The organism is Pseudenhygromyxa sp. WMMC2535 (assembly GCF_011083025.2).
Genome location: NZ_JABJWV010000001.1, coordinates 5,112,675 through 5,170,345, shown reverse-complemented (window position 1 = coordinate 5,170,345; position 57,671 = coordinate 5,112,675). Strand labels below are relative to the sequence as shown.

Annotated in this window: 46 protein-coding genes (1 of these 46 only partly in view); 29 read left to right on the top strand and 17 right to left on the bottom strand. The window is 70.4% G+C overall.

The features are described 5' to 3' along the window. The first annotated feature begins 105 nt into the window (after positions 1-105). On the top strand, positions 106-672 hold the full coding sequence (locus tag G6O69_RS20285; RefSeq protein WP_176396978.1) for a hypothetical protein: 567 nt from the start codon (positions 106-108) through the stop codon (positions 670-672). A gap of 7 nt (positions 673-679) precedes the next feature. Here G6O69_RS20285 and lysS read toward each other — a convergent pair whose 3' ends face one another. Next, complete coding sequence (gene lysS / locus G6O69_RS20280; RefSeq protein WP_172305172.1) at positions 680-2,302, bottom strand: lysine--tRNA ligase; 1,623 nt, start codon at positions 2,300-2,302, stop codon at positions 680-682. A gap of 98 nt (positions 2,303-2,400) precedes the next feature. On the opposite strand from lysS, the gene G6O69_RS20275 reads away from it, so the two are divergent. From G6O69_RS20275 to G6O69_RS20250, 6 genes are all read left to right on the top strand, one after another. Beyond that, on the top strand, positions 2,401-3,588 hold the full coding sequence (locus G6O69_RS20275; protein ID WP_172305171.1) for a class I SAM-dependent rRNA methyltransferase: 1,188 nt from the start codon (positions 2,401-2,403) through the stop codon (positions 3,586-3,588). Positions 3,589-3,679: 91 nt separating this feature from the next. Further along, the gene (locus tag G6O69_RS20270; protein ID WP_172305170.1) at positions 3,680-4,507 is read left to right on the top strand and encodes a hypothetical protein; all 828 of its coding nucleotides are present in this window, start codon (positions 3,680-3,682) and stop codon (positions 4,505-4,507) included. 47 nt (positions 4,508-4,554) lie between these two features. Continuing rightward, the gene (locus G6O69_RS20265; protein WP_176396977.1) at positions 4,555-5,784 is read left to right on the top strand and encodes a hypothetical protein; all 1,230 of its coding nucleotides are present in this window, start codon (positions 4,555-4,557) and stop codon (positions 5,782-5,784) included. An 11-nt stretch (positions 5,785-5,795) separates the two neighbouring features. Beyond that, the gene (locus G6O69_RS20260; RefSeq protein ID WP_172305169.1) at positions 5,796-7,055 is read left to right on the top strand and encodes a hypothetical protein; all 1,260 of its coding nucleotides are present in this window, start codon (positions 5,796-5,798) and stop codon (positions 7,053-7,055) included. Positions 7,056-7,058: 3 nt separating this feature from the next. Then, complete coding sequence (locus G6O69_RS20255; RefSeq protein WP_172305168.1) at positions 7,059-8,087, top strand: hypothetical protein; 1,029 nt, start codon at positions 7,059-7,061, stop codon at positions 8,085-8,087. Positions 8,088-8,115: 28 nt separating this feature from the next. Continuing rightward, positions 8,116-8,961: a nucleoside phosphorylase gene (locus G6O69_RS20250; RefSeq protein ID WP_172305167.1), complete on the top strand. Its 846-nt coding sequence runs from the start codon at positions 8,116-8,118 to the stop codon at positions 8,959-8,961. Here G6O69_RS20250 and G6O69_RS20245 read toward each other — a convergent pair. Continuing rightward, a complete protein-coding gene (locus tag G6O69_RS20245) occupies positions 8,882-11,869 on the bottom strand; it encodes a patatin-like phospholipase family protein (RefSeq protein WP_172305166.1) in 2,988 nt (995 codons plus the stop codon). The two genes, G6O69_RS20250 and G6O69_RS20245, sit on opposite strands and share 80 nt — an antisense overlap. Positions 11,870-12,171: 302 nt before the next feature. Between G6O69_RS20245 and G6O69_RS20240 the strand changes: the two genes are divergently transcribed. From G6O69_RS20240 to G6O69_RS20230, 3 genes are all read left to right on the top strand, one after another. Then, positions 12,172-12,648 carry a FixH family protein gene (locus G6O69_RS20240; protein WP_172305165.1) on the top strand — a complete coding sequence of 159 codons (477 nt, stop codon included), beginning with the start codon at positions 12,172-12,174 and terminating at the stop codon, positions 12,646-12,648. Positions 12,649-12,860: 212 nt separating this feature from the next. Further along, positions 12,861-14,141, top strand: coding sequence for a myxococcus cysteine-rich repeat containing protein (locus G6O69_RS20235; protein WP_255215827.1), 1,281 nt, complete (start codon positions 12,861-12,863; stop codon positions 14,139-14,141). 1,025 nt (positions 14,142-15,166) lie between these two features. After that, positions 15,167-15,955: a myxococcus cysteine-rich repeat containing protein gene (locus G6O69_RS20230; protein WP_172305164.1), complete on the top strand. Its 789-nt coding sequence runs from the start codon at positions 15,167-15,169 to the stop codon at positions 15,953-15,955. A gap of 163 nt (positions 15,956-16,118) precedes the next feature. On the opposite strand, the gene G6O69_RS20225 is transcribed toward G6O69_RS20230, so the two are convergent. From G6O69_RS20225 to G6O69_RS20215, 3 genes are all read right to left on the bottom strand, one after another. Continuing rightward, a complete protein-coding gene (locus tag G6O69_RS20225) occupies positions 16,119-17,312 on the bottom strand; it encodes a cyclic nucleotide-binding domain-containing protein (protein ID WP_172305163.1) in 1,194 nt (397 codons plus the stop codon). Then, positions 17,309-18,496, bottom strand: a complete 1,188-nt coding sequence (locus tag G6O69_RS42280) for an enolase C-terminal domain-like protein (RefSeq protein WP_176396975.1) — start codon at positions 18,494-18,496, stop codon at positions 17,309-17,311. Before G6O69_RS42280 ends, G6O69_RS20225 begins: the two co-directional genes overlap by 4 nt. Before the next feature lie 318 nt (positions 18,497-18,814). Beyond that, positions 18,815-20,446, bottom strand: coding sequence for a DNA polymerase (locus tag G6O69_RS20215; protein ID WP_172305161.1), 1,632 nt, complete (start codon positions 20,444-20,446; stop codon positions 18,815-18,817). A 239-nt stretch (positions 20,447-20,685) separates the two neighbouring features. Between G6O69_RS20215 and G6O69_RS20210 the strand changes: the two genes are divergently transcribed. Next, the gene (locus tag G6O69_RS20210; RefSeq protein WP_172305160.1) at positions 20,686-22,104 is read left to right on the top strand and encodes a KamA family radical SAM protein; all 1,419 of its coding nucleotides are present in this window, start codon (positions 20,686-20,688) and stop codon (positions 22,102-22,104) included. Between the two features lie 24 nt (positions 22,105-22,128). On the opposite strand, the gene G6O69_RS20205 is transcribed toward G6O69_RS20210, so the two are convergent. Further along, positions 22,129-23,229 carry a c-type cytochrome gene (locus G6O69_RS20205; protein ID WP_172305159.1) on the bottom strand — a complete coding sequence of 367 codons (1,101 nt, stop codon included), beginning with the start codon at positions 23,227-23,229 and terminating at the stop codon, positions 22,129-22,131. A 51-nt stretch (positions 23,230-23,280) separates the two neighbouring features. Here G6O69_RS20205 and G6O69_RS20200 point away from each other — a divergent pair, with 51 nt between their 5' ends. Beyond that, the gene (locus G6O69_RS20200) at positions 23,281-24,075 is read left to right on the top strand and encodes a redoxin family protein (RefSeq protein WP_172305158.1); all 795 of its coding nucleotides are present in this window, start codon (positions 23,281-23,283) and stop codon (positions 24,073-24,075) included. A 158-nt stretch (positions 24,076-24,233) separates the two neighbouring features. On the opposite strand, the gene G6O69_RS20195 is transcribed toward G6O69_RS20200, so the two are convergent. The 4 genes from G6O69_RS20195 to G6O69_RS20180 all read right to left on the bottom strand — a co-directional run bounded on the left by G6O69_RS20195 (position 24,234) and on the right by G6O69_RS20180 (position 30,277). Beyond that, complete coding sequence (locus G6O69_RS20195; protein ID WP_172305157.1) at positions 24,234-25,010, bottom strand: hypothetical protein; 777 nt, start codon at positions 25,008-25,010, stop codon at positions 24,234-24,236. A 76-nt stretch (positions 25,011-25,086) separates the two neighbouring features. Beyond that, positions 25,087-26,724 (bottom strand): hypothetical protein, encoded by a 1,638-nt coding sequence (locus G6O69_RS20190; RefSeq protein ID WP_172305156.1) that lies wholly within the window; start codon positions 26,722-26,724, stop codon positions 25,087-25,089. Positions 26,725-26,733: 9 nt separating this feature from the next. Beyond that, the gene (locus tag G6O69_RS20185) at positions 26,734-29,082 is read right to left on the bottom strand and encodes an FG-GAP-like repeat-containing protein (RefSeq protein ID WP_172305155.1); all 2,349 of its coding nucleotides are present in this window, start codon (positions 29,080-29,082) and stop codon (positions 26,734-26,736) included. A gap of 169 nt (positions 29,083-29,251) precedes the next feature. Beyond that, entirely contained in the window at positions 29,252-30,277 is a 1,026-nt protein-coding gene (locus tag G6O69_RS20180; protein ID WP_172305154.1) for a dienelactone hydrolase family protein, read from the bottom strand. Between the two features lie 481 nt (positions 30,278-30,758). Here G6O69_RS20180 and G6O69_RS20175 point away from each other — a divergent pair, with 481 nt between their 5' ends. Beyond that, entirely contained in the window at positions 30,759-31,652 is an 894-nt protein-coding gene (locus G6O69_RS20175) for a hypothetical protein (protein ID WP_346017067.1), read from the top strand. Here G6O69_RS20175 and G6O69_RS42275 read toward each other — a convergent pair. Then, positions 31,633-32,607 (bottom strand): nucleotide disphospho-sugar-binding domain-containing protein, encoded by a 975-nt coding sequence (locus tag G6O69_RS42275; RefSeq protein WP_172305152.1) that lies wholly within the window; start codon positions 32,605-32,607, stop codon positions 31,633-31,635. The two genes, G6O69_RS20175 and G6O69_RS42275, sit on opposite strands and share 20 nt — an antisense overlap. A gap of 354 nt (positions 32,608-32,961) precedes the next feature. Between G6O69_RS42275 and G6O69_RS20165 the strand changes: the two genes are divergently transcribed. The 14 genes from G6O69_RS20165 (at position 32,962) to G6O69_RS20100 (ending at position 46,940) form a co-directional block, all read left to right on the top strand. Next, positions 32,962-33,138: a hypothetical protein gene (locus G6O69_RS20165; protein WP_172305151.1), complete on the top strand. Its 177-nt coding sequence runs from the start codon at positions 32,962-32,964 to the stop codon at positions 33,136-33,138. A 141-nt stretch (positions 33,139-33,279) separates the two neighbouring features. Next, a complete protein-coding gene (locus tag G6O69_RS20160; RefSeq protein WP_176396974.1) occupies positions 33,280-34,230 on the top strand; it encodes a hypothetical protein in 951 nt (316 codons plus the stop codon). Continuing rightward, entirely contained in the window at positions 34,227-35,054 is an 828-nt protein-coding gene (locus G6O69_RS20155; protein WP_172305149.1) for a DUF692 family multinuclear iron-containing protein, read from the top strand. Before G6O69_RS20160 ends, G6O69_RS20155 begins: the two co-directional genes overlap by 4 nt. After that, positions 35,051-35,731, top strand: coding sequence for a hypothetical protein (locus tag G6O69_RS20150; protein ID WP_172305148.1), 681 nt, complete (start codon positions 35,051-35,053; stop codon positions 35,729-35,731). Before G6O69_RS20155 ends, G6O69_RS20150 begins: the two co-directional genes overlap by 4 nt. Before the next feature lie 22 nt (positions 35,732-35,753). Then, positions 35,754-36,575 (top strand): DUF692 family multinuclear iron-containing protein, encoded by an 822-nt coding sequence (locus tag G6O69_RS20145; protein ID WP_172305147.1) that lies wholly within the window; start codon positions 35,754-35,756, stop codon positions 36,573-36,575. Further along, positions 36,572-37,270 (top strand): hypothetical protein, encoded by a 699-nt coding sequence (locus G6O69_RS20140; protein WP_172305146.1) that lies wholly within the window; start codon positions 36,572-36,574, stop codon positions 37,268-37,270. The genes G6O69_RS20145 and G6O69_RS20140 overlap by 4 nt, the downstream gene beginning before the upstream one ends. Then, positions 37,267-38,430, top strand: coding sequence for a hypothetical protein (locus G6O69_RS20135; protein ID WP_172305145.1), 1,164 nt, complete (start codon positions 37,267-37,269; stop codon positions 38,428-38,430). Before G6O69_RS20140 ends, G6O69_RS20135 begins: the two co-directional genes overlap by 4 nt. Next, positions 38,421-39,680 carry a YcaO-like family protein gene (locus G6O69_RS20130; protein WP_346017066.1) on the top strand — a complete coding sequence of 420 codons (1,260 nt, stop codon included), beginning with the start codon at positions 38,421-38,423 and terminating at the stop codon, positions 39,678-39,680. The genes G6O69_RS20135 and G6O69_RS20130 overlap by 10 nt, the downstream gene beginning before the upstream one ends. Further along, positions 39,677-41,101 (top strand): TfuA-like protein, encoded by a 1,425-nt coding sequence (locus tag G6O69_RS20125; RefSeq protein WP_346017065.1) that lies wholly within the window; start codon positions 39,677-39,679, stop codon positions 41,099-41,101. Before G6O69_RS20130 ends, G6O69_RS20125 begins: the two co-directional genes overlap by 4 nt. After that, positions 41,095-43,164 carry a carbamoyltransferase C-terminal domain-containing protein gene (locus G6O69_RS20120; protein ID WP_172305144.1) on the top strand — a complete coding sequence of 690 codons (2,070 nt, stop codon included), beginning with the start codon at positions 41,095-41,097 and terminating at the stop codon, positions 43,162-43,164. The genes G6O69_RS20125 and G6O69_RS20120 overlap by 7 nt, the downstream gene beginning before the upstream one ends. Next, positions 43,161-43,985: an aspartyl/asparaginyl beta-hydroxylase domain-containing protein gene (locus tag G6O69_RS20115; protein WP_172305143.1), complete on the top strand. Its 825-nt coding sequence runs from the start codon at positions 43,161-43,163 to the stop codon at positions 43,983-43,985. Before G6O69_RS20120 ends, G6O69_RS20115 begins: the two co-directional genes overlap by 4 nt. Positions 43,986-44,090: 105 nt before the next feature. Continuing rightward, positions 44,091-45,158 carry a lysophospholipid acyltransferase family protein gene (locus tag G6O69_RS20110; RefSeq protein WP_172305142.1) on the top strand — a complete coding sequence of 356 codons (1,068 nt, stop codon included), beginning with the start codon at positions 44,091-44,093 and terminating at the stop codon, positions 45,156-45,158. After that, a complete protein-coding gene (locus G6O69_RS20105) occupies positions 45,155-45,931 on the top strand; it encodes a DUF1295 domain-containing protein (RefSeq protein ID WP_172305141.1) in 777 nt (258 codons plus the stop codon). The genes G6O69_RS20110 and G6O69_RS20105 overlap by 4 nt, the downstream gene beginning before the upstream one ends. 103 nt (positions 45,932-46,034) lie before the next feature. Then, positions 46,035-46,940: a hypothetical protein gene (locus G6O69_RS20100; protein ID WP_172305140.1), complete on the top strand. Its 906-nt coding sequence runs from the start codon at positions 46,035-46,037 to the stop codon at positions 46,938-46,940. 42 nt (positions 46,941-46,982) lie between these two features. Here the strand turns inward: G6O69_RS20100 and G6O69_RS20095 are convergent, their stop codons facing one another. From G6O69_RS20095 to G6O69_RS20085, 3 genes are all read right to left on the bottom strand, one after another. Next, the gene (locus G6O69_RS20095) at positions 46,983-48,281 is read right to left on the bottom strand and encodes a glycosyltransferase (protein ID WP_172305139.1); all 1,299 of its coding nucleotides are present in this window, start codon (positions 48,279-48,281) and stop codon (positions 46,983-46,985) included. A 25-nt stretch (positions 48,282-48,306) separates the two neighbouring features. Next, positions 48,307-50,286 (bottom strand): molecular chaperone HtpG, encoded by a 1,980-nt coding sequence (gene htpG, locus G6O69_RS20090; RefSeq protein ID WP_172305138.1) that lies wholly within the window; start codon positions 50,284-50,286, stop codon positions 48,307-48,309. A 191-nt stretch (positions 50,287-50,477) separates the two neighbouring features. After that, a complete protein-coding gene (locus tag G6O69_RS20085; protein WP_172305137.1) occupies positions 50,478-51,362 on the bottom strand; it encodes a hypothetical protein in 885 nt (294 codons plus the stop codon). A gap of 485 nt (positions 51,363-51,847) precedes the next feature. On the opposite strand from G6O69_RS20085, the gene G6O69_RS20080 reads away from it, so the two are divergent. Both G6O69_RS20080 and G6O69_RS20075 read left to right on the top strand, forming a co-directional pair. Then, positions 51,848-53,056, top strand: coding sequence for a PQQ-binding-like beta-propeller repeat protein (locus G6O69_RS20080; protein WP_172305136.1), 1,209 nt, complete (start codon positions 51,848-51,850; stop codon positions 53,054-53,056). A 115-nt stretch (positions 53,057-53,171) separates the two neighbouring features. Next, on the top strand, positions 53,172-55,184 hold the full coding sequence (locus G6O69_RS20075; protein ID WP_172305135.1) for a VacB/RNase II family 3'-5' exoribonuclease: 2,013 nt from the start codon (positions 53,172-53,174) through the stop codon (positions 55,182-55,184). Positions 55,185-55,216: 32 nt separating this feature from the next. On the opposite strand, the gene G6O69_RS20070 is transcribed toward G6O69_RS20075, so the two are convergent. The 3 genes in view from G6O69_RS20070 to G6O69_RS20060 are tightly spaced (at most 7 nt apart) and all read right to left on the bottom strand, a layout consistent with a single transcriptional unit that may run on beyond the window. Next, the gene (locus G6O69_RS20070; protein ID WP_172305134.1) at positions 55,217-55,882 is read right to left on the bottom strand and encodes a TonB family protein; all 666 of its coding nucleotides are present in this window, start codon (positions 55,880-55,882) and stop codon (positions 55,217-55,219) included. Positions 55,883-55,889: 7 nt separating this feature from the next. After that, the gene (locus G6O69_RS42270) at positions 55,890-57,059 is read right to left on the bottom strand and encodes an MXAN_2562 family outer membrane beta-barrel protein (protein ID WP_172305133.1); all 1,170 of its coding nucleotides are present in this window, start codon (positions 57,057-57,059) and stop codon (positions 55,890-55,892) included. Beyond that, a protein-coding gene (locus G6O69_RS20060; RefSeq protein ID WP_176396973.1) for a hypothetical protein crosses the window boundary here: on the bottom strand, positions 57,056-57,671 show its 3' portion. It continues 881 nt past the right edge of the window; 616 of the gene's 1,497 nt are visible here — the last part of the coding sequence; its start codon lies off the right edge, out of view — the gene reads right to left on this strand; the stop codon is at positions 57,056-57,058. The genes G6O69_RS42270 and G6O69_RS20060 overlap by 4 nt, the downstream gene beginning before the upstream one ends.

Genomic DNA, 57,671 nt, shown 5'->3' with positions numbered 1-57,671 from the left:
CTAGAAAGGCACGTCGACGCAAAGTTCGGTCCAAAGGCCAGTCCCATGGGGTATTGTTCGGACGGTCCGAGCGAGCATGTGGTGGCTCTGCGGGCGGATGCTTCGATGCGACGACGTGTATCCAAGAGGAAGGCGAGCGCCCCGCCGCCACTCGAGCCGGTCGAGCCGGCCAAGCCAGCCAAGCCAGTCGAGATTGCGCGGCTGCGTGTGCCGCCAAAGACCTTGGTCTTGATGCGCGACCCTCCCGAGCGCAACGACGAGTTCTTTGGCGCCCCCCCGCTCAACATCCACACCATGTTCTGGGCGCGCTGTGTCGTCGACGGCAGGCGCGAGCGGACGACCCGCAACCCGAACGCCGTCCGTAAATTCCTCCGCCGCGAGGCCGGGCTGCTCGACGCGGATCAGCTGCGGGTGCTGGCCCTGACGATCTGCAAGCTCTCGCGCCTCGGCGACCTCGTGGGCGGGCCCTCGTGCCGGGAGGACTTCGCCGAGAAGGTGTTCGGGCTAACCCCCCAGCGCCTCACGCCGAGCCTGCTCGACGGACACCTGGGCTTTCATACGCTCTCACGCGCCTTTTATGGCGACCTCCTCCAGACCCTGCACGAGTACAGGCTCGACCTCGGCTCGGGCGACCTGCGCTGCGTCGAGGTCACCCGGCCGTGGGCGAGCTAGGAGCCCGTCACAGGCTCGCGGCCAGCAGGGGCAGCGCCCGCTCGGCGCCCATCACCGTGACCAAGGTGGTCAGCTTCGGGCCCTTCTCGCGGTCGATGAGCAGGTCGTAGATCAGCGGGAAGAATTCCTTGGGCCCGAGCTCGAGGCCCTCGAAGAGCCCCTTCATGTGGGGGACCAGGTCGGCCTCGCGCAGCGGCTTGGCGGCCTGCTCGAGGGCCGCGACCAGGCGCGCGAGCGCTTGCTTGGGCGCGTCCTCGAGCTCGCGGACCACGGGCTGCTCGCGGATCCGGTAGCAAAACTCCGCCGGGGCGAAGTCATCGATCCAGTTCCACACGCAGCGCGCCCGCGCGTCGAAGAGCGCCCGCTCCTCGTCGCTGCGCAGCTCGCCGCTGTCCTCGTAGTGGGCCCGGGCGCGGTCGATGTCGCCGTCGTAGATCTGCAGGATCATCGACAGCGGGCGGAAGCTGGGCTGGAAGGGCGGCGTGGTCCCGGGCTCGACGCGCACGCCGGCCGGATCGGCGAGCTCGAGGGTGCGCCGGGCGACGGCGCGCTTCTTGTCCTTGCGCCCGCCCTCCTCGGGCTCGTGCGCGAGGGCCACGGCGCGGTCGTAGTCCTCGTAGATCTTGAGCACGTCGAGGTCGAAGCTGATCGCGAACTCGGTGTTCGGCCGGGTCGAGGCGAAGAGCCAGCGCAGTAGCTTGGGCTCGTAGATCCGCAGGCAGTCCGCGACCGTGACCACGTTGCCCTTGGAGCTCGAGATCTTGCCGCCCATGCCCTTGATCGACACGAAGTCGTAGGCGACGTACTGCGGCGCCGAGCCGCCGTAGACCTGGTCGACGATCTGCTTGGCGGTGTCGTAGCTGCCGCCCTCGGAGCTGTGGTCCTTGCCCCCAGGCTCGAACATCACGCGCTCCTGGGCCCAGCGCATCGGCCAGTCCACGCGCCACAGCAGCTTGACGTCGCCGCCCTCGCGCAGGTCGATCTTGCCCACGCGACCGGTGGACGCCACGCTGTAGTGTACGATCCAGCCCTCGTCCTCGTTGGGGTCCCAGCTGAACTTCAAGTCGTCGCGGCCGGTCTCGGGGTCGAAGCCGGCGATCGGCAGCCAGTCGGCGGGCAGCGGCTCGCGGCGGTACTGGTCGAGGATCGCCTTGATCTGCGCGCTGTGCTGGAGCGCCTGGCGGATACCCTCGGCGTAGTCGCCGGCGCGGTAGCGCCGAGACTGGCGGATGAACTCGCAGTCGATGCCCAGCGGCTCGATGCTGTGCTCGAGGGCGGCGATGTTGTGCGAGGCGTAGCTGTCGAGCTCGCCGTAGGGATCGGGGACGTCGGCGATGCTCTTGCGCAAGTTGGCGGCCAGCATGTCTTGCTGGGGCATGCCCACGGGGACCTTGCGGAACACGTCGAAGTCGTCCCAGGAGTAGATGAAGCGCACCTTCTTGCCCTGCGCGCGCAGGGCCCGGGCGACGAGATCGACGGTGATGATCTCGCGGAAGTTGCCGACGTGGACCACCCCCGAGGGGGTGATGCCGGCGGCCACGGTGATCACCTCGGCGTCGGCGTTCGCCGCGATCGTGCGCGTGGCGGCATGGTCGGCCCAGTGCGAAAAGTAGGGATCCGGCGGTGCCATGGGCTGCGAAGCATGCTCGATCCCCCCTTGTCTGTCGAGCCGGCCACAGACGACACTCGGGCGTGGTTCGACGAGCACGAGCAAGCGCAGACGCGCGCGTGAAGCTGGCAAAGCCCCTCGAGCGCGCCGTGGGCCGCGGGCACCCGTGGATCTTCCGCGACGCCCTGGCAGGCAGCGCGCCGGCGCCCGGCAGCGTGGTCACGGTCCTCGATCGCAAGGGCCGCTTCCTGGCCCGCGGCCTCGCCGAGCGCGGACCGATCGCCGTGCGCGTGCTGACGACGCGCGACGAGCCGGTGACCGAGGCCCTGTTCGCCGCCCGCCTCGACGCCGCCCTCGCGCTGCGCGATCGCCTGGCCCCCGCCGAGACCGACGCCCTGCGCCTGGTCCACGGCGAGGGCGATCGCCTGCCCGGGATGGTCTGCGATCGCTACGCCGACTGCGCCGTGCTCCGCTTCGAGGGCGAGGCCATCGAGCCGTGGCGCCCGAGCCTCGAGGCGATGATCAGCGAGCGCCTGCGCGCCCGCGGCGTGACCACGCTCTTGCGCCGCAGCGGCCGCGGCGAGCACAAGCAGGTCGAGGCGCTGTTCGGCGCGGCCCCCAGCGCCGCGATCGCGGTCCGCGAGCACGGCATGGTCTTGCTCGTCGATCTCGGCGCCGGACAAAAGACCGGCATGTTCCTCGACCACCGCCCCAACCGCCTGGGCGTGCGCGAGCGCGTCGCGGGGCTGAAGGCCGCGGGCGTGGGCGCGGCCAGCCAGGGGCCGCGCGTGGTCAACCTCTTCGGCTACACCGGCGGCTTCTCGATCGCCGCGGGCCTCGGCGGCGCCGGCGAGGTCGTGACCGTCGACGTCGCCGCGCCGGCGATCGACCTGGCCGAGCGCGGCTGGGCAGCCAACGGCCTCGATCCCCACCGCCACCGCGGCGCCCCCGTCGAGGTCGCGCGCTGGCTCGGCGAGGCCAAGGCCGGGCGCTACGACCTCGTGGTCGCGGATCCGCCGAGCTTCGCCCCGCGCAAGTCCGCCCGCGACAAGGCCCTGTCCGCCTACCAGGCCCTGCACGCCGCGGCGATCCCCGCGGTGACCAATGGCGGGCTCTACCTCGCGGCCTCGTGCTCGAGCCAGGTCGACCGCGACGCCTTCGAAGAGACCCTGGCCAAGGCGGCGCGGGGCCTGCGGGTCGAGCTGCAGATCCTCGAGCGCAGCGGCGCGGGCTTCGACCACCCCGTCCCCCTGGGCTTCCCCGAGGGCGCCTACCTCAAGTCGACGCTCTGCCGAGTCCTGCGCTGAGAGTCTGTGCCGAGCCGAGACCGCCCGCGAGACCGGGGCGGTCCCCGCATTTTGCTCCCTTTTGCGCGCGCCTCGTGCTCTACTGCGCGCGATGCTCGTCGTCACTGGCACCCCGCGCTCCGGAACCTCGATGTGGATGCAGATCCTCGTCGCGGCGGGCTTCGACGCCATTGGAGAGCCCTTCCCCGGAGACTGGCGCTCCTTGCTGCGCGAGGCCAACCCCGACGGCTACTGGGAGTCGCAGCTGCTCGGCGGGGTCTACTACCGCAGCAACCCCCACCCGCTCACCGGGGCGTTCTTGTTCCCCGATCAGACCCGCTTTCACGCGGTCAAGATCATGATCCCGGGCCTGGTCCGCAGCGACATCGCCTACCTCGATCGCGTCGTCGCCACGGTCCGCGAGTGGCGGCAGTTTTGCGCGTCGCGGGAGCGCCTGCAGACCATGATCGACCAGCACCTCGGCCTCGATCCCCACGAGGAGCTGTTCCGCAGCCGCCTGCCTCCGGCGCTCGAGTGGTGGCTCGACAACTTCGCGCTCCTGCGCGACATCGCCACGCGCCGCTACGCCGCCCACGTCTGCTCCTACCAGTCGCTCCTCGACGACCCCCACGAGGCCATCGCCGAGGTCCTGCGCTGGCTCGAGCGCGGGGACCTCGACGCGGCCGTGGCCGCCGTCCGCCCGCAACACCAGACCCAGCGCGCCCAGGCCCCGACCCCGGCGCTCGAGCCCGAGTTCGTCGAGGTCTTCGACGAGCTCTACGACCACATCCACCGCGGGCTCCCGCTCTCGGCCGCGTTCTTGACCAAGCTCAACGAGACCGACCTCGCCCTGCGCCCGCAGATCCTCGCCCACGAGGCCCAGGCCCGCATCAGCGCCGCGCGCAGCTTGCTGCGCGAGCAAGACGACAGCTCGACTTGAACCGATCGCCGCCTCGCTGGACTACCCGCCCGCACGCCGAAGACGCCATGACCACCGCCGAGAACCCCCGACAGACCTTTCGTCTGCGCTGTCGTGACACGCAGTGGCTCGATCAACCCGCGGCCCTGAGCGATTTCGCCCGACCCGCGGGAGCCACCGACCCGATCCACCAGGACGCCGCCTTCGTCGAGACCCTGCTCGCCGACGCGCTGCTCCGCAGCACCCTCGAGGCTGCCGGCCACACCAGCGGCCAGCGCATGCTCAGCTGCGAGGCCGGGCACGCGCCCATCCCCGCCAGGCTGGCGCCCCCGGACGAGCTCCCGCCGATCGCCGACTGGACGAACCCTGGGCAGGCCCAGGCCGCACGCGAGGCTCGGTCCTCGCGTCCCTCCTCCTCCGCGTCGACCACCTCTTCGAGCCGCAAGCCAGCAGCCCGTGGTGAAAATCCCGGCGCCAGGAGCCGCGCAGAGTTCCACCACGGGCTCCTCGCCGTCGCGGCTGGTCTGCCCGTGCTGCTCGGCGCGACCTTGGCCCACGCTGGCGAGGGTCCACAGGCCGACGTGGTCGCCGCGCTGAGCGGGGTCGAGGGCGACGCGCCCGCCGACGCCAGCCAGCCCACGGCCGAGCCTGCGCCTGCGCCCGCTCCCGCTCCCGCCCCTGCGCCCGCCCCCGAGCCCTCCTCGGCTCCGGCGACCCCGCCCCCGCCGGCCATCGCCCCCGCCTCCGCCGACGATCTCTCGCTCACCGGCACGACCTTGTGGGTCGGGCTGCACGACAAGTGGGTCACCTTCGTCATGAAGGACGGCGAGCGCCTCGCCGGCAAGGTCGTCGCCCAAGATCAGGGCAAGCTCGCCGTCGCGCGGGCCGCCGACGGCACCGTGGTCTCCGTGCCCAAGGCCGACATCGCCGGCCTCGAGATGCGCCAGAGCGAGCAGCTCGACGAGCAGCCCCTGGTCGTGCCCGAGCGCACCACCAAGGACGGCTTTGGCCTGCTCGCCGGCGGCGCCCTGATGACCGGCGTGGGCTCGGCCGCGGCCCTCAGCGGCGTCGTCTTGCTCGCGATCTGGCCGTACTCCGTCTACTACAGCCTGCCCCTGCTGGTCCTCCCTGGCGCGGCGATGATCGGCGGAGGCGCGGCGATGATCCGCGCCAGCAAGCGCAAGCGCAAAGCCTACAACGAGGCCTGGGGCCTGCCCCAGATGACCAACCTGCAAGTTCAGCCCACCCTCGGCTTCAACCGCAGCGGCGGTCAGGCTGGCCTGGTCCTGCGCTTTTGAGGAGCACCACCATGGCGCCCAACGACTCCCACGCAAACGAGCCCGCCGAAGCCCCCGCCGAAGCCCCCGTCGAAACCTTCGATCTGCGCTGCCGTGAGGCCGAGTGGATCGACGACGACGTCGCCACCGACTTCCACACCCCCGCCCAGCTCTCCGCCAGCCAGCGCAACGCTGGCCTGATCGAGCTGCTCGCCGCCGACGCGATCGCCCGGCGCAGCTTTGGTCTGACCGAGCTCGCCGGCGAGCGCCCGGTGCTCAGCTGCGAGACCCCGCGCGTCGGGATCCCCGTCGCGCCGTGGGATCCGAGCGCCAAGCTCGACACCACGGCCTGGCGCCTGCGCAGCCAGCTCGACGCAGAGCTGATCACCCCGGACTTCACAGCCGGGCGTCAGCGCCAGCGCCAGCGCGCCCTCGGCCGGGCGCTGCTCGTCGCCGCGGGCAGCTTGTCGCTGCTCTTCACCGCCGCCGTGGCCGAGGCCGCCGGGCCCAGCCAGGTCAGGGTGGTGCCCGCCGCAATCGTCGAGGCGCCCCCCAAGCTCCCCCAGGAAGCTGAAGCCGCCGCTGCCGCCAGCCCCGACGCGGCCCCGGCCCAGCCCGCGCCCGACCAGGCCGCGCCCGCGGGTCCCAGCCCCGACGCCGCGAGCACGGCCGCGCCCCCCATGGCGAACGCGGGGGCGAGCACCAACGCCGCCCCGCGCGGCCCAGCCGGCACTTCGCTGAGCCTCACCGGCGACGCGCTGTGGGCCGGGCTGCTCGACGAGCGCGTCATCTTGACCATGAAGAACGGCCAGAGCCTCGACGGCAACCTGGTCGCCCAGTCCTCCGCGGCCCTCGCCATCGCCCGCAGCGCCGACGCCATCGTGGTCTCCGTGCCCAAGGCCGACGTCGCCGGGGTCAGGCTCCACGTCGGCCCCGTCGAACCGCAGGCCCAGGCTCCGGTTGGCGTCGGCCCCGTCGCCGAGCGCCCGATCCAGGACGGCCGCGGTCTGGTCGCGGCCGGGGTGTCCTTGCTGATCCCCGGCTCGGCGCTCGCGCTCACCGGCACGGTCTTCCTGGGCATCTACCCCTCCGGGCTGTTCTTGAGCATGCCGATGCTGATCCCGGGCCTGCTCATGACCGGCGGCGGCGCGGCGATGCTCGCCGTCGGCAAGCGCAAGCGCAAGCGCTTCCGCGAGGCCTGGGGCCTCCCCGAGACCTCCCGCCTGCAGCTCACGCCCACCTTTGGCATGAACCGCCAAGGCGGGCACGCGGGCCTGGTCCTGCGCTTTTAGTGCGTGAGCGCCTTGTCCGCGCGCACCTGCACCGCCTGCGCCCTCGCGCTCGCCTGGCTCGTCGCCTGCCAGGCGAGCGAGGACAGCCCCCGCGAGCGCAGCGTCCCCACCCGGCCCGCGCTCGATCGCGGCGCCGCCCGGGCCGCCGCCGTCGATGGCCTCGAGGCCGCCGCCGAGCAAGCCGAGGTCGAGGCCGCCCTCGCCCGCTGCTTCGAATCCCTGCTCGGCGAGGCCGCGATCCTCGAGGCCTCGGAGCGCGCCCTCGCCCGCGTCGCCGAAGACCCCGAGCTGGCAGCGGAGGCCGACGACTTCTTCGCCGCCCTCCAAGACAGCCCGGCCATGCGCGCCGCCCTCGTCGACTACGCCCGCGCGGCCCAGGGCGAGGGGATCACCAGCGCAGGCCTGATCGCCTTCGTCGACGCGCGCCTGACCCGGCCCGAGCTCACCGCGCTCTTGCGGCGCACGCTCACGGCCGCGCTCGCCGACGCCGGGCCTGCCCTGGGCCACGCCCTGCTCATCGAGGCCGACGGCGCCGAGGCCCTCGCCGAGGTCGTGACCAGCCACCTCGACGATCCCGAATTCTCTCGCCGCCTCGGTGAGCGCCTGGGTGACGACCCCCAGCGCCTCGCCCGGCGCCTCGGCGATCCCGAGCGCGGCGCGACCTTGCTCGTGGACTTCGCCGCGGTCCTGGCCGAGGCACCCACCGGCCACGCGACGATCGCCGCGATCCTCGATGCACAGACCAGCGCAGCGCTCAGCGCAGCGAGCCTGCGCCGGCTGCTGCGTGACGACACCTTCATCGCCGCGAGCCGCGAGCTCTTCGCCCTCGCCCTCGCCGCGCAGATCGACGCGCGCGCCCTCGAGGCGGCCATCGACGCCCTGCTCGCTCTGCCCGCCCTGCGCCGCGAGGCCGCGGCCCTGCTCGCCGCCCTCGCCCGCAGCGAGGTCGCCCGTGGGCAGGTCTCGAGCTTCGTCCAGCGCTACGGAGAGCGCGAGACCATCGACCCCCTGCTGCTCGACGCCTTGGATTGAGCGCGGGTTCGCGACTACAGTGGCCGACATGAGCGAACGCTCGGCCAACGACCCTCACGGCGCCGATGATCGCCAGTACCACATCGGCCTGCGCCCCGGCGAGGTCGCCCCCGCGATCCTCCTGGTCGGGGATCCCAAGCGAGCCAAGCGCGTGGCCGAGGGCTACTTCGAGTCCTACGGCGAGCCGATCTCCGAGCGCGAGTTCGTGACCTACACCGGCCGCTACCGCGGGCTCCCGATGACCGTGATGGGCACGGGCATGGGCGCCGCCAACACCGAGATCGCGGTCATCGAGCTGTGCTCGCTCTTCGAGGATCCGCGCGGCCTGACGATCATCCGCGCGGGCAGCTGCGGCGCGCTCCAGCCGGGCATCGGCCTGGGCGAGCTGGTGATCACCCAGGGCTCCTACCGCCTCGAGGAGACCTCGCTGAGCTTCGTCGGCCCGGGCTTTCCGGCCCTCGCCCACCCCGAGGCGATCATGTCCTTGCTGTGGGCGGCCGAGGACGCCGGCGCGACCCACCACCTCGGCGTCACGGCCACCGCCTCGGGCTTCTACGGCGCCCAGGGCCGCGAGGTCCCCGGCTTCCCCCCTCGCAACCCCCACATCGAGTCCGAGCTCTCGCGCCAGGGCGTCAGCAACCTCGAGATGGAGAGCTCGACCCTGCTGACCCTCTCGACCCTGCGCGGCTTTCGGGCCGGGGCCGTGTGTGCCGTCTACGCCAACCGCGTCGACAACACCTTCATCGACGACGCCGACAAGGCCGGCGCCGAGGGTCGCTGCGTCGAGGTCGCCCTCAACGCGCTGGTTCACCTCCAGACCCTGACCGCGGCCCGCGGGGATCGTCCCTGCTGGCATCCTGGGCTCGCACGCTGAGCTCGGCGCGGACGCCCTCGGCGAAGCGCGGGATCACGCCGAGCTCGAGTTGGACGCGCGAGAGCGAGGGATCGCGGACCACCGAGCGCTCGAAGCGACGGCGCTCGAGGCAGTCCTCGCCGCGCAGGGTCTCGTCGAGGAGATCGAGCCAGCGGGCGATCTTCTCGTCGGACTCGTTCTCGGGCACGCACAAGCAGGCGCGCAGATCGATGTGCGAGTGGCGAGCGACGAACTCGGCGATCTGATGGACGATCGCGCGGGAGTGCGGGGGGATCCACTCGCACTCGGCGCTGCGCCGGCCCTCGAGGGCGATCGCGCTCGAATTCCCGAGCAGGAATTTGCCGCTCTCGGGATCGAGGATCACCCGCCCCGGCGGACGCAGGAGCATGCGCCGCCACTCGGCCACGGTGTCCTCCACCGCGCGCTCGAGGGCCGGGCTGCCCTCGGCCTCCTCGGCCACGCGCTTGGCCTGGAAGAACAAGCTGGCGTGCGAAGACCGGGTCGTGGCCTCGTAGACCACGTCGGCGTTGGGCTCGTCGCCGCGGGCGGCCTGGCGAAAGAGCATCAGGTAGGCGCGGTAGTAGTCGAGCGCGCGCTGGGGCGTGTTGATGCTCGCCAGCTTGCGCAGGCCCGGGGGGATCAGCAGCCCGCGGGGCATCAGCGGCCTGGGGTTGACCCGCGGGATCGGCTGGACGCCGACGATCAGCTCGGCCCCGGCCGAGGTCAGCACCGCCGTGGGCACGTCGAGGGTCAGGCCGCCGTCGAGCAGGCGGCGGTTTTGCACGTAGGTCGGGACCATCGGCGGCAGCGAGCCGCTCGCCATGCAGGCCTGACCGGCGAGCGAGGACGAGAGGTAGGCGGTCTCGCCATCGGCTGCGCGCGCGGCCACGGCGATCACCGGGAGCTCGAGGTCGTTGAGGTCGAGGCCGTCGAGCAGGTAGGTGAGCAGCAGCTCGAAGGGGGTGTTGTCGGTCCACGCGAAGGCCACGCCAAAGCCGAAGTGGTGGCGCTTGCTGACCAGCTCGTCGAGGCCGCGGTCGCCGAGCGCCGAGTAGAAGGCGCTGATGAACGCGCCGGTGCTCGAGCCCGAGAACACGTCGATGGGGATGCCGACCTCGCGCAGGCGTCGGATGAAGGGGATCGCCACGTAGGACTGGCAGCCGGCCCCGCCGATGCCCACGCCGATCCGTCGCCAGGTCACCGCCCGAGCCCAGCGCTCCATGCACGCGCGCAGCTGATCCGCCTGGGCCACGCTCAGCGCGAGGCAGTCGATGGTCCGCGGGTTGTCGCGCGCGCGCAGGACCTCGAGGGTTTGCGCGTCGAGGCGCATGCGGATCGCATCCAGCGGCCAGGGCGTGGGGTCGCTCCCAGGCACGCCCATGAGCTGCGCGAGGACGTGCCCCGCGTGGGCAGCCAGCCCGCGGACACGACCCGGGCGCGGGCGACCGGGCGGCCTGCCCCCCCCGCCATCGCCGAGCTCGCGCAGCCACTCGCCGACGCGCTCGAGCTCGAGGTTGGGCGGCTTGGGCCCGAGCAGCGCCGTGGGCAGGACCGAGACCCCCGACAGCAAGCCGACGCGCTCGGGCATCGACGCCCAGTCGTCGGGGCTCGCCACCAGATAGGCGATCTGCGAGGGACAGGGCAGATCCACCATCGCGCGCATCAGCGTCAGCCGCTCGCTCGCGTCGAGGGCCAGCGAGCCAGCGTCGACGAGGATGTGATCGAAGAGCAGCCCCCAGCGCTCGGCGAGGTCGACGAGCAGCGCCCGCACGGCCGCGGCGAACTCGGGTCCGCGCGGGACCAGCAGCGCCTCGGGCACGCCAAAGGGCGAGCTGCGAGCCACGATCCCCGGGCCCTCGCGCAGCAGCCGGACCACCGCCACGCGATCATCGAGGTGATCGTGCGCGGCCTCGGCGAGCAGGCTGACGAGCCCCGAGACCGGCAGCGCCTCGGTGGCCGGATCGGCGAGCACCAGGGTCATCTCGCCGGCGGCGATGATCGGGTAGCAGTGGTCGAGGCCCGAAGGCTCGCGGATCCAGCTGCCCAGGGTCGCCGGGCCCAAGGTCCGCGCGAAGCCTGGGGTGGTGCGGATCGTGAAGTCGACGCTATCCCGGCGGATGCGGATGACCTCGGTGGTGTGCTCGCTGATCGCAATCAGCGAGCGCGTCGGGCCGCGATCCGAGAAGATCGAGTGCTCGGGGATCAGCTCCCCCGCGCCGACGATGGTGCTCTGGCCCGTGTCCTCGTCGATGATCCGGACCTTGCCGGTGACCACGTAGCGCAGGGCCGTCTGCGCGCGGCTCCCGTTCACGGGGATCGTCCATCCGGGCGGCCAGCGCTCGAGCACGCCGCCCTCGACCAGGCGCGCGACGTGCATCGGGCAGGCCCTGGAGAACTCCGGCGTGCGCCGCAGCGCGCGGATGAACTTGGGCGAGTCCGGGCGGGCGCCGTAGAGCCCGATCAACCGGCTGACCAGGCGCTTGCTCTGCGGCGGCGCGAAGGCCCGGTGGTAGGCCTCGCGGGGCAGCTCGAGCACCCACAGCTCCTCGTGGGCCTCGGCCACGAAGCCGGGGTTCTCCGGCACCGCGAAGCGCCGCGCGGCGGGGTGCTTGCTCGCCCACTCGTTGACCGAGGCCAGGCCAAAGACCGCCCCCGCGTCCAAGGTCGGCGCGCCCGCGGGATCGACCCCGGCGAAGGCCGTCCAAAACAGCTGGCCCTGGACCACGACCCGCAGCGGGGCCCGGCGGTACTCCTCGAGGCGACGGAAGAAGGTCGTCCCGTGGGCGTAGCGCGCGAGCCTCAGCTCGCGGGCGAGGGGCTCGAGCGCCTCATCGTGGAGACGCTGCAGGCCGCGGGTATGGCGGAGGGCCATGAGCGCGTCGAACTCGAACGAGGGCTGGCGTTTCATCGGCGGACACGGACCGTAGCACTGTAGGTGGTGTAGGCCTAGGTGACCGCGATCCCAGCTTTACAGGGATGCATCGCCTCAATCGAAAGGAACAAATGCTCTATATCGACCAAATATTAGCCATGTGATGTATCCAAATTCAACATTAGTAAATAATAATGCTACCTGTCGGATAAAAAGTACATTTACTTGCATTTTCTGATTGACCCACGAGGTGAACGACGCTTGAATACATGTGCGCCCAGCGGGCACCACCCCGCACCATCGAGCACCACCCCTCACGACCGAGCACAGGACCCGCCATGAACCGCATCGCCGCCGCCGCCCTCGCCTTCGCCCTCGCCACCCCCCTCGCCGCCTGCACCGAGTCCGAGGACGAGTTCCGCAGCGTCGTCGAGTTCCAAGACGGCATGGGCTTCGACAGCGACACGGGCGCCTTCCGCCTGGTGCTCTCGGCCGAGCGCGGCGACATCGGCGTGGGCCGCAACGACCTCGTGCTCCGCGTCGGCTTCCACGACCCCAACGACGCCCAGGCCGAGGGCCGCGGCATCCCGAGCGCCGAGCTCTTCGTCGACGCGTGGATGCCCGGGGCCGACACCTCGATGCAGAGCGAGGTCGAGGTCACCTACCTCGGCGACGGCGCCTACGCCCTCGACAATGTCGTGCTCACCGAAGAGGGCGTCTGGAACATCGACATTGACATCGCCGTCGGCGACATGGTCGAGGGCGCCTCGCTGGCCTTCGAGGTCGAAGAGCTCGATTACCAGCACCGCAACTGAATCGATCGATTCGGCTGGCCTCGACGACTATCGATATTCCTGGCGCAAGCGAGCCCGTACCGGAGCACTCCGGTCGCGGGCTTCTTTCTTTTGGCGCAAGGTGCTGGCGCACGGCGTGCGCTCGACTCACCAACCACTCTGTGGTTGAATCGCCCGTCATGGGTTCAGAAACGACGAGACCAGCTAGAACGCTCTCTCTACTGACGCTGTGCTTGCTCCAAGGTTGTAGCGACGACCCCGGCATGGAGGAGCAGAGCAGCGCGTCGGATAGTGATGAGCCCATCTGTGGCAATGCCGTCGTCGAGGGTGATGAGACCTGTGACGACGGAAATCTCGTCTCCGGTGACGGCTGCAGCGCCACTTGCCAGCTCCCGGGAGCCCTCGTCGAGTGCGTAACCCTGCTCGAGGGCGCGGGTACGGGCAGCGACGGCACCCAGAGCCTATTGTCCATGGACGATGGATCCTTCATCGCCGCTGGTGCGATCACGGCGAGCACACCTCCCCTCCAAGACGCATGGATAGGGCACTTCGAGGCGACCGGCAGCCCCCGCTGGCTCCTTCACCCGAGCAGCGAGAACATCGACGCCGCGACCATCCTCGCGCTGGCCATCGACGAGACCGACGCCAACACCTGGGCCATCGCCAGCAAATACGGCGGCAAGCAGCTCATCCATATCGACGGCTCGGGCACCCTCGAGCACGACTGGTCGCTACCTGATCTCAGCGATCCTCCCGACGAGGACCTCAACGTCACGGCGCTCGCCAACACCGACACCGCGCTGTGGATGGCAGGCTCCAAGGGGGGCGTCTGGATGGGTCGCTTCGACACGAAAACCCAGCAGCTGAGCACGTCTTTCAACGAGGCCCCCGCCACCTACCCCGCTCGCGCCACCGCCCTCGCCTACGGCGGTGACTCCCTCGGCCTCCTCGCGGTCATCGAGACCAGCCCGAGCAGCGAGGGGGATCAGAGCTTCGAACCGTCCTCGAAGCTCCTCTTCGTCGAGTTCGACCTCGACGGCGAGGAGATCTTCCGCACCGAGCTTGGCGACGAAGGCGAGAGCGTCGCCACCCACGCCCAGGGCCTCGTCCCCGATGGCGCGGGCGGCTGGCTCATCGGAGGAACTCAGTGGGTCGAGGAAGTCCCCCCGTTCTCCTATCCGCGCAACGCCCTCGTCGTCCGAGTCCACCCGAGCGAGGGCTGGGAGTGGCGCAGCGACCAGGACAATCGCGTCATCCTCGACCTCGCTCGTAGCACGCGGGGCGTCATCGCCCTCGGCTACACCATCGTCGACGGCTCCGAGCAAGGCTGGATGGTCGGCCTCGACCTCGAAGGAGCGCCGCTGTGGGAGCGACAGCACGCCACCACAGGCTACGAACACACTCGATATGAAGCCGCCAGCTGGGACTCCAGTGAGCGCCTGCGGCTCTCGTCCTCGACCCGAACGACCTCCGAGAAGGCCAGCGTTGCGTCTTGTCTCACCGATGTCGAATAGAGAACTTCGCCACATATGAAACGCCCCTCCCTCCCGCGAATACTAGCGAGATCACCATTCACATTAACTCTCACTTTCCTCATTCAGGAACGCACGGCCCACTGCTACTGCCTGACCAGCACCCAATATCTAGATGCATGGAGTCAGCAGTTCCCTGATCTCAACATCCCAGTCAGAATCGTCTCATCTGGAAACAAATCAATAGAATTCATTGGCTGGTCACCAAACGACGTGGAGCGAGTGCTCGCCGAAGTTCTCGCCCAACATGACGAAGCGGTTCTCCTGCCCAAATTCTTGCACGCGGAAGCTCTCTCCCTCGACTGGTCACCAGCGTCTTCATCCTCTCCGCTGCGGAACTCTCTGCCCCCAGGGATCACTATACTGAGCGTGTCTTGCGAGGAACTCGAGTCCCTCGACAGCATGCAACACGGAATCTATTGCAACCCCATCGAGAACCCCAGCGTCCACGCTTGCACAGGCTCGTTTGGGTTCCCCGACCAGTCGACAAAGTCCTGGATCTTTTTCATGCCAGACAGCTGCCCCATCATATCTACCCCCGAAAACAAGTGGACGATTTCAGGAAACCCCGACCTTTCCCAAGGTTTATTTCATGAACTCGGCCATGCACTTGGCCTCGCGCACAGCAACATCAGTAAAGAAGAGTGTGAGGGGAACGGAGGCGTCCACGTTGGACCAGAGGGAGGGTCAAATGGGGTCATGCAAACGGCCTCCCCTGCAATCTTTTCAGCTTACAGATCAGGTCGTCCACACCACCCTCGATCAGACCGGCTCATTCACCCCCTCGGAACTCCCTCAGACGCTCGTCGATGAAGGCACCAGTGGAGTGAGCTTCGCACGCCCCGTAGCTGCCATCGGGGGCTGGCGGTGAAGAGCGAGTCTTCATCGCTTGGCTCGCAGACGAACAGACGACCTCGACGCTGGCGACTTTGAGAACCGCCACGCGCTCGCGCCAGTCGTTCGACTGGGTCTATCATGAGTCTCCAGAGAAGCTGCGGAGCAACCGCATGTCAGCGGGGTTCATCCCAGACCTCGAGTTGTTCATCGTTGTAATGCCAAGAAGCATCGACGCGACACTCGAGATCTTTCTCTTCGACAGCAGCGGTGCTCCCCACGGCTCAGCGATGCCAGTCGACGGTTTACAGGTGTTCGAGGCTGGTAGGCCACACTGCCTGGGTTCACGCTGCCTGGTCCCATTTTCGGAACAAGTAGTCGGCGGACCTACCTTTGGAGTCGTCGAATTGGACTTCGACAATGCCCCCATCTCCCACGAGATCATCTCCCACGAGATACTGACCGAACTCGATGTCCGTGGACGACTGAGCCTTCTCGACACCTCCTCGTCACTTTGGGCAACCATCGGCCCCGCGCGTCTGCACACAGGGGAATACCCAGGACTCACAGTCCAAGACCCAGCAGCAGACTTTGATCCAACCTGGCCCCTGAGCCTCTCGGCCTGGAGCGTCGACGAGAGCATACAGAGACGACTTCTCTCCCTGCGCTCCGTTTCGTGTGGAAACGGCATCGTCCAGGCACAAGAAGAATGCGACGATGGAAACGACATCTCAGGCGACGGTTGCAGCTCCACCTGTTCGCTCGAGGTCGAAGAGAGCGACGAGGGATCCGATGAGTCTGCCGACGAGGTAGGCGACACCTCGGGCGAAGGGGGGCTCGACCAGGAGGAAGGCTGTAGCTGTGACACCCGCCACGAGCCCAAGGGGGCCACGGCGCTCTCGCTGGGCTTGCTCGTCGCGCTCTCCCGACGACGACGACTCTGCCTAAGTTCCCGAAACTAGGAGCCCGTGGTGGAACCCAGCGCGGCTCCTGGCGCCGGGATTTTCGTCGAGGGCGCGAAGCCAAAGCGCAGCTGTACCGGGCGTACTGCAAGTTTTGGCGACAAAGCCCTCGGCGAAAAGACCAAGCGAGGTGTCGTGTTGGGTTTCACCACGGGCTCCTAGGCTAACACTCTCCCCCGCCAGGCGGCGCGACCCGCTGGCCGAGCTCCTCGAGCGCCGCGCTGGGCTGCGTCGCCCTTGTCGCGCTGACCACTCGACCCGCGAGGGTCCGGGCGACGTTGCGCCACAGCGCTGCGCGGTCGTCCGCGTCGCGCACACGCTCGAAGGCCGAGCGCGACAAGAAGAGCAGCCGGGTGTCGGGGCGGAGCACGACCAGCGAGGCGTGGCGGACACGATCGAGGGTGGTCGTGACGGCGCCAAAGACCTCTCCGGGGCCGAGCTGCGCGAGCGGGCGGCCATCGAGGCGGGCCTCGACGGCCCCGGCCAGGACCACCGCCACGCCGCGCACGCCGTCCCCCTCGCAAAAGGCGAGGTCCCCGGGCCGACCGTCGACGCAGACCGCGTTGGTCAGCAGCTCGCGGCGGCCGCGGGTCGACATGTCTGCGCTCAGGTCGGTGAGCAGGGGGTCGTCGAGCTCGGGGTTCCAGTAGCGGACCCCACAGTCCCGGGGCAGCTGGGGCGCGACGCGCTCGAACCACTCCAGGCCCTCGCGCGGCCACGGGCGCGGGACCTCGCGCAGCACCGAGAGCAGCGGCGAGCCGATCTCTGCCATGCCCGCCTCGTCGTAGCCGGCGAGCAGCGTGGGCACGCGATAGCCTCCGCCGGGCTTGGCCCAGACCCGCGCCAGGGGCCGGTAGCCCATGCGCTGGTAGAGCCCGAGCAGCGCCGGCTCGCAGGACACGCAAAACAGCTGCATGCCGTACCTGCGCAGGCTGATCTCGTAGAGCTTGCGGGTCAGCACCAAGGAGGCCGCGCTCTTGCGGTAGCTCGGCCGGATGACCATGCGCGCGGCGATGCCCGTGTGCACGAGCAGCTCCTGCGGGAGCAGGTCGAAGCGATACTCGCGGTGGGCCTCCGGGTCGTCGGCGACGCTCTCCCCGAACACGCCCCGGACGGCGCCGATGATCTCGCCGCTTCGACGCTCGCGCACCGCCAGCATGATCGTGCGCGCGCGCTGCTCGTCGAAGCCCGAGCTCTCCAGGGCGCTGCGCCCAGCCATGCGCCGCAGCTCCCAGCGCCGGACCTCGTCGATGATCTCCACGCAGGCCGCGTAGTCGCGCGGGTCTTCGATCTCGAAGGCCTCGAAGCGGCGCGTGAGCAGCTCGAGCTGGACGCGGGCGTAGTCGAGCCGAGTCAAGGCATGCTTCCTTCGAGGGACGAGGCGCGCAGCGAGGTGGGGCTGAAGATGCTCGACCCCTGCGCGACAGGCTCGGGCGGCGCCCCGTCTTCGCGCAGCCCCCATCCTGCCTGCTCCAACTCGAAGTCGTCGAGGTCGAGGCAGCCGCCGCGTCCAAAGCGTAAGCTCGGTGCGTTCGGCTCCCAATGCAACATGTGCGTGCCCACGGCCCCCTCCATGGCACGCAGCGATCCACCAGCCGCCCGCGCGACCAGGTGACCCGCCCGCGTGAGCAGCGAGCTCTCCCCCGCCTGCGCCCCCACGATGATCCCCCAGCCCGCCTCCCGGGCGGCGCGGACCAGACCGAGGGCGCGCAGCACTCCGCCGACCCGCGAGACCTTGAGGTTCAAGATCCACTCGGCATCGAGGGCCGCGAAGCGCTCGAAATCCTCCAATGTCAAGATCGCCTCGTCGAGGATCACCGGGACATCGAGCGCCCTGGCGATCAGCGCGACGGCCTCGGGCCGACCGCGGAGCAGGGGCTCCTCCACCGCCCAGTAGCCGTCGAGCTTGCTCAGATGAAGCAGCGCGCCCTCGATGTCGTGGCCAAAGGCGTTGTTCGCGTCGAGGCGGATCCGCGCGCCCGGTAGACGCTGGCGGACGTGGGCGATCAGCTCGCGGTCGCGCTCGAGGTCGCGGCCGACTTTGATCTTGAAGTCGCAAAGCGACATCGTCCCAATCCGATCCAGGAGCATGCGAGGTGGACGCATGCCGAGGACCGCGGTGTAGTGAAAGCGGCGCGGGCACTCGGGCAGGCCGAGCAGCGCCTCGACGCCGAGCCCCGCCTCGCGCGCGAAGAGATCCAAGACGGCTGTCTCGATGGCGCACCAGGCGGCTGGGTGGCGGTCGATGAGCGCGCCCGAGCGGTTGACGAAGCCCTGCAGGCCGTCGAGATCATCGAGCCAGTGGCGCCACAGCGCCGCGTTATCGGCGATCCAGGCGACCGCCTCCGCGAGCGTCTCACCGGTCTGATAGACCCGCGGGCAGCCCTCCCCGCGACCGACGAACTCGCCGCGCTGCGCGTGGACGAAGACCGCCTCGGAGCCCAGCCGCCGCGCGGACGCCTGCTCGAAGGCGACCTTGAAAGGTATCGAAAGCGCCCGGCCGCGAATGTCGACACATTGCGTCGACTCGGAGCTCACCACGGAAAACACCAACCATACCTATCACATCTCAACCTGACGCTGATACACCAAAACGCCTCACGGGCACGCTCTTGGCCCCCCAACGCGAGGTCTCCACCCGAGGTCTGCCCCAAACGGGGCATCGTGAAAACTAGAGCGGTCCGAGCACCATGGGCTCCTAGTGTGCGCGGCAGAGGACTTGAAGGGCCCCAGGCTTGGAGCACCGGCCGCTGACTTCGTTGCTCGTCAGTCATTTGTGCCCGACAAACTCCCTCCTCGCGCCTCGTCAGCAACCGGCGGTCCGGCGCCTGGGACCCTTCAAGTCCTCTGCCGCGCACACTAGCTCCAGCGCTCGGCGATCTCGGCTTCGACCACGATCGGGACCGTGTCGATCAGCTCGGCCATGGCCGCGATCATCACGCGCTCGACCAGCGCCTTGCCCTCCTCGGCCCGCGCGCTCGGGACCTCCGCGAGGTACTCGTCGTGGACCACGAGCACGCCTCGTCCCCCGATCGCGGCGAGCTCGCGGTGGAGACGGACCATGGCGAGCTTGAAGCCCTCGGCCGCGCTGCCCTGCACGGGGATGTTGAGGGCGGCGTTGTAGGAGAAGCGCCCCGCGGGGAAGGTCCGCCGCCTGCCCATGGCCGTGGTCACGGTCACCGCCTCGTGATCTCCACGCCGCGAGAGCCCGCGGATCCGGCGGTGCCAGGCGGAGATGCCAGGGAAGGTGCGAAAGAAGGCCTCGCGTGCCCCCGCGGCCGCGGCCTCGTCGAGCTCGAGGCCGTAGGAGTCCCGGGCGTACTCGCTAAAGCGCCGCGCGCCCATGCCAAACAAGAACCCGAAATTGACGGCCTTGGCGAGCTTGCGCTCGTGCGCATCGATGGCGTGCTCGGGCTTACCCGCCAAGTTGGCGGCCGTCGCCCGGTGCGGATCCCGGCCCGCGCGAAACACCGCGCGCAGGGCTTCGCAGGGGGCCATGTGGGCGGCGACGCGCAGCTCGATCTGCGCGTAGTCGGCGATGATCAGCGTGTGCCCCGGGGCCGGCACGAAGCAGCCACGCAGGCCTGGCGCCGTGTGCTCGCTGGGGACCTGCTGGAGGTTGGGGTCGGTGCACGCGAAGCGCCCCGAGTCGGCGGCCAGGGGATGCAGTCGGCAGCGGATGCGGTGATCGGGATCGACGAAGTCCCGCGCCCACCAGCGGTAGGTGGAGATCAGCTTGTCGAGGCGAGCCACGCGGGCCGCGTCGCGCTCGGCCTCGTCTTGCGCCGCGATCTCGCTGCGCTCGCGGACCCAGCTGGAGGCCACGCGCTCGAAGCCCGGCGCGTCGACGGCGATGCCCGTCGACTCCATGTCGACGACCGCGGGCAGCAGCTCGCACTCGAATTGGAACACCCGCGCCAGCCGACGCTCGCGCAGCTGTGGGGTCATGTGCTCGAGCAGCGCGAGCAGGGCCTCGGCCTCGCTCGCGACGCGCTCGTGGTTGTTGGTCTGGAGCAACAACCCGCCCTCGGGGAGCTCGCGCTCGAGGTGTTCGCGGACCAGGCGATCGAGGGGTCGATGATCCCGTCGACGGTCCGCGCCTTCCGCGAGCAAGGTCGCCGCCACCGTGACGCAGCCATAGCGGGGCGGCCTGCTCACGCCGGCGCCCGCGAGCAGCGCGAGCGAGCGGTGGGCGTCGGCGAAGACCAGGTAGGGCGGCTCATCCACGCCGGCCCACAGGCCCTCGAGCACGGCCACGCCCCCTTCGGCGAGCGCGTCTCGCTCGAGCACCAGCACTTTGGTCCCGCTTCCCTTTACCCCGGTGGCCCCTTCCCCCGAACCATCCCGGGGCTCGGGCACGGCGATCGCCACGGCCTCGAGGCTGGCTCCGCGATGGTCATCCCCGCTGCGCAAGCGCGCGCCCTGGCGCGTGCGCAGCTCCATGGCCACGCCGAGGACCTTGGGCCCGCGAGCGACGATGCGCTCGAGCATCGCCTGCGCTCGCGCGCGCTCGCGGACAGCGACGATCTGCGGCGGGGGCCACTGCGGTCGTGGCGGCTGAGCTTCGCCGGCGATACGCGAGTCTACGAGCTGCGCGCAGCTCGGACCAGCTCGCGCGCCTCGCCATGCCGCAGCCAGCGCCCGCGACCTTGCTGTCGTTGCGGTGATCTGCGCCTTCGCCCTAGACGCGCACCCCGGCCTTCCCCGAGGGTGTCTGCGGGAGGATCGCCATGACCGACGACGCTACGCACAAACATCTGCCCACCGTACCTGCGGGCAAGACCCGCGCTGCCGAGCCCGTGCGTCGCGTCAAGCCCCCGGTCGACCCGGCCACGCTCAACCACCGCGCGCTCCTCGGCGGCGACTTCTGGCGACGGATCCCCGCCTACCGTGACGTCGACGAGGCCACCTTCCTCGACTACCGCTGGCAGATGAAGCACTCGGTCACGAAGGTCGACAAGCTGCTGGCGACGCTCCAGGACCTGGCCAGCGCGGACTTCATCGCCGACATGCGCGACGGCTTCCGCCGCGCCCCCATGGCCGTGCGCGTCTCGCCCTACATGCTCTCGCTGATCGACTGGGACGAGCCCTACGCCGACCCGATCCGCCGCCAGTTCATCCCGACCGGCTCCGAGCTGCTCCCCGATCACCCCGAGCTCGACCTCGACTCGCTCCACGAGCAAGAGGACGCCCCGGTCCCCGGGCTGACCCACCGCTACCCTGACAAGGCGCTCTTCCTCGCCCTCGACACCTGCCCGGTCTACTGCCGGTTCTGCACGCGCAGCTACGCCGTCGGCCTCGACACCGACGAGTACGAGAAGGTCAGCCTCAAGCCGACCAACGACCGCTGGGAGGCCGCGTTCGAGTACATCGCCTCGCGCCCCGAGCTCGAGGACATCGTGATCTCCGGCGGCGACGCCTACAACCTGCGCAGCGACCACCTGAAGACCATCGGTGAGCGCCTGCTCTCGCTGCCCAACATCCGGCGCTTTCGCTTCGCCAGCAAGGGCCCGGCCGTGATGCCGCAGAAGATCCTCACCGACGACGCCTGGGTCGACGCGCTGACCAAGCTCGTCGAGCGCGGCCGCGCGGTGCACAAGGAAGTCTGCCTGCACACCCACTTCAACCACCCCAACGAGATCACCGAGATCAGCCAGCGCGCGATGAACAAGCTGTTCGAGCGCGGGGTGACGGTCCGCAACCAAAGCGTGCTCCAGCGCGGGGTCAACGACAGCGCCGCGGCCATGGGCCTGCTGGTCAAGCGCCTGAGCTACGTCAACGTGCACCCCTACTACGTGTACGTCCACGACCTGGTCAAGGGCGTCGAGAACCTGCGGACCACGGTCCAGACCGCGACCGAGATCGAAAAGCAAGTCCGCGGGCTGACGGCCGGCTTCAACACCCCGGTGTTCGTGGTCGACGCCCCCGGCGGCGGTGGCAAGCGCGACGCCCACTCCTACGACTGGTACGACCGGACCACCGGCGTCAGCGTCTACCGCAGCCCCAACGTCGACGCCGACGCCTACTACTGCTACTTCGACCCCATCGACCTGCTGCCCGAGGCCGGGCGCGCGCGCTGGGCCGACCCGGCGCAGCACCAGGCGATCATCGACGAGGCCGTGGGCAACGCCCGCACGCGGCCGGCCTGAACCTACTCGCCCTCGGCGATGGGCCTACTCGCCTTCGGCGATGGGATAGCCCCGCTCGACCCACTCGTAGTAGCCCTCGTCGAGCACCGCGATCTTCGTGAACCCAGCCGCGGCCAGGCTGTCGAAGGCCTGGCCCGAGATCGCGTGAGGGCAGCCGCAGTAGCTGACGATCCACAGGTCCTGGGGCAGCGCGTCGATCACCTGCTCGAGCTGAAAGAAGGGCACGGACACGGCCCCTTCGATGTGCCCGTCGACGAAGTCGGCGTGCGGGCGGGCGTCGAGGAGGATCATCGTCGCCCCGAGCGCGAGGGCGTCCGCGACGGCGTCGACGCCGACGTAGCGCCCCTCGCTGACCGCGAAGTCCGGATCCGGGCCGCCAGGGTTGAGCGCGGCGTCGCTGACGTCGGGCTCGAAGGCCGGCAGCGGCTCGCTGTCGACCTCGCGCTCCCAGCTGCGGATCAGCGCGGCGAGGTCGTCGATCTGGAGCGCCGTGAGCTGGTCGTCGAAGCTGGCCATGGCCGTGTCGGGCCGGCCCCGCGTGATGCTCTCGCGCAGATAGCCGTCGCTGACCTGCGTCAAAAACCATGGGTTCTCGAGGCTCATGTACTCGCCGCCGCGGCCGAGCTCGCCGTGGCAGCCCTCGCAGCCATAGACTTGGTAGTAGGTCTCACCGCGGATCACCGAGGCGCTGGGATCGAGCTCGAGTTCGTCGACCATGGCGTCCTCGACCTCCTGCCAGCTGCGGATGAAGGCCACGAGGTCGTCGATGTCACCGGCCGTCAGCGGCCCGGCACGCTCCTCGCCCCAGGCCGACATCGCCGTCCCGGGCCGACCGTAGCGGACGCTCGTCGCCAGGAACTCGTCGCTGGCCAGGCGCAGGAACTCCTGGTTGGCGAGGGCGTTGGCGTTGTCCGCCGCGTAGCCCTCCCCCGCCTCGCCATGGCAAAAGGCGCAGTACTCGGCATAGAGCGCCATGCCGTGCTCGAGGCTGATCTGCCCCGCGTCGCTCTCGCCCTCGCTGCCCTCGCTCGCCTCGCCGCCCGGCTCGTCCACCGGCGCGCAGGCCAACAGCGAGATCAGCGAGATCAGCGAGGTCGTCCATAGAAGCTGTGCAGCGCGCGGCATGGCCGTGGATCAGGTTAACACGCCCGATGTCGCCCACGATAGACTGGCGCCATGAAGGCGTCCTTCGTCACAATCGAGGTCCTGGCCGCGGCGCTGTGCTTGCTCCCTCTCGCCTGCGTCGACGAGCCCGCCGACTCCGACGACGCCACGAGCGGAGCCGAGGACGACGCCACGAGCGGGGCCGAGGACGACGCCACCGACACCTCGACCGACACCTCGACCGATACGGCCGAGGGCTCGACGGAGGACGCGGGGACCAGCGACACCGACACCAGCGAAGAAGGGGTCTGCGTCGGCGTCGCGCCGCTCATCGATGGCTCCGAGACGGACGCCGACGCCGACGCGGGCGCCGAGTCCAGCGCCGACACCGACGACCCCGTCTGCCCCGACTGCGCCCCAGCCTGGGCGCTCTACGACTTCCAGCCGCAAAGCTGCGGCTTCGAGCAGACCTACGGCCTCGAGTCCTTCGAGGGCCACGTCACCCTCGTCGCCATGCTCGCCGGCTGGTGCAGCTACTGCCAGAGCCAGGCCGTCAAGATGGAGCAGCTGCGCCTCGAGCTCCAGCTCGAGGGCTACGACGCCCAGTTCATCGCGATCAACGCGGTCTCGGCCGACAACGCGGACGATCAGCAGGCGCTCGTCGACCGCTGCGCCTTCCCGCTCTTCCAGGACACGGCAGAACAGGACGCCTGGGGCCTGCACGACAGCGGCAAGGACGACATCTTCGTCTACGCGGCCGACGGCACGCTCTCGATGGCGCTGCCCATCGAGGGCGACGTGCCCACGAACCTGTCGACGGACGAGGGCTACGCCGCGGTCAAGCAGGCGATCATCGACGCCTTCTAGGAGCCCGTGGTGGAACCCAGCGCGGCTCCTGGCGCCGGGATTTTTGTCGAGGGCGCGAAGCCAAAACGCCGCTGTACCGGGCGTACTGCAAGTTTTGGCGACAAAGCCTTCGGCGAAAAGACCAAGCCAGGTGTCGTGTTGGGTTTCACCACGGGCTCCTAGGAGCCCCAGCAGCTGTTGGGTAGGTCCACGCTCCCGACCCCCGGGCACTGGCACACGCCATAGCCCGAGCCCACGTGCTCGCCGCAGATCAGCCCGGGCTCGCAGTCCTCGTGGCGCGCACACACCGAATTGGGTGGTCCGTCCGAGGGGTAGGGCCACGCGCGGCAGTCGAAGCCCTCGAGGCCCTCGCAGCAGGCCTTGGCGTGGACCTCGACGGGGCTACAGACGAAGCACGCGAAGCTCATGAAGTTCATCGCCTCGCCCTCGCCGTCACACCACACGTCGATGTCGGCCCCGGAGCACACCCCCTGGCCGTCGATATCGCCGAATAGGCACATCCCGCCCCCTCCCCCGCCGCAGGGCTCATCCTCGGTGCACAGCTCGATCTCGAGGCCCTCGCAGGCGATGTTCTCCCAGTCCGCGAAGAGCGGGTCGCCCAGGGCGTCGACGTTGATCGCCGGCAGCGCGGGCAGGGGTGAGGGCGAGGGCATATCGCACTGCGGGTGCAGCTCTCCGCCTCCCGTCGTGGTCTCCTCCTCCCCGGTCGTCTCTTCGCCCGTCGTCTCTTCGCCCGTCGTCTCTTCCCCGGTCGTCTCTTCCCCGGTCGTCTCTTCCCCGGTCGTCTCTTCACCGGTCGTCTCTTCACCGGTCGTCTCTTCGTCCGTCGTCGCCTCGCCCGTATCCGAGTCGGAGCCCGCGTCCGGGGGATCATTGGGCAAGCAAGCGAGCGCAGACAGGCACACCGCGAGGGTCAACAAATGAGATGAGCGCATTGCCCCTGTTCGTGCCGCAGCGGCCATGGATCGATCACGCAGGCGCGCGCAGCGTCCGCCTTCGTCGGCGCCCGGCCTACAGCAGGTCCACGGTCCCAGCCGCCGTCGGGAGCTCGTTGTCGCCGACGTTGTGGCTGAAGCCGTAGCCCAGCTGGCCGAACTGATTGCTGCCCCAGCACATCACGCGGTGGTTATCGAGCACCACGCAGGTGTGGGCGCCGCCCACGGTGACGTCGATGACGCCGCGGCCGAGGCTCACGGGGCCGACGTCGCCGGGGACCTCGTCGTCGCCGATCAGCTCCTCGTGGCCCAGGCCGAGCTGGCCCGTGTCGTTGTTGCCCCAGCAGCGCAGCGCGCCGCTGTCGAGCAGGGCGCAGCTGTGCTCGTAGCCCGTCGCCAGCCCGACCGCCGCGGTCCCGAGATCGATGGGCTCGAGCGCAGAAGGCAGCTCGTCGGGGCCGTCGCCCCAGCTGTCTTGGTTGCCCTGACCGAGCTGCGCCTCGTCGTTGTTGCCCCAGCACAGCACGGCCCCGCTCGACAGCAGCGCGCAGCTGTACTCGAGCGCCATGCTCAGGCGCGAGACCGTCGTGCCCTCGGGCTGACCCGCGGGGATCAGCGAGAGCGCGACGACGTTGCCGGGGGTCTCGTCGTCGCCGATGTCCTTGGTGCCGCCGTAGCCCAGCTGCCCGCTCCCGTTCTCCCCCCAGCAGCGCACGGCCCCGCCGACGAGCAGCGCGCAGGTCGAATTGCCGCCGGCGGACAAAGAGGCGACCTCTCCCCCGAGGAAGATCGGCGCGACCGAGGAGGGCTGCTCGTTGTCGCCCACCGGCGCCGTGTTGCCCAGGCCGAGCTGGCCGCTCCCGTTGAGGCCCCAGCAGCGCGCCTCGCCCTCGATCCGCGCGCAGCTGTGCGCCGCCCCCAGGGCCAGCCCGCTCGTCAGGCCCCCGAGCGAGACCTCGCCGAGCTCGGCGAGGCCCTCGTCGTCGCCCAGGGTCTCGGTGTTCCCGTAGCCCAGCTGGCCCGTGCCGTTGAAGCCCCAGCAGCGCACGCCGCCGTCCTCGATCACCGCGCAGGTGTGCAAGCCCCCCGCCGAGATCGCGACCACGGGCGGCAGCGGGAGGTCGCCGACGTCCGCCGGTGACTCGTTGTCGCCCACGCTCTCGGTCGCGCCATAGCCCAGCTGGCCGGTCACGCCGTAGCCCCAGCAGCGCACCCGACCGCGCTCGATCAGCGCGCAGGTGTGCGAGCTGCCCGCGACGATGTCGAGGATCTCCGTGCGCGTGCAATCGTTGTCGCAGCCGTCGCCCTCGGCCCCGTTGCCGTCGTCGCAGACCTCGTTGGCGTCCAGCGCCCCGTTGCCGCACGAGTTGGTCACGCACACGCCCCCCTGACACTTCAGCCCCGCCGCGCAGCTGCCCTCCGAGCCGTCGCAGGCGCAGCCGAGGGTCTCGCAGGCGCCGGTGTCCTCCTCGCCCTCGTCCCCGCTCTCGTCCTCGCCGAGGTCGACGCAGACGCCCGCGTCGCAGGTCAGCCCGGCCTCGCAGCCGCCCCCCTGGGTGCACGCGCAGCCGAGGCTGGCGATCACGCAGTCCGAGTCACCGACCTCGCCCTCGCTCTCGCTCTCACTGGAGGCCGAAGTCTCGGCGCCGCCGGTCGCCGGCACGCATGCCAGCGCCAGCAGCCCGAGGAGCACGCTCGTCGCGGGCCGAGTCACCCCCGCAGTCTACCCGATGGGCACGCAGACCAGGACCTGCTCGGAGGTGTTCTCCTCGTCGCACTCGTTGAGCGCGCCAACGCCCTCCCCGTCGTCGTCGACCACCGCCCAGAGCGTGGCGGCGTCCGCGGACTGGCCGCTCTCGAGCGTGACCGTCTCCTTGGCCCCGGCCGGCAGCTGGTTTTGAGTCTGGACCGTGCCCAGGTAGCCGAGTTCCTCCTCGTAAAAGGAGACGTTGACCCCAGGCCCGACCCCGAGGCAGCCGAGGTTGGCGACGTCCACGCTCAAGTTGAGCTGCGGGCAGCTCTGGCCGTCCTCGATGCGCAGGTCGAAGAGCTGGAGATCCGGCGCGCAGAAGTCCGAGCTGCCCTGACCGTTGCGCCGGTAGGCGTTGTAGGGGTCGCCCTCGGGGACCAGCCACGAGCTCTCCTCGATCACCGGGATCGTGCCGTCGATGCCCACGTTGGTGATGTGATAGCTGTGCTGGTTCCAGACTGGCCGCGTGCCCACCCAGTTGTCGAGGGCGTCGCCCCAGACCTCGATGCCGGCGTCGCGGCCCCAGGAGATGTCGGCGTTGGTCGAGAACACCAGCTCCGCTTTGAAGTCGCCGTCGACGTCGGCGACCACCGGGTACTCGGTCCGCGTGCGCGAGGAGTTGTAGTCGCGGAACAGCACCTCGGTGTCGTCCATGACCCCGTCGCAGAGCGGGCCCGGCGGATCCAAGGTGCAGTCCGGCTCGACCCCGGGGTAGATGCGGATGTACTTCTCGTCGTTGTAAATGACCTCGTTGCGCCCGTCGCCGTCGAAATCGAACACCGAGGATCCCGTCACCCGGCTCGAGTCGTCCTCGGTGACCGCGTACCACAGCTGGGTGAAGGTGGTCCCGTCGAAGGTCACGACCACGTAGCGCGTGGACCCGGCGGTGCCGATGTCCATCTGCCCGTCGCCGTTGAAGTCGGCGATGTTCGGCGCGCCGCCGCGGTCGTCGGAGCCGGGGATGTTGAAGCTCGCCAGGGTCTCGCCGGTCTGGCCATTGAGCGCGTAGATCTGCCCGCCGCGCACGAGGATGACCTCCGCGAGGCCGTCGCCGTCGAAGTCCGCGACCCCGCAGCGCCCGTCGCCGACCTCGGCCTGCCACCAGATCTCACCGCTGAAGTCGCCGCCCGCGACGCTGCCCGAGGTCTTGTAGACCGTGTTGCCGCCGATCAGCTCGGGGCGCAGGTCCCCGTCGAGGTCGGCGACGCAAGAGATCGGGCCCTGACCGTCGCGGCCGATGCCGGCCCCGCCCTCCCACAGCAAGGTCCCGTCGTTGGCGTAGACCGCCGCGCCAAACACGATCTCGGCGGCGCCCTGGACGTCCATGTTGGCGATCGACACCGCCCCGCTGCTCTCGGCCCCCGCGAACGCCTCGGAGGTCCAAAGCGGCGTGCCGTCGTCGTCGATCGCCACCAGGTACTTGGTCTCGCCCTGGACCACGACCTCGGGTCGGCCGTCCTCGTCGATGTCGCCCACGGCCGGGTTCGCGGTGCTGTCGGAGTAGAACTCCGGATCGGTCACCGACCACAGCTGCTCGCCCGTGTCACCACGGATCGCCCGCATCACGCCCTCGGAGGTCGCGACGCCGTACTTGTAGGTGTTGAACACGATCTCCGGCACGCAGTCGCCGTCGAGATCGGCGACCACGGGGATCGAGGACACGTGCACGTTCTCGATCGCGTCGGCCGGCTGCAGGTGCGGCCAGGTCACCTGGCAGTAGCCGTCGAGGCAGACCTCGGCGGTCTGGCACACGCTATCGTCGGCGCACTGGATCAGCGCGCGCGCCCCCCAGGTGAACTCCGGGCGCGGGTTGAACTCGGCCGTCGGCGGCACGTACTCGCAGCTGGGATCGGCCTGGCTCGGCACGCACAGCCCGAGATCGCCGTCGCAGGTGTAGCCGGCGTCGCAGGACGAAGGATCGTCCTTGGTCGCGCAGCTGTAGTCGGAGCAGGCTCCGGCCGGGACCACGCACTGCCCGAGGTAGCAGACCTCGCTGCCGGCGCAGCACACCCCCGGGGAGCCGCAGGCCGGCTCCCCGCCGCAGTCATCGGCGCACGCGCCCTCGAAGCAGACCTCCCCCGTCGCGCAGCAGGTGTCCTCACAAGCCACCTCGTCCTCTTCGCAGACCACGCCCGTGTCGCTGGTGTCCTGGCTGCCCCCGCCCGTCTCCGCCGTCGAGCTCCCGTCGTCGCTGGACTCGGTCATCGAGCTCAGCCCCGTCTCGGAGGCTTCGTCGTCACCGGGGCGCCCGTCGTCACCGCAGGCGACGGCGAGCGTGGGGAGGGCGCAAGCGAAGATCGAGGGTAAGGCGCGTCGGTGCATGACGCGAGAGTAAGCCGAGCGCTGCCGCTCATGCATCCACGCTGGCTCCTCGCGCGCGCTCCTAGTTCAAGTTTCGCCGGACCCGAGGCGGCGCCGGACCGAGCCGACGCCGCAGCCGCGGGCCACGGAACAGCGTTTGCCGCCGCAGTACCCGGGCGAGCGCGCGCGCTCACTCTCGCACGGAGACCTCCAAGAGCGGGTCTTGTGCCTCCAGATAATCCCGAGCGAGCGCATCCCCGAGCAGGTGAAGCCCGAAAAATGCCGCGATGCGCCCAGCGGCGAGCTCGCGGACCACGAAGGGGTCGAGGTAGGTGAAGGCCTCATCATTCGTCTGACGTATCCCCTCTCCGCAGCCCGCCTCGAAGTAGTCGTAGAGCCCGGCCAGATCGGAGAAGCCAAAGTGCCCGGTGTCCGCGAATTCCAGCTTCCACGCCGGCGTGTTCGCGGCCTGAAAATTGCTACGGATGGCGTTGTTGCCGAACTCCGTGATGCTGTTGTCCTCGACGGCGACCACGAGCATCAGCGGATCGTCGATGTCCGCCATCGTCACCCCCGGCAAGAGCGGGTTTTCAAAGGGCGCGGCCAGCCCGACCCCCGCCTTCACCCGCGGATCATCCTGCAAGACCTTGCCCGTGGTCACCGAGCCAAAGCTGTGCCCGAACATCCCCAGCCGCTCGCCGTCGGCGAGGCCCACGAAGGCCGCGGGCAGGTTCAGCGCCGCCGGATCCAGCAGCTCGTCGATGACCCGCTCGATGTCCTGCGCGCGCGTGGCCAGGGTGTCCTCGTCGATGTCCGGGAGCGCGTCTTCGAGCTCATCGAAGACCGTGCTCCCGGCATGATCCACGGCCGCGACCATGAACCCGTGGCTAGCGAGGTGCTCTGCCAGGGTGTAGGATGAAAAGCGCGCGCAGCCGTGACAGTGGGAGAACACCACGGTCGGCCACGCCTCCCCATCCTGCGGTAGTGCCGGGGCCTGGCCCCCAGCGCTACGACTTTGCTTGCGCACGCACGCGTCCGGGCCAGCGTCGACCAAGGCGGCGAAGGTCGACGCGTCGGGCTCCGCGGTGACAAAGGCCTCTATGTCCTGACCTTGCTCCGCGAGCTCGGCTGCATCCTCCGCGACGGGATACCACAGCTCGACGAGCAGATCCCGCTGCGCCTCGGGATCTTCGAGCACGAAGCTCGAGTTGCCCACCGGGTGCGCTCCGAGTGCGTGGTAATCGGTGGGGTCGGGCTCACCGGTATCGCTGGAATCACCGATGTCCTCTTCTCCCTGTGAACTTTCGCTTTGCGCGGTTTCATCGTCCTGTGTGGAATCGCCCTCGCTAGAGGATCCACCAGTACATGCACTCAGCGAGACGAGAGTCGCGAAGATAGAGGGCGTTATACGGACGCGGACGTATTTTGGAGGGGCGTTGACAAAGATCGTCACCGCGCGATTCAAGCAGCTCGATTCGAAAAAGAAAAGCACGCGTGTCATCACCACGTGGGGACAACGCGCATTCGATCAATAGCATGGCGGCGTGCTAGTGTTTGGAAGTATGTCGCTTCGTTGGTTTGTTTTCGCGCCCCCGCTCCTCGCTTTAATTTTCGCGAGTGGCTGCCCAGAGGGTAGCGAAGATGACGAATCCGATGACGAGGCCGAGGGCGAGAGCGGTGACGGCCTCGGCGATGGGGTGCCACTCGACACGACATCGTCGACAGAGGGTGTCGACACGACTGAAGATACCGAGGGCACCGACGACGAGATCGGCGAGAGCACCGACACCGACACCGACGCTGGCGAGAGCACCGACACCGACACTGGCACCGACACCGGCCGCAACCCTCTCGGCGGCTGCTGGGACGAGGCCTGGGCCGGCGACGAGCTCCCGGTGATCTTCTTTGGCGACACCAGCGAGCTGCTCGACGACGCCGTCGGCAGCTGCGGCGACGACTCGACCCCCGACTACAGCTTGCGCTTCACCGCGCCGTGGACCGGCAGCTTCGAATTCGACACGACCGGCAGCGAGTTCGACACGGTCGTCTACATCAACGAGGGCGGGTGTGAGGGGAGCGAGCTCGCCTGCAACGACAACTTCTTGGTGCTCGAGTCGCGCGTGCTCATCGACCTCGAGGAGGGTCAGACGGTGACCGCGACCGTCGACGGCGCTGACGCGTTCAGCCTCGGCAACTTCACGCTCACCGTCGACGTCGCCCCCGACCCCGAGTGCGAGACGACCATGCTGACCCCGCCCCTGCCCTTGCTCTTCCAAGGTGACACCACGGAGCTCGAGGATCAGCTGGCCAGCGCCTGCGGCGGCGCGGGTGCCCCCGAGGCGCTGTTCCGCTTCATCCCCCCGGGCCCCGGCACCTACCGCGTCGACACCTCCGGGAGCAGCTTCGACACGGTGCTCTACATCCTCGACGCCTGCGACGAGGCCCCGCTGGCCTGCAATGACGACAACGACCTCGACCTCCAGTCGGAGCTGATCTTGGAGCTCAACCCGAGCGACAAGCCGACGATCGTCGTCGACGGTCGCGGGCCCGGAGACTTTGGGGCCTTCTTGCTCAACATCGAGGAGATCTAGAGCGGCAACCGACGAAGGCCCGACCAAGGCCGTGGTGAACCACCCGGCGCGCGTTCGCAGGTTGATCGCGGCCCAGCGGCGCCACGACCATCGGGACCTCGGCGAGGACGCACTCCTTGACCGTACCCAGGCCACCGTGAGTGATCATCGCCGCGGCTCCGGGCAAGAGCTCGGCTTGCGGTAGCCACTCGAGCACCTTCAGGTTGTCGGCCTGCGCAGGCGCCTCGACCAGCTTGGCGGTCGCGACCACGAACTCCCAGTCCAGGCCCTCGGCGGCGGCCAGCGCCGCGGCCGAGAACACCGCCGCGAGCACCTCGCGAGCGCGCTCGGGGAACATCCTGGCCTGGCTCCCGAGCGCCGCCAGCACCCGCGGCCTTGCCCGCCCGCCCTCGACCTGCCCTCGACCTCGCCGCGGGCAGAGGCAGGGGCCGAGGTGGACGACCCCCGGCCCGCGCGCGCGCGGGAGGTCCTCGAGGTCCTCGGGGCAGGCGATCCCCTCGGGCAGCGCGTCGAGCATCGACCCCAAGGCCTCGAGCTCGACCCCAGGAGGACACAGCCCGCGCATGCGCTCGATCAGCGCGGGGCCGCCTGGCATCCGCGACAGGATCGACATGCGCAGGTCATAGCGAGCGCCCACGGTCTCGTCGGCCTCGCGCAGCTCGGTGGTCAGCATGACCATGGGCAAGGCGCAGCGCAGGAGGATCAGCGCGCTCTCGATCGGCGCGTAGCTGCTCGCCACGATCAGCGCCACGCCTTGCTCGGCGAGCGCCTCGGGGAGCTCGTCGCCATCGCACAAGCGCTCGACGTGGCGCACCGCCTGGATCATCTGTGCCGCGCGCGGGCGCTCGCCTCGAGCGGCAACCGAGCCCGGGGGCCACAGCGATCCGAACAGCTCCACGCAGGCGAAGCCCTCGGCCCTGGCGAGGGCGCAGGCGTCGGGGATCCCGAAGCACACGACCTCGTGCCCGCCCGTAGCTCATGGGCGAGCCCCAAGGTCGGGTAAGAGTGTCCCAACTCCCAATTGATCATACACGCGATGCGAGCCATCTCCTCCCCCTCTAACACGTGTCTGTCGGCCGGGGACCAGCCCGCAGAGCGGCCCCTGGCCCCACGACCAGTCATATCGAGCGCCAGGCCATGACCAGGACAATGAACACACCTTGAAGTCTGTCCAAAAAATGTTCACTTTATACTTTTCCGAGCACGAAGTCTTGTGATATCAGAATTTGCCAGAAGCCGGTGTTGACACGTTTAGGGTCGATACACCTGGCACCTTTGGACAAGACAAGAACGCCTGGAGATAAAAGAGATGTTGCAGCAAGAAGCCAACAAACGCCCCGAGATCGTGCTCCCCGCCCGCGACAGCAAGATCAAGCTGACCCCCGAGGAGATGGAGGCCGTCAAGATGGCCGCGGACAAGTCCTGCCTTTGCCACGACGCCGCGACCTTCTCGTGGTCGAACCCCTGCACCCCCGCCTCCCTCTGATCCCCATCCCCTCCGCCGAGATGGCTGCTCGACTCACATGGAGCGGTCATCTCGCTTTTTGTTCTCTCCCCCGCCGTGACGATGGCCAACTTCGATCCCGATGAGTTTTTGCGTACATCTCCCTTTGGGAGCAGCGTAGGCATGCTCGCGCACTATGGAATGTATGCGCAATTTGCGAAGCGCCTGAATTGGCGCAGCACCCTCGGGATCTTCGAGGCCGCGGCGCGGGCTCATGTCGACGACCCCAAGAGCGCGGCCCGGAGCGTGCGCAGCCAGTGGCGCGCGGACGCCCTGCGCGAACTCCAGGTCCTCCGCGTCCACGGGCTATTCGCGAACGAGCCCGACGACGAGCGCCTCGTCCGAGAATTGATGCTCACCCGCGAGCGCTCGAACTTCTACGCGATCCTGCTGCACGTCTACGCCGAAGACGAGGCCGCCTACGCCGACATGGTCAGCCATGATCCCGCCGAGCTCGAGGCCTTCGGGCGCCAGCGGGCCGAGGGCGGCGTGCTGCTCACAGGCCCGCACATCGGCCCCTTCCACGGGTTGATCCCCCTGCTGGCCACGCGCGCGGGCCTGGGCGAGCTCCACGAGGTCATGATGTACCGCAACCGCGTGGAGTGGCAGCTGATGCGCCGCGCCTACGAGCTCAGCGGCATGCCCGAGGCCTTCGTCCCCGTGCTCGTCGACCCCGAGCAGATCTTCGAGCGCAGCGTCGAAGCCCTGCGCGCCGGCGCCTGCGTGGGCATGCTCAGCGACACCACCCAGCCCGGTCGCGGGAACGGCCAGTTCCGGGCGCGGCTGTTTGGCCACGCCCTCTACGCGCCCAGCGGGCCGATCCGCATCGCCCACGCCGCCCAGCGCCCGGTGTTCAGCGTTGCGATCCTCCCCCGCAAGGACGGCGGGCTGCACCTGCACCTGCGCGAGGCCTACCGCCCGAGCGCGGAGCCCCTCGACGACGCGACGATCCAGGCGGCCCTCGACGCCAAGTGGGCACAATTCGAGGACTACGTCCGCCTCGCCCCGCTGGCCTGGTACCCGATCGGCTCCCTGGGCATGGCGAGCCCGGAGCCCCCCGCCGCCACCTCATGAGCCGCCCACGCCTCGCTCAGACCGTGGTCACGCCGCTGCGTCCGTTGATCGAGGACGCGGTCCGCGGGGGCCTGCTCGACGCCGTGGAGGTCGTGCCCGACGAGTTTCTGGGCCAGCCAGCTGCGACCGAGCTGCTCGCGCGCATGCTCGACAAGATCGACGCCCCCTACTCCTTTCACTTCACCCAGATGTCGCTGGGCTCGCCCGACTTCCCCGATCGCTACCCGCTCGAGCGCCGCGCCGCGGCCATCGCTCGCTTCGAACCGCTGATGATCTCCGATCACCTCTCGGCCGCGTCCGTGGGCAGCTTCGCCTTCGAGGGCAACCTGCCTTGCGTCCACGACGAGCGCGGCCTGGCCTGCGTCGTCGACAACGTCCGCGCGGCCGCGCGGGCCTTCGCCGCGGGCTGCGAGTGCCCCTTCATCGTCGAGAACATCCCCTGCGAGTTCGAGTTCGCGGCCTCGACCATGAGCCCCGAGGACTTCACCCTCGCGGTGCTCGAAGGCGCCGACTGTGGCCTGCTCCTCGATCTCCACAACCTCTATGTCCACGAGCGCAACCGAGGCCTCGACGCCGAGGCCTTCATCGACACCCTCGATCCTAGGCGGGTCCGCGAGCTCCACCTCGCGGGGGGCGAGACCCTGGCCTGGGGCGAGTACGTCGACGGACACTGCGCGTCGATCCCCGCCCGGGTGATCGAGCTGCTCGAGCTGACCCTGGCGCGCTGCTCGCCTACGCTGATCGTGCTCGAGCGCGAGCACGACTTCGACGACCACGCGGGGATCATCGCTGACCTCGAGCGCGTCCGGGGGCTGATCTCGTGAGCACCCGCGCGGCCCTGGCCGCCGAACAAGAGCGCGCGCTCTATGCCTACGTCTTCGACGCCTGCGTCGACGACCGCTTCCGCGCCTACGACGAGACCTCCCGACGCGAGCGCTTCCGCTCGATCTACGCCCGCGTGCTCAACGAGCGCTTCGCCCGGCTCTACCCGCTCTTTTGTCGCATGCGCGGGTCGCTGAGCGTCGCCGAGCTCGTCGACCTGCGCATCGAGCTGCGTGACGGCGCCCGCCTGCCCGAGGATCTCGACTACTACCGGGAGATCGCCGAGCGGCTGATCGTCGGCGCTCCCAAGGCCGAGATGCTCGCGGATCTCCTGCGGGTCGAGCGGGCCAAACGGCTCGCCGCCCACGGGCCGTCCACGAGCCTCGCGCAGCTCCTCGACGAGGCGGCGCTGCTCGACGCCCCGACCCTCGCCCGCGCCGACGCCAGCGGCGGGAGCTGGGACGGCGAAGCGCTCCACTACGTCCAGCTGCGAACCTCGCTCAAGGAGAGCCTCGCGACCTTGCGCCGCGCCGTGGGGCTCCCCAACTGGACGGTTCGAACTCCCTCCCCCCGCGCCAGCGTCATCTACCTCAGCCCGAGCACGGGCCGCGTCGAGCACTGGTGCTTCACCGACCGCGACACCCTCAGCGCCGACCTCCGCCGTCGCTGCGCGGGCTAGCGACCCGCGACGAGAGCCCGCCGTGCCCCGCCCCCTCATCGCCCAGACCTACCTGCCGCCGCTGCGCGAGGCGATCCGCGCGTGGCTGCGCGCGGGTCTGCTCGACGCCGTCGAGATCTGCCCAGACCACTACCTCCGCAACCCGACGAACGCCGCCTACCTCCGCGCCGTGCTCGACACGCTCGGCGTCCCCTACAGCTTCCACTTCACGGAGATGTCCCTGGCCAGCCCGGACTTCCTCGCGCGCTACGATCTCGAGGCGGCGGCCGCCGCCATGCGGGACTTCGAGCCCGCCTTGGTCTCCGAGCACCTGTCGGCGAGCTGCGTGGGCAGCTTCCGCTACGACGGGAACCTGCCTCCGGTCCACGACGCGCCCAGCCTCGCCCGAACCGTCGCGCACATCGATCGGGTCAGCGCGGCCCTCGGCGGCCGTGAGCTGCTCGTCGAGAACATCCCCTGCCAGTTCGAGCACGCCGCCTCGACCATGACCCCCGAGGCCTTCACCCTCGCCGCCGTCGCCAACTCGGGCTGCGGCCTGCTCCTCGACCTCCACAACCTGCACGTCCACGAGCGCAACCGGGGGCTCGACGCCGCGGCCTTCCTGGCCGAGATCCCCCCGGCCTGCGTCCGCGAGCTCCACCTCGCGGGGGGGCAGCGCTTCGTCCCCAGCGGCGAGTACATCGACGGCCACGACGCCAGCTTGCCGGGGCGGGTGCTCGAGCTGCTCGAGCTCGCCCTCGCGCGCTTCGATCCGGCTTTCGTGGTCATCGAGCGCGAGGCCAACTTCGACGATCACGAGGGCATGCGCCGCGACCTCGAGGCGGTGCGGGAGCGGATCGGATGACTCGACCTCAGGTCCAGACCCAGGCCCAGGCCCAGGCCGCCACGAGGGAGCTCGAGCAAGCGCTCTACGCCTACGTGTTCGCGGACGAGGTCGGCGAGCGCTTCCGCGCCTACCGCGAGCGCACCCGCGTCGAGCGCTTCCGAGCTCACTACCTCGTCCGGCTCGCCGAGCCCATGCGCCGGCTGCTGCCGCGCTTCATCTCCGAGGTCGGGGCGCCGGCGATCGACGACGTGGTCCGCCTGCGGGTCCGCCTGCCCGACCCCAGCTGGGGCGCCCAGGCGCTCGTCGAGCACTACGCGGACCTGGCCGCGGCCACGGCCGAGCGCCACCCGCGAGCGAGCCTCGCCCGCGAGCTCTTTTGGCTCGAGCGTGCCCGCGCGCTGACCTTGGCCGCCCCGCCGGCGCAGCTCGATGAGCTCCTCGCGGCCATCGACACCCTCGCGAACGCGCCCGAGGACGCCCCCCTCGATCGCCCGCCGCTGCGCGTCGTGCCCGTGCGCAGCTCCCTGCCCGAGCTGCTCGCCATGCCCCTGAGCGATCACCCGACCATCGAGGTCGCGGCGCGGACCCCCTGGACGCGCCGCGCCATCTCCTATCACGACGCCCGCGACGGTCGCCTGCACCGCAAGGTCGGCCGCGATCTCGACGAGCTGCGCGCGCTCGTGTCCACCTGCCCAGGAGGGATCGATCTATGAGCCTCTTCCCCAAGCGCGCGGCCCCAGGCCTGGCCGTCACCGTGCACCTGCGTCACCTCCTGCTGCCCGGCGCGGCCCCGGGCCTGACTCGCTTCGACCTGCAGATCTTCGATCCCGAGGGCGAGCGCGTCGAACACGAGACCCGCGACCTGCTGTCGTTCCTGCCGGCGATGCTCGACGAGCTCGACGAGCTCGGACACGACTCCCAGCCACGCTTTGCCTACACGCCCTTGTTGCTCCACTTCGACCGCGGAGAACACGATCGCGGGCCGCTGTCGAACGCCGCCGAGCAGGAGCTGTTCTCGCTGATGCAGCGCAGCCAGCGGAGCACGGACCCGCTCACCGCCGAGCAAGCCGGGCGCATGCGCGCCGTCATGGCCAGCCTCGTCGAGCGCTTCGCCCCCGGTGAGGCCACCCGCCGCCTGGCCCTCGACATGGCGGTGATGCGGGCGTCCAGCCACCTCTACTGGCACTGGCGCGTCCCCGAGCAGGCGCTGCCCGGCGCCTACACCATCGTGATCTCCGGGCCGGGGTCCAGCCAGATCGGGGCGACGCCGACGCTCCACCGCGAGCAGCTCTTCGTCGATCGCCCACGGCTGATCCGCTGCGTCCGCGAGCGCGGCTTGCTGCGCGCGCGGGTGGCCAACGACGCCGACGTGGCGCTCCCCCTGCGCCTCGCCCAGCCCCACGCCCGCACGGCCGAGACCTCGCTTTGCGAGCTCGGCCCCCGGGCGACCATGGACTTCGAGCTCGACGCAGACCAGGGCGTGGCGCTGCTGCTCTACGCCGAGGGCGCCCGCGCGCTGCCCCTCGCGCCCTCGCCCGCGCCCCTGCTCGTCCGCCAGGCCGGCCTCGTGCTGCGCCCCGAAGGTGAGGGCTCGCTGCGCCTGAGCCTGCCGCCGACGGGCGCTGGCCTGGCCGCGACGGCGCTCTTCCCCGAGCTCGCGCAGCTATCCGCGGGGCTGCACGAGCGCCTCGCCGCCGGCCCGGTGATCTTCGAGGGCGACGCCGGCGAGGCCCTGCGCCTCGCCGACGGCCTACACCAAGCCGACGAGATCGCCGCGCGCTGTGGAGAAGAGGCCCTCGCCGAGCTCGAGGCCGAGGGCCTCGTCCGCCGCGTCCCCCTGTCTGCGCTCTCCGGAGGTGACGCGTGGGTGTGATCGAGCTGCTCGCGGGTCAGCCCCGCGCGGACAAGGCATGCACTCGTGGCACGCACCGGCTGTGCACGCCGGCGCAGACCCTGGCTCGAGTGCGCCCGCTCATGCCCCAGCTGGGGATCACCCGCCTGGCCAACATCACCGGCCTCGCCGACATCCGCGTGCCGGTGGTCGCCGCGATCCGGCCCAACGGCGCGGCCTCGACCACGGCCTTGGGCAAGGGCCTCGACCTCGACGCCGCCCGGGTGTCGGCGCTGATGGAGGCCCTCGAGACCTGGCACGCCGAAAACGTCGACCTCCCGCTGCGCCTGCGCTCTCACGCCCAGCTGCGCGAAGCCGAGGCCTGCGTCGACCCTGGGCTCCTCCCGCGCTCGGGGCCGGCCCCCGACGAGCACGCGGCCCAGCTGTGGATCCGCGGCGAAGACCTGCTCGCCGAGCAGCCCACCTGGGTACCTTGGCCAGCGGTCTCACTCATGCCCGGCCTGCGCCGCGGTCGCGGAGGCCTCGTCCAGGACACCAACGGCCTCGCCTCTGGCAACCACCTGCTCGAGGCCATCTGCCACGGACTGTGCGAGGTGATCGAGCGCGACTGCCTGGTGCTGTGGCGAGGTCGTCGAGGTCTGCACCACGCCCCCGACGCGCGCAGGGTCGACCTCGACAGCGTCGACGACCCCGCCTGCCGCCAGGTGCTCGCGGCCATGGCCGACGCGGGCCTGGCCGTGGGAGTCTGGGATCTGCAGACCGAGCTCGGCGTCCCGGCCTACGCTTGCCTCGCCCTCGAGCCCCCGGACCGCGGGCGCCTGCGGGTGATGACCGCGGACATGGGCAGCGGGGCGCACCTGTCCCCGCGCATCGCCTTGCTGCGCGCGCTGACCGAGGCCGTCCAGGCCAGGGTGACATTCGTCGCCGGCGCCCGCGACAACCTCACCCGCGAGCACTACGCCCGCAGCCGCAACCCCAAGCTGCACGCGGCGACCTGGGAGGCGCTGCGCGACGGCCGGGCGCTGCGCCGCTTCGACGCCGCGGACGAGCGCGCCAGCGGCTGCTTCGAGGCCGATCTCCACGCGCTGCTCGACGCCCTGCGCGGCGCCGATCTCCGCCAGGCCGTGGTCGTCGATCTCAGCAAGGCCGAGCTCGGCGTGCCCGTGGTCAAGGTGATCGTGCCCGGCCTCGAGTCCATGCACGCGACCCCCGGCCCGCGCGCCCGCTCCTTTTGGGCCGCCCAGACTCAGGGCGCGGGAGGCGACGCGTGAGCACCACGAGCGACACCGACGCTCGCCTCGGCGAGCACGCCCGGCCGCGACCAGAGGAGCTGCTCGTATTCCTCGGGCCGAGCCTCCCTCTCGACGAGGCCCGCGCCATCCTCGACGCCACCTACCTCGCGCCCGTCGCCATGGGCGACGTCTACCGCGCCCTGCGTCGGCGGCCCAGGGCGATCGTGATCATCGACGGGCTGTTCGAGCAGACGCCCTCGGTCTGGCACAAGGAGCTGCTGCTCGCGCTCTCCCGCGGCGTGTGGGTCTACGGCGCGGCGAGCATGGGCGCGCTGCGGGCCTGCGAGCTCGACGGCTTTGGGATGATCGGCGTGGGCTCGATCTACGCCCGCTTTCGAGCCGGCGAGCTCGACGACGACGACGAGGTCGCCGTCAGCCACGGCTCCGCCGAGTCCGGCTGGCGCCCGCTCTCGGAGGCCATGGTCAACCTCCGCGACGGCCTCGCCGCCGCCCGCGACGACGGCCTGATCGACGCGCACGAACACGACGCCCTGATCACAGCGGCCAAGCGCCGCTTCTACCCCGAGCGCAGCTGGGGGCAGACCCTGATCGACGCCCGCGAGCGCGGCCTCAAGGCAGACCGCTGCGCCGAGCTGCGCGCGCTCGTGCGCTCGCGTGCGCCCGGGACCAAGGCCGCCGACGCCCGCGCGGGGCTCGAGCGCGTGGCCGCCGACCTCGCCGCGGGTCGCCTCGACGCCCCCCACGAGCCGAGCTTTCGCCTCGAGCACGCCGCGGTCATGACCACCTTGCTCGACGAGACCTCGCTGCCCCCCGACGCGCTCGCGGCCGATCCCCGCACCCGTCACCGCAGCAGCGCGCGCAGCCTCGGGCGGATGGTTCGGGCCACCCACGCCGAGCGAGACGGGCTCTACGCCGAGGCGCTCCACCGCCTGCTGCTCGCCGCCGAGGGCCTGCGCGCGGGGTTCTACACCGACTGGATCGACGCCTACGAAGACCTCGGCGCGCAGGGGGAGCAGCTCGACGACCCCGAGCTCCGCGCCCGGGTCGAGGCGCGGACCCTGGCCCTCGAGCGCCACCTGCGAGCCGTCCACGGCGCCCAGGTCGACCTCTTCTTGCCCCACGCCCTCGCCGCCCGCGGACAGCTCGAGCTCAGCCTCGACGACCTGCGCGCGGCCTGGTCGGCGGTCAACGAGCACGAGCTCGTGCTGCCCACGGCCGAGAGCCTCGGGCTCTCCCCCGCCGAGCTCTACACCTGGTACGGCGAGCGCTTTGGGCTGCTCGCCAGTGACCCCCGCGACCACGCCAGCGCGGTCGGCCTGCCCCTGCCCGAGCTCCTGCTCGAGGCCGGCGCTCAGCTCCTGCGCGAGCGCGGCTCCCCCGCTCACGATCACCCCCACGACCCCGATCAAGACGAGACACAGGAGGACCCACCATGTTGATCTTGGGCATCCACGGCGCCAGCCGCCTCGATCACGAGGACGCCCCCGAGGGCTTCGCCCGCCACGACGCCGCCGCGGTCCTGCTCCGCGACGGGGAGCTCGTCGCCGCCGTCGAGGACGAGCGCCTCAACCGGGTCAAGCACAGCAACGCCTTCCCGCGCGAGGCCGTGGCCTGGTGCCTGCGCGAGGCCGGCCTCGATCCAGGCGACCCGCACAGCTTCGCGGCCATCGACGCCCTCGCCCTCAACGTCTCGGAGCTCGCCGCCGAGTTCATGGCCCTACGCGCGAGCGGAGACCCTCGCCGCCCGCTCCGCTCCGCGCAGCAGCACTTCGCGGCGCCCCTGTCCGCGGCCTTCGGCCTCGACCTCGACCTCGTCGCCCCCAAGCTGCGCTTCGTCCACCACCACCTCGCCCACGCCTGGAGCGCGTGGATCCCCTCAGGCTTCGACGAAGCCCTGGTCGTGACCCTCGACGGCGAGGGCGACGGGCTCTCCGGCATGGTCCTCGAGGCCCGCGAAGGCAGGCTCGAGGTCCGCGAGCGGCTGAGCGCCGGGCGCTCGCTCGGCCACTGGTACAGGCGAATGATGGCCTTTTGCGGCTACTTCCGCTTCGACGAGTACAAGGTCATGGGCATGGCGCCCTACGGCGACCCCGAGCGCTTCGCCGCGCTCATGGACAGCATGGTCAGCCTCGAGCCCGAGGGCCGCTTCTCCTTCCTCGGCAAGGACTCCCTCGACGCCAGCGCGGCCCTCGAGCTGCGTGTGCTGCGAGAGCAGGGCCTGCTCGCCCAGGCCCGCAAGCGCGGCGAGCCCTTCGAAGACATCCACCGCGACTTCGCGGCGGCGCTCCAGCGTCAGCTCGAGCGCATCGTCTTGCACCTGCTGGGCCACCACCGCGAGGCCAGCGGGCTCTCGCGCCTGTGCCTCGCCGGCGGCGTGGCCCACAACTGCTCGATGAACGGCCGGCTGTTCTACTCGGACCTGTTCGACGATCTCTACGTCCAGCCCCTGGCCCACGACGCCGGCGGCGCCCTCGGGGCGGCCTTCGCCGTCGCCGATCTGCGCCCCGACGCCGGCGTCCTGACAGGCCTCGACCTCGGCCCCGCCGTCGAGTCAGGCGAAGACCTCGACGCGGTCCTGGCTCGCTACGCCGCCCTCGTCGAGGTCGAGTCGCCCCCCGCGCTCGAGGCCCGCGCCGCCGACCTGCTCGCGGCGGGCGAGGTCGTGGCTTGGGTTCGAGGCCGCGCCGAGTTCGGACCTCGGGCCCTCGGCCAGCGCAGCATCCTCGCCGACCCACGCCCGGCCGAGAACCGCGACCGCATCAACGCGCTGATCAAGAAGCGCGAGGGCTACCGCCCCTTCGCGCCGAGCGTGCTCGAGGAGCGCTGCGCCGAGCTCTTCGACGTCCCGCCCGAGCGCGCGCGCCACCCCTACATGATCACCGTGCTGCGCGTCCGCGAGGAGCAGCGCGCGCGGCTCGGGGCGATCACCCACGTCGACGGCACCGCCCGGGTGCAGACCGTCAGCGCCGCCGACAACCCCCGCTACCACGCCCTGATCCGCGAGTTCGCCGAGCGCACGGGCGTGCCCGCGCTGCTCAACACCTCGCTCAACAACAACGCCGAGCCGATCGTGACCTCCGCCGAGGACGCGCTCGCGACCTTGCTGACCACCGACCTGCGCTACCTGGCCATCGGCGAGCGCCTGGTCCACAAGCGCGAGCGCTCCGCCCAGGACATCGCCCTCGCCCTCGCCCCGGCCCTCGATCGTCAGCACAAGCTCGTGCGCCGCGAGCTCCCCTGCGCCGCCGAGGCCGAGGCCGAGACCGGCGCTGGCGGCTGGGCGCAGGTCTGGCGCATCGAGAGCGCGGCCTCGGACTTCTTTGGAGAGGCCGCGGTCGAGATCTCCGACGCGCTCCACGAGCTGCTCTTGCGCGCCGACGGCCGGCGCAGCCTCGCGGCGCTCATCGACGAGAGCCCCCACGCCGCGCGTCGTCAGCAGCTCGCCGAGGAGGTGTTCTCGCTGTGGTCTCGCCGGGTGCTCCGCATGCGGGGGCCAGCGTGAGCCGGTCCGAGCAAGCCAAGCGCCTGCTCGCCAGCAAGCAGGCCATGGTCCGGGCCGTCGCCGACGACCTCGGCGTCGGCGCCCGCGGCAGCGATCGCATCTGCGCGGGGCTCGAGACCATGTTCTCCGCGAGCATCGAGGACGAAGATCCCAGCCAGGGCCGAACCATGCGTCTGCCGGGGCTGCGCAGCCAGCCGCTGTGGGACGATCAGCGCGAGCGCTTCCCGGCCGTCGCCGGCCTCGAGGCCAACTTCGCGGCCGTGCGCGCCGAGTACCACGCCCTGCGCGACACCCTCGGCCTGCGCCGCTACTCCGACGGCAGCCTCGTCGACCAGGGGACCTGGGGTCAGCTGCACCTGCGCGTGCAGAGCCGGCGCATCGAGGAGCACGCCGCCGCCTGCCCCACCGTGTCCGCGCTCTTGCTCGACGATGGCGCTCGCGTGGGCGTGACCTACTTCTCGGCCCACGCCCCGGGCACGCGGGTCCGCCCGCACTACGGCCCGGGGAACTACCGCATCCGCTGTCACCTCGGCATCGAGGTCCCCGAGCGCTGTGGCATGCGCGTCGGTGAGGTCGAATTTCGCTGGCGAGAGGGGCGCTGCACTCTGCTCGACGACTCTTTTTTTCATGACGTGTGGAACGACGGCCCCGGCGCGCGGGCCATCCTGCTCACGGACTTCTGGCATCCCGATCTCCTGCCCGAGGAAATCAGGGTGTTCGAAGGGATGATGCGCGAGCCCAGCGAGCGCGCCCACGAGCTGCGCCGCGTCCTCTCGACCACGGGGGAGGAGCTGCTGCCCCCCTCCCTGTGGCGGCCTTGAACACCAGCTCCTCTCCGAGCCCCCGCCTCGGGTCGATTCGAGGCTCCGTGTCGACCCGCGCCGCGCGCTCCTGCTACATTGGCTCGCGCAGCGCGTCGGCGAGCCATGACTTCCCGGAGGCGATCGGATCCCAGCACCCTCGGCGCCCGTCTGCGGCGTCGCGCTCTGACGATCCCCAGCTTCTGGCTGGCCGCGGCGCTGTTTTGGACGCTCGCCCCGCTCACCGGCCTGGCCGTGCTGATCAGCGACATCGCTCGTCGCCGGCGCCTGTGTGGCCTGCGAGCGTGGTTTTTTCTCGGCGCCTACCTGGCGATCAACCTCTACGGTCAGCTGCTCCTGCTCGGCGCCTGGATCGCCACGGGCTTCGGCCTCGCCCCCGAGCTGCGCGGGCGCTGGACCTACTGGATCCAGCGCCACTGGGCGGGGCTGCTCTTCGCCATCGCCAGCAGGCTGTGGCGGCTGCGCTGGACCGTGGAGGGAGACGAGCGCGTCGAGCCGGCGCCAGCGATCTACCTGGTCCGCCACGCCTCGCTGATCGACACCATGGTCCCCAACCGCTTCGTGACCGCGGCGCACAGCATCCCGCTGCGCTGCGTGGTCAAGCGCGAGCTGCTCAACGAGCCCTGCCTCGACATCGCGGGGCACTGGATCCCCAACCACTTCGTCGATCGCATCCCCGAGGACTCCGGCCACGAGCTGCGCGCGATCGAGGCCCTCGCCGCCGGTCTCGACCCCGGGGAGGGCCTGATGATCTACCCCGAGGGCACGCGCTTCACCCCTGGCAAGCGCGCGCGGGTCATCGCCAGCCTCGCGGCCAGCGATCCCCCCCTCGCCGCGCAAGCCCGCGCGCTCGAGCACACCCTCTTGCCGCGGGTCGGCGGCGCCCTGGCGCTGATGCGCGGGGCCCCCGAGGCCGACGTGGTCATCGTCGGCCACCACGGCCTCGGCGGCTTCGCGACCTTGGCCGACATGTTGTCCGGCGCGCTCCTCGATCGCAGCGTGCACGTGGCCTTTTGGCGCTACCCCGCGTCGGCCCTGCCCACGGACGACGCGGCCCGCGGCGCGTGGATCCGCGAGCGCTGGGCCGAGCTCGATCGCTGGATCAGCGCCCGCGAGGCCGCCGAAGCCAGCGCCTCCGCGCGGCCCCCCGCCACCACGGAGCCTCCGCCATGATCTCTCCGCTCGCCGCCCTGATCCTCACCGCCTGTCTGCTGCTGCTGTGGCTGGTCAGCCTCGCCCTGCGCGACGCCAGCATCATCGACGTGTTCTGGGGCCCGGGCTACGCCCTGCTCGCCTGGATCTGCGCCTACGAGCGCGGCTTCGACCTCGACCCCGCGCGCTGGCTGCTGCTCATCGCCGTCAGCGTCTGGGCCCTGCGCCTGGGCGCTTACCTGGGCTGGCGAAACCTCGTCCACTACGCCGGCGAGGATCGTCGCTACCAGGCCATGCGCGCCCGCATCGGCCAGCGCTTTGGGTTGCTCAGCCTCATCACGGTGTTTGGCCTACAAGGCGCGCTGATCACCATGATCTCGACGCCGGTCCAGACCGCGCTGACGAGCACGGGCCCCGCCTCGCCGGCGCTGGTGGTCGTCGGCGCGCTGCTGTGGTCGATCGGCCTGAGCTTCGAGGCCATCGGCGACGCGCAGCTGGCCCGCTTCAAGCGCGACCCACAAAACGCCGACGCCGTCATGGACCGCGGGCTGTGGCGCTACACCCGGCATCCCAACTACTTTGGCGACTTCCTGGTCTGGTGGGGGCACTTCGCCATCGCGCTGGGCGTGGGCGCGCCGTGGTGGACCGTCGTCAGCCCGGTGATCATGACGATTCTGCTCACCCGGATCTCCGGCGTCCCGCTGCTCGAAAAAGATCTGACGCAGCGCCGCCGTGGCTACGCCGAATACGTCCGCCGGACCAGCGCCTTCTTTCCCCGTCCGCCTCGCCCCTGAGCCAAGCCCGACCGCGCGACCAGGCCGAGAGGCTACGTCGCGTGACCGAGCGACATGACGCATAATCGTCGCGTCGGCCATGCCCAAGTATTTCCTGCCATCCGTGTCCAGCCCGGCGCTTCGCCGCCCTGGGCGGCCCTCCCCGGCGCAGGTCAGCGCGCCGACGATCGTGCCTGGGGACCCGCGCGCCCAGGCCATCGGCCGGCAGGTCCTCGACGAGCTCCAGCGTGACTTTCGAGCCCGCATGAGCCAGCCCGAGTCCGCCCCACAGTTCTCCGACGGCGCCGTGTCCCAGTCCCTCCAACGCATCGCGCTGATGCAGACCCGCCGCGCCCCGGCCAGCGGCGCCATCCAGATCAGCGACCCCTCTCAGTCCCAGACCAGCCGCGCCTTTGGCCCCGGGCCGCGCGTCGCCCTGGTCGGGACCGCCGTGCACTGCTGGGCCGAGACCGCGGAGGCCGGCGCCGACGAGATCGTGCTCGGGGGGTTTTGCACCGACCCCTTCGGCAACATCACCCCCCTCGACAGCCAGCTGATCGACTCGGACTTCGACGAGGGCGAGACCGTGCGCTACGAGCACGGCCAGATCTTCGCCTGCGTCGACATCCTCCCGCGCGCGCCGAGCTGGCCGGCCACCTACTCGATCACGCTCACCTTGATCGAGCGCGACTGCGAGGGCTTCGACACCGAGCTCGCCAAGCTCTGGCAGGGCCTCAAGCCACACGTGGACTCGCGGCTGAGCGCCGCGGTCGGGATGGCCTCGGTCGCCTCTCAGGCCGTGCCCACCGTCGCCGTGACCACCTGGGTGGTCGGCTCCTTCCTCGGGTGGATGCGCAGCTGGTCCAAGAACGACCTGATCGGCACGCAGATGATCAGCTTCCAGCTCGAGGGCCTCGACGACGGCGCCTACGCCCGCGCCGGGCTGCTCAGGCCCCAGCCCTTCCGCCTCGACTTCGCGGGCGCGGGCGGGCACTACACCGTCGACGCCTACCTGACCTTGCTGCGCTGAGCCCCGACCGCCCCTCCGGCCGCGGGCAAGACCAGCCAGCGCTCAGCGAGCCAGCTCGTCGAAGACGCCGGCCAGGGCCCGGGTGGTCGCCGGCGCGCCGTAGCTGGCGAGGGCGTCCTCGTCCGGCGTGAACGCCCGCTCGTTGCGAGCGCGGGCGTCGATCGCCGCGTCGATCAGCGTCGCCACGCCCTCGACGTCTCCAGGCCGCACCGCCCGCCCGGCCCCGCAGCCCTCGACGATGTCCGCGAGCTCGCCGGGCTGGCTCAGGCAGGCCACCGGCGCGCGGGCGAGCAGGTAGTCGTAGAGCTTGGCTGGGATGTAGAGCGTCTCGTCGCCGTAGGCGACCAGGACCGCGAGGTCGGCCGCGGCGAGCCGGCGCAGGCCCTCGGCGTAGGGCACGAAGACGCCGTGGACGAAGCGCTCGCTCAGGCCGAGGGAGGCGGCGAGCTCGAGGTCCGCCGTGCCCACGCGGCCGAGGTTCTCGAGCACCACCGCGGGCGCCTGCGGCCTGCGCTCGCGGACGGCGGCCATGGCCCGGAGCACGGTCTCGAGCCGGCGCGGGCCGTAGCAATTGCCAAAGTGCAGCAGGCGGATCGGCGCGTCGGCGCCTCGCTCGTGTTCGGGCTCGGGCTCGGGGCGCTGCGCGGGATCGAAGGCGTTGCGGATCGCCAGCATGCGATCCGCCGGGAGCTCCGGGTAGAGCTCGCGGTAGGACGCCAGCGCGCTCTCGCAGTTGAGGATGACCTTGTCGGCAGCGTGAAAGAGCCGGCTCTCGACGCGACGGTCGACCTCGAGGGCCCAGCGCGCGCGCCGACGCTGGAAAAAATTGATCGTCCAAGGATCGCGCAGATCCAGGACCAACGGCTTGCCCAGCGCGCGCGCGACCTGGTGACCCTGGACCAAGGTCGCGTAGGGCGAGCTCGTCGCCCAGACCACGTCCGCCTCGACCTCTCGGCCCAGGCGCGTGGCCTCGCGGACCACGTGGGGGAGCATCGCCAGATCCGGCCCCACGGGCAGGCCGAGCAGGCGCCGGCGCGGGCTCTCCTGGGTCGGCTCGGCGGGGCTGCGGACCGGGGTAGAGACCGTGCCGTCGGAGGGTCGGCGGCCGATCTCGCGGAACCAAAACGGCTCGTAGACCCGCTCGACGCGGGTGCCCTCCGGCAGCTCCAGGGGCGCGTCGTCGACGGGGCGGCGCTCGGGGACGCGACCCGTGAGCACCGCGGCTCGCCAGCCCTGCTCGGGCAGATAGCGCGCGAAGCGGTACGCCCGCTTCCCCCCGACGTCGAACATCGGGGGGAAGTAGCGGGAGATCATCAAGACCGTCCGCTGGCGCGCGCCCATGTGTCTGCCCGAAGGCGCCGAGGGCTCAGCCCCCAGCGCCCTCCACGGCCGCGCTGGCGACCTCGTTGAGCACCTTTTGAAAGCGCTTGGCCGCCCCGGCGGGGTCGGGCACGGAGCCCTCGGAGAGCGCGGCGAGATCGTGGAGGATCTCGATCCACTCCGGCAGGCGCAGGTCGTCCTTGTTCTTCTCGCTCAGCCCGCTCGCCGCCTTGACGAAGGGGTGGTCGGGGTTGAGCTCGAGGATCCGCGGGGCGGCCTCGAGCTTGGAGCCCGGCTGCGCCATGCGGAGGATCCGCTGCATGTTGCGGCTCAGGCCGCCGGCGGCGTCGACCAGGCAAGAGGGCGACTCGGTCAGGCGCTTGGAGGCCCGCACGTCGCGGACGCGATCACCGAGCACGACCTTGGCGAGGTTGAGCAGCGGATCGATGGGCGAGGGCTCGCGCTTGCCCTCGTCCTTGGCCGCCTCGTCCTCGCTGTCCTCGTCCGCGTTCTCGTCCGCGGCGTCGTCCTCGGCCGCCTCTTCGAGGTCGCCCTGGGTCACGCTGCGGAAGGGCTTGTCCTCGTACTCGCTGAGGCTCTGGAGCACCCACTCGTCGACGGGGTCGCTCATCAGCAGCACGTCCTCGCCGCGGGCGCGCACGGCCTCGAGGTGCGGGCTGTTGCGCAGCGCCGACTCGTCGGGGCCGGCGATGTACCAGATCGACTTTTGATCCTCGGGCATCGCCGCGACGTACTCGGCCAGCGAGACCAGGGTGTCGCCCTTGGCGACCGAGCGCCAGCGCAGCAGGCCGATCAGCTCCTTGCGCTGACCGCCGTCGAGGTGCACGCCCTCCTTGATGACCGAGCCGAACTCGGTCCACAGCTTGGCGTAGGCCTCGGCGTCCTCCTCGGCGAGCTCGGCGAGCAGCTTGAGCACCTTGCGGGTCAGCTGGCGGCGGATCGCGGCGAGTTGCTTGTTCTCTTGCAGGGTCTCGCGCGAGACGTTGAGCGGCAGGTCCTCGGAGTCGACCACGCCCCGCACGAAGCGCAGGTACTGGGGCAGGAGCGTGTCGCAGTTCTCCATGACCAGCACGCGGCGGGCGTAGAGCTGCAGCGACTTGCGGTCCTCCTGGAACAGGTCCGCGGGCGCGCGGCCGGGCACGAAGAGCAGCGCGTGGAACTGGATCGGCGCGTCGGCCGAGAAGTGCAGCTTGCCCAGGGGCTCGTCGCCCGGGAGCACGAAGCCGCCCATGACGTGCTTGTAGAACTCCGCGTAGTCGCCGTCCTCGAGGTCGCTGGGGCTCTTGGCCCAGATCGCCGAGGCGGCGTTGATCTGCGCGGGGTCGGGGTCCTTGTCCTCGCCCTGCTCGTCGATCACCCGGATCTTGATCGGGTGCATGACGTAGTTGCTGTAGCGCTTGATCAGGCCCTGGAGACGCCAGCGGTCGAGGAACTCCGCGGCCTCCTCCTTGAGGTGGAGCTCGATGGTCGTGCCGCGCTCGCTGCGGGTCCCCGGCTCGAGCGAGTAGGCGCCCTCGCCCTTGCTGCGCCAGACGATCGGCTCGCTGCCCGCCTTGCCCGAGAGGCTGTGGACCACGACCTCGTCGGCGACCATGAAGGCCGAGTAGAAGCCGACGCCGAACTGGCCGATCAGGTTGATCTCGCCGGCCTCGCTGAGGTCTCCGGTGGCCCGGGCCTTTTGGACCTCGGACAGGTATTGCAGCGTGCCCGAGTGGGCGATGGTCCCGAGGTTTCGCGCGGCCTCTTCGTGGGTCATGCCCACGCCCGTGTCCTCGATGATCAGCTTGCCAGTCTGCTTGTTGGCGGTGATCAGGATCTGAGGCTCGAGCTCCTTGCCGGCGAAGCTCGCGTCGATCAGGGCTTGGTAGCGGGCCTTGTCGAGGGCGTCGGCGGCGTTGGAGATCAGCTCGCGCAAGAAGATCTCGCTGTTGGTGTACAGCGAGTTCGTGACGAGCTTGAGCAGCGCGGCGACTTCGGCCTTGAATTCGTGGGCTTCGGCGCTCATGGCGGGGCGCAACCTAAACAGGTCGAGGCGGCGGTCAAGGCGAGGCCAAAAGTGAGTGTGTTCACACCTCTCGCGGCCCAGGCTGTCGACCGGTGTCGACGGATTAAATACGCAAAACCCACCGCCAGCTCGCGCCAGCGGGGGGCTTATCGAGTCGGCTCGCCGAGCGGCGAGCCGACCGGTTCACCGGTTCAGGTGAAGTTGGACAGGCGCGGGCCCGAGTTGGCCGCGAGCCGCCGGTGCCACAGCTGGCCACCGACGTAGGCGTCCTCACGCACGATGTGATCGGTGAGCTTGGCCGTGACCTTGAAGCCCAAGTTGGCGATCACCTGCTGGCTGGGCAGCATGTCGGCGGCGATCAGCGAGAACACGCTGGCCGTCTCGCGGCGCAGCAGCTCGTCGAGCAGGCCCTGCATCAGGAACTCGAGCACGCCCGGATCGGCCTCCTTGTTGGCCCGGGGCGGGGTCATGATGTCGACCTTGGCGTGGCCGAAGGACGAGTCCGTCTCGGCGCCCACCCAGTAGTCACGCTTGCCGGCCCGGCCGTGCACCGCGATGTCGGGGTGGAACATGCCGCGGCGGAAGGGCGCGTAGAGGGCGACCTCGCCGTACTCCTCGGCGATCGCGGCCAGGCGCGCGGTGTCCTCGACGATCTCGATGTTCAAGCCGCGGGGCTTGGTGAGGTTGGGCTCCTTGGCGGTGATCCCCGGGGCGTTGAGCTTGGGCGCGCCGCCTTGGATGGGGTCGCCGTCCTCGGTGTAGACCCGGCTCATCACGTAGGCGTCCGCCGTGCGGAAGTAGCCGGGGATCGCCCCTTCGCGGGAGAAGCCGACGCTGCGCCAGCTCTTGGAGTCTTGCTTCTCGACGACGGTGAAGACCTTGCGCAGGCCCTCGGAGCGCGCGATGCGATCGAAGAAGTCGCGCTTTTGCTGGTAGTTACCGACGCGGTAGTCGAAGACTCGGAGATTGTGATGAGACCGGTTCAGGAGGAAGCAAAAGTCGATATCGCCGCGGCGATAGTAATGCTCCTCGACCGGACCCGCAGGCTCACTCGCCTGTACGGCCTGATTTGCCATGTGTGCTCCGTGAGAGGGAAAAACGCCCACATTCTGGGGCGAAGACGACTTCTCGACCACGTTTGAGACTTTTTGTCAAGAGTATCCGAGAGTCGCCGATACGGAAATTTGATCTCTGAAGACGAGCCGAAACCTCGACTGGACCCCGCGTGCAGCGACCTGAAGCCAATTGACGCAAGGATTTCGAGGGTTTGCGGCCCGTGACGAAGACCGGTAGCGTAGCAGTACCATCGCACACTACCGAAAACAAGGTGACCGTGCGATCTTCGGCCGCCCTACCCTCCCCACCCAGAGTCCCCCTCGTGAGGATCCCTTTGCCCAAGAACGCTCGGCTCTCGAACCAATCCCTAACGGGGTTCGCTGCGCTCGCGCTGGCGTGTGCAGGTGGCTGCCGAGAGAGCCAACCGCCGAGCACCGGCTGCGGCAAGGACACCGATTGCAAGGGTGCGCGGATTTGTATCGAGGGCGCGTGCGTCGCCCCTGAAATGGCGCCGGCGCCAGCGACTCCCGAGGACGCGCAGGCGACGACCGAGCGCGGACGGACCGCCGGCCAGGGAGAACATTGGTTTCGCGGGGGCCCTGGCCACGCGGGCGCGAGCGCGGCGCTCGGGCCCGTCGAGGAGCCCACCCAGCTCTGGTCCGTGGACCTGGGCGCGGTCGTCTTCGCGACCCCGACCCTGGTCGAGATCGACGGCGCGCTCACGGCCTTCGTGGGCACCCACGGTGGGCGCTTCGTGGGCGTCGCGGTCTCGGGCGAAGACGCGGGCAGCGTCGGCCTGGATCTCGATCTCGGCGGACGCATCTGGGCGACCGCGGCCCTCGGCGAGGGGCCCACGCTCTACGTCGGCAACGACGACGACACGCTCTTCGCCATCGATCCGAGCGCGCGGGGAGAGGCCGCCATCCGCTGGCAAAAGCGCCTCGGCAATTGCGAGCAGACCCGCTCGCCCGGGCCCGAGGGCGCGCGCTGTGATGTGGACGGCGGCCCGACCATCGGCCCCGACGGCGACCTCTTCGTGGGCGCCGACGGGGTCTATCGCCTGTCCCCCGCCGGCGAGCTCCGCTGGCACTGGCCGCCCCTCGCCGACGGCCAGGCGCCCGAGGATCAGCGGGCCAAGCACGTGTTCTCGAGCCCCGTCCTGAGCGCGGACGGGCGGCTCTATTTTGGCGGCCAAGACGGCTTCGTCACGGCCCTCGACGCCGAGACCGGCGAGCAGCGCTGGCAGTACACGGTCCGCGCCGACGTCGACGGCTCCGGGGTCATCGGCCCCGACGCGGCCCTGTACATTGGCGCCGACGACGGGCGCATCTACGCCCTGCGTCCCGACGGCAGCCTGCGCTGGAGCTTCGTCGCCCAGCGAGACATCCGCTCGAGCCTCGGGGTCTCCCCCGACGGCCAGCTCTACGCGACGAGCTTCGACGGCAACCTCTACTCCCTCGCCCCCAGCGGCGAGATCGAGTGGGTCCTGGCCACTGGCGGCATCATCCACGCCTCCCCGGTCGTCGACGGCGAGGGCCGGATCTATGTCGGCTCCCAAGACGACCACCTCTACGCCCTGTCCCCCGCCGGCGAGGTGCTGTGGGCCGTGGACGTGGGCGCGGACATCGACAGCTCCGTGGCCATCGCCCCCGGGCGCACGCTGATCGTCGGCGCCGACGATGGCCAGCTGCGCGCCTTTGGGCCGCAAAACTGAGCCTGGGCCCGCGCCCCCGAAGCCGCGCTCGGGCGCCTAACCCGCCCGGCTTTCGCGTTCTCGTCGCGCCTCGCCTTGCCCCGGCCCCCCAGGCGTGCCAGGGTCCGCGACGCTCATGGACCGAGCCTGGAAAGTTCGCGCAAAGCTTCACGTCACTCCTGCGGGCTACGGCTTCGCGCACCCGCTCGAGGGTGAGGAGGAGCGCAATGTATTCATCCCCCCGGGGCACCTGCGCGGTGCCCTCGACGGCGACGAGCTGCTCGTCGCCTACTGGGAGAGCGAGAAGGGCCTCGAGGGCCGCGTCGACGAGATCGTCAAGCGCGGGCGCACCCGGATCGTCGGCGTGCTGACCCGGGCCGGACGCGCGGGGTGGTTGCTCGAGGTCGATGACCCGCGGCTGATCTGGCCGGTGCGCTGCCCCGAGGGCCCCGGCACCGGCGAGCCCGGCAAGATCGTGGTCGCGCAGATCCTCGACTACCCCGCCGGCCCCGACCCCGAGCTCACCGTCCGCGTGCAGCGGACCGTGGGCGAGGCCGGGGCGCTCGAGACCGAGGTTCAAAAGATCCTCATCGAGCACGGCATCGACGACTTCTTCTCCGACGAGATCCTGTCCGAGGCCAAGGCCGTGCCCAGCGAGGTCGGCGAGGACGACCTCGAGCAGCGCGTCGACCTGCGCGGTCTGGCCTTCATGACCATCGACCCCCCCGACGCCCGCGACTTCGACGACGCGGTCTGCGTCGAGCTGCTCGGGGACGACCCCAAGACCGCCGACTACCGCCTGCACGTGGCGATCGCCGACGTCTCGCACTACGTCCGCGAGGGCACGGCGATCGACGCCGAGGCGGTCGAGCGCTGCTTCTCGGCCTACCTGCCCGACCGCGCCATCCCCATGCTCCCCGAGCAGCTCAGCTCGCACATGTGCTCGCTCGTGCCCAAGCAAGACCGCCTGGCCATGGTCGTCAGCATGCGCATCGACGCCCGCGGCGAGACCTCCGACCACCAGGTCCGCGCGGGGGTCATCCATAGCCGCCGGCGCCTGACCTACCAGGAGGTCGCCCGCGCCCTCGACCGCGGCGAGGACCAGCCCCCGACCAACAACGACCCCCTGGGCAAGAAGGCCCGCGAGCGGGTGTTCGCTCTGCGGGCCTGCGCCGACCGTCTGCGCGCCGCTCGGCTGCGGCGCGGGGCCATCGAGCTCGACCTGACCGAGGCCAAGGTCGTCCTCGACGACGACGATCGCAGCCGGATCCGCGACGTGGTCAAGAGCCGCTCGAGCAAGTCCATGGCCCGGGCCTACAACTTGATCGAGGAGCTGATGATCGCCGCCAACGAGGGCGTCGGCGAGCTCGCCGTGGCCCACTCGCTGCCCGTGGTCTTCCGCGTCCACGACAAGCCCGACGAGGAGAAGCTCATGCTCCTCGCCCAGGCCGCGCACAGCCTCGGGCTCGAGATCGATCCCGAGAAGCTCCAGCACCCGCGCGGGATGCAAAAATTCCTGTCCCGGGTCACCGGCCGCGAATACGCCTCGGCGCTCAACATGCTGATGCTCCGGGCCATGGCCCAGGCCCAGTACTCGACCGAGAACCTCGGCCACTTCGCCCTCGCCTCGCGGGCCTACGTGCACTTCACCAGCCCGATCCGCCGCTACCCGGACCTGATCTCCCACCGGGTCATGAAGGCGTGGATCGCCAAGCACGGGGGTCCCTGCGGGCCCGCGGCCCTGGTCCCGCGCATGCCCAAGGTCGCCGAGAGCGAGTCTCAGGCCCTGCGCTCGAGCGAGCGCGAGCGCGAGGTCAGCGCGGCCGAGCGCGAGACCAACAACTTGTTCGCGGCCTTGTTCATGCGTGACCGCATCGGCGACCGCTTCGAGGGCGCGGTGTCTGGGCTCTCGCAGTTCGGGATCTTCGTCCAGCTCGACGCGCCCTTCGTCGACGGCATGGTCAAAGTCGGCGACCTCGAGCGCGACCGCAAAGAGGCCATGCAGCGCGACGAGACCGGCGTGCGCACCGTGGGCGAGCGCAGCGGGTGGACGCTGACGATCGGAGACCGGGTGATCGTCGAGGTCGTCGACGTGTCCGTGGCCCGGCGGCAGATCGACCTGGCGCTGATCGAGACCCTGCGCGCCTGAGCGCGGGGCCCTTGCGGCCCCAGCCAGTCGCGTCAGCGCTCGAAGCGGTAGACCCAGCGCAGCGAGGCCGCGATCGCCTCGCCCTCGGGGCTCCGCGCCGGCTCGAACTCCGCGTGCAGCAGCGCGTCGCGGGCGAGCGTGTCGCACTCGGGATCCAGACCCTGGCGCACCTCGACCTCGCTGACGCGCCCGTCGGCCGCGACCTCGACGTGGAGCACGACCTCGCCGACGAGCCCGCGCTCGACGCTGACCGGGCACACGTACTTGGGCACGAGGACCGGCGTGGGCTCGGCTCGCCAGTCGAGCGGGACCGGGGTGATGGCCGCGGGGGCGCGCGCAGCTGGGGGCGCTTCGTCTTCGCCCTGCTCCCCCGCGTCTCTCTCTACCTGCGCTGCGCCGTTGACGACGACGTCGAGGGTGCAGCAGCGCCCGCCAGCGCAGCTGGACTCGTCGATGGGGCCGCAGCGCAGCGGGCCACGCACCCAGATCGGCTCCGCGATCCGGCAGCGACCCTCGCTGCGACAGCCGCGAAATTCGCTACCGTCCTCGCCCCCCTCCTTGCAGCACAGCTCGAGCTCGCCCCGCAGCGGCGCCTGGGGATCGCCCGCTGGCCGACACGCGCCCAGACCAAAGGCGAGCCCCGCCGCCCCCACGAGCAGGGCGAGGGCCTCGACGCGTGACTGCCTGCGCGGGGCCATGGCGCGCTCAGAACTCGACCGCTACGCCGACCGTGAAGGTGTCGTCGCCCACGGACATGGCCGTCTCGCTGCCAAAGCCGTCGAGGCGCGAGAACTGCCACTCGCCGAAGAAATAGGTGTGGTTGATGCCCGCGAGCCGGTCGAGGTCGAGGGCCACGGCGCGCTCGAGGAAGTCCATGCGCAGCATCAGGCCCAAGTTCGCCTGCCAGCCCACGCTGCCGCCGCGGCTGTCTTCGCCCGCCGAGTTGGTCGTCCGCGAGCCGCCCTTGGTCGCGACCCAAAACCCGTAGGCGATGCCGCCGCGGGCGTAGGGGACCAGCGGGACGTGGAAGCGATCCGCGAGCAGCTCGAAGCGGTAGCCGAGCAGCAGCGTCATCGGGATGACGTGAAAAACGGCCTCGTCGGCGGGGGCGCGGGCGGTCTCCGAGTCCTCGTCGACCTCGGCGAGCAGCGCGTCCGCGGTGTCGCGGAAGTAGCCGATGGTCGTGCCCACGGACAGGGGACCGCCGAGGTTGATGAATTGCCACTCGAAGCCGAGCACCGAGAGCAGCCCCTGGCGGATCGCCCCGTCGAACTCGCCGTACTCGTCGACCTCGCCAAAGACCATGGCGTAGGGCCCGGGGCCCGCCCCCGTCCAGCGCGAGTCGACCCCGGGCAGGTAGGGGCCGAACTTGAGCTCCATCAAGAAGCGCTGGGGCGAGTCACGGCGGCCGTCGAAGGGGTCCTCGCCCAGGGCGCTGCTCTCGTGGGACTGGCGCTGGATGGCGACCACGTCCGGCGTGGCTCGCTCGTGACCCTCGTCGTATTCGACCGCCTCGCTGTCGGCAGACGAGCCCTCGCCATACTCGAGCTCTGGCGGCGGCGGCGGCTCGTCGGCGTACTCGAGCTCGCTGGTGTCGTCGGCCTCGCCGTAGGGGAGGATCGGATCGTAGCGCTCGTCGACGGGCAGCTCGTCCGTGGGCTCCGCAGCTGGCTCGGCGTCCGCAGCTTCGGCGTCCGCCCCAGCTTCGTCCTCGGCCGCGTCCTCGACCCCAGCTTCCTCGGTCCCAGCTTCCTCGGTCCCAGCTTCCTCGGTCCCAGCTTCGTCCTCGGCACCGTCCGCGTCTCCGGTCTCCGAGGGCGGAGGCGGGGGCGCGGCGGCCAGGAGCAACAACGCGGTAAACGCGACCGCGCTCACCCGCGCCTCCGTCGCCGCCACGCGAAGGCGCCGAAGCCCAGGCCGAGGCCGAGCAGGCCCAAGAACCCGCCGAGGACCCCGCGGGCGCCCTCGTCGACGACGCTACAGCTCCAGCCGCTGCCGCAGACGCCGCCTTGGTTCTCGCACTGCTCCCACAGCCCGTCGGTCTCCACGGGGGCGGCCATCACCAGATCCCCATAGACCGGGTTGCCGGCGTAGTCGTAGGCGACGACCAGGAACTGATAGGTCTGCCCGTTCTCGAGGCCCTCGATGCGCGCCGAGCTCGAGCCCGCCGCGATGTGGTTGGAGCACACGTACTCCCAGCCGAGGTTGTAGATCTCGCTGTCGGCGTTGACACAGACCCCGCTCTCGCAGGTCAGGCCGACATCGCAGGTGTCGCTCGTGCCGCATTCACAGCCGACCTCCCCCGCGGTGCAGCCGGTGTCCGTGTCCGTCCCCGCGTCGGTGTCCGTATCCGTGTCGGTTCCGGTGTCCGTCCCCGTGTCCGTCTCGTCGCCGCCCTCGGTGGTGTCGCCCGTGTCGTCTTCGTCTTCGTCTTCGTCTTCCCAGGAGCCCTCGGGGTCGTAGTCCTCACCAAAGACCCCGCCAGGA

Excerpts from the sequence above, each read along its gene's own strand:
- G6O69_RS20285 (WP_176396978.1), top strand. The coding sequence starts at position 106 with ATGCGACGACGTGTATCCAAGAGGAAGGCGAGCGCCCCGCCGCCACTC.
- lysS (WP_172305172.1), bottom strand. The coding sequence starts at position 2,302 with ATGGCACCGCCGGATCCCTACTTTTCGCACTGGGCCGACCATGCCGCC.
- G6O69_RS20270 (WP_172305170.1), top strand. The coding sequence starts at position 3,680 with ATGCTCGTCGTCACTGGCACCCCGCGCTCCGGAACCTCGATGTGGATG.
- G6O69_RS20265 (WP_176396977.1), top strand. The coding sequence starts at position 4,555 with ATGACCACCGCCGAGAACCCCCGACAGACCTTTCGTCTGCGCTGTCGT.
- G6O69_RS20260 (WP_172305169.1), top strand. The coding sequence starts at position 5,796 with ATGGCGCCCAACGACTCCCACGCAAACGAGCCCGCCGAAGCCCCCGCC.
- G6O69_RS20250 (WP_172305167.1), top strand. The coding sequence starts at position 8,116 with ATGAGCGAACGCTCGGCCAACGACCCTCACGGCGCCGATGATCGCCAG.
- G6O69_RS20245 (WP_172305166.1), bottom strand. The coding sequence starts at position 11,869 with ATGAAACGCCAGCCCTCGTTCGAGTTCGACGCGCTCATGGCCCTCCGC.
- G6O69_RS20240 (WP_172305165.1), top strand. The coding sequence starts at position 12,172 with ATGAACCGCATCGCCGCCGCCGCCCTCGCCTTCGCCCTCGCCACCCCC.
- G6O69_RS20230 (WP_172305164.1), top strand. The coding sequence starts at position 15,167 with ATGTCAGCGGGGTTCATCCCAGACCTCGAGTTGTTCATCGTTGTAATG.
- G6O69_RS20215 (WP_172305161.1), bottom strand. The coding sequence starts at position 20,446 with ATGCTCGAGCGCATCGTCGCTCGCGGGCCCAAGGTCCTCGGCGTGGCC.
- G6O69_RS20210 (WP_172305160.1), top strand. The coding sequence starts at position 20,686 with ATGACCGACGACGCTACGCACAAACATCTGCCCACCGTACCTGCGGGC.
- G6O69_RS20205 (WP_172305159.1), bottom strand. The coding sequence starts at position 23,229 with ATGCCGCGCGCTGCACAGCTTCTATGGACGACCTCGCTGATCTCGCTG.
- G6O69_RS20200 (WP_172305158.1), top strand. The coding sequence starts at position 23,281 with ATGAAGGCGTCCTTCGTCACAATCGAGGTCCTGGCCGCGGCGCTGTGC.
- G6O69_RS20195 (WP_172305157.1), bottom strand. The coding sequence starts at position 25,010 with ATGCGCTCATCTCATTTGTTGACCCTCGCGGTGTGCCTGTCTGCGCTC.
- G6O69_RS20185 (WP_172305155.1), bottom strand. The coding sequence starts at position 29,082 with ATGCACCGACGCGCCTTACCCTCGATCTTCGCTTGCGCCCTCCCCACG.
- G6O69_RS20165 (WP_172305151.1), top strand. The coding sequence starts at position 32,962 with ATGTTGCAGCAAGAAGCCAACAAACGCCCCGAGATCGTGCTCCCCGCC.
- G6O69_RS20160 (WP_176396974.1), top strand. The coding sequence starts at position 33,280 with ATGCTCGCGCACTATGGAATGTATGCGCAATTTGCGAAGCGCCTGAAT.
- G6O69_RS20155 (WP_172305149.1), top strand. The coding sequence starts at position 34,227 with ATGAGCCGCCCACGCCTCGCTCAGACCGTGGTCACGCCGCTGCGTCCG.
- G6O69_RS20140 (WP_172305146.1), top strand. The coding sequence starts at position 36,572 with ATGACTCGACCTCAGGTCCAGACCCAGGCCCAGGCCCAGGCCGCCACG.
- G6O69_RS20135 (WP_172305145.1), top strand. The coding sequence starts at position 37,267 with ATGAGCCTCTTCCCCAAGCGCGCGGCCCCAGGCCTGGCCGTCACCGTG.
- G6O69_RS20120 (WP_172305144.1), top strand. The coding sequence starts at position 41,095 with ATGTTGATCTTGGGCATCCACGGCGCCAGCCGCCTCGATCACGAGGAC.
- G6O69_RS20110 (WP_172305142.1), top strand. The coding sequence starts at position 44,091 with ATGACTTCCCGGAGGCGATCGGATCCCAGCACCCTCGGCGCCCGTCTG.
- G6O69_RS20105 (WP_172305141.1), top strand. The coding sequence starts at position 45,155 with ATGATCTCTCCGCTCGCCGCCCTGATCCTCACCGCCTGTCTGCTGCTG.
- G6O69_RS20095 (WP_172305139.1), bottom strand. The coding sequence starts at position 48,281 with ATGGGCGCGCGCCAGCGGACGGTCTTGATGATCTCCCGCTACTTCCCC.
- htpG (WP_172305138.1), bottom strand. The coding sequence starts at position 50,286 with ATGAGCGCCGAAGCCCACGAATTCAAGGCCGAAGTCGCCGCGCTGCTC.
- G6O69_RS20085 (WP_172305137.1), bottom strand. The coding sequence starts at position 51,362 with ATGGCAAATCAGGCCGTACAGGCGAGTGAGCCTGCGGGTCCGGTCGAG.
- G6O69_RS20080 (WP_172305136.1), top strand. The coding sequence starts at position 51,848 with ATGGCGCCGGCGCCAGCGACTCCCGAGGACGCGCAGGCGACGACCGAG.
- G6O69_RS20075 (WP_172305135.1), top strand. The coding sequence starts at position 53,172 with ATGGACCGAGCCTGGAAAGTTCGCGCAAAGCTTCACGTCACTCCTGCG.
- G6O69_RS20070 (WP_172305134.1), bottom strand. The coding sequence starts at position 55,882 with ATGGCCCCGCGCAGGCAGTCACGCGTCGAGGCCCTCGCCCTGCTCGTG.